Annotated in this window: 52 protein-coding genes, 7 tRNA genes, 1 pseudogene and 1 riboswitch (2 of these 61 running past the window's edge); of the genes and pseudogenes, 34 read left to right on the plus strand and 26 right to left on the minus strand. The window is 65.5% G+C overall.

Translation table 11 applies throughout. The features are described 5' to 3' along the window. A protein-coding gene (locus CXR02_RS10615) for an energy-coupling factor transporter transmembrane component T (protein ID WP_104061976.1) crosses the window boundary here: on the plus strand, positions 1 to 465 show its 3' portion. Its footprint begins 282 nt before the window's first position; the window shows 465 of its 747 coding nt (coding positions 283-747); the start codon falls outside the window, past its left edge; the stop codon is at positions 463 to 465. Then, on the plus strand, positions 465 to 1,994 hold the full coding sequence (locus tag CXR02_RS10620) for an ABC transporter ATP-binding protein (RefSeq protein WP_104061977.1): 1,530 nt from the start codon (positions 465 to 467) through the stop codon (positions 1,992 to 1,994). The genes CXR02_RS10615 and CXR02_RS10620 overlap by 1 nt, the downstream gene beginning before the upstream one ends. Here CXR02_RS10620 and CXR02_RS10625 read toward each other — a convergent pair. The 9 genes from CXR02_RS10625 to CXR02_RS10665 all read right to left on the minus strand — a co-directional run bounded on the left by CXR02_RS10625 (position 1,980) and on the right by CXR02_RS10665 (position 12,161). Further along, positions 1,980 to 4,196, minus strand: a complete 2,217-nt coding sequence (locus tag CXR02_RS10625; protein ID WP_104061978.1) for a 3-hydroxyacyl-CoA dehydrogenase NAD-binding domain-containing protein — start codon at positions 4,194 to 4,196, stop codon at positions 1,980 to 1,982. The two genes, CXR02_RS10620 and CXR02_RS10625, sit on opposite strands and share 15 nt — an antisense overlap. Further along, a complete protein-coding gene (locus tag CXR02_RS10630; RefSeq protein WP_104061979.1) occupies positions 4,193 to 5,482 on the minus strand; it encodes a thiolase family protein in 1,290 nt (429 codons plus the stop codon). The genes CXR02_RS10625 and CXR02_RS10630 overlap by 4 nt, the downstream gene beginning before the upstream one ends. 118 nt (positions 5,483 to 5,600) lie before the next feature. Next, positions 5,601 to 6,929 (minus strand): HRDC domain-containing protein, encoded by a 1,329-nt coding sequence (locus CXR02_RS10635; RefSeq protein WP_104061980.1) that lies wholly within the window; start codon positions 6,927 to 6,929, stop codon positions 5,601 to 5,603. 31 nt (positions 6,930 to 6,960) lie between these two features. Next, positions 6,961 to 7,611, minus strand: a complete 651-nt coding sequence (locus CXR02_RS10640; RefSeq protein WP_058929308.1) for a DUF3000 domain-containing protein — start codon at positions 7,609 to 7,611, stop codon at positions 6,961 to 6,963. A gap of 61 nt (positions 7,612 to 7,672) precedes the next feature. Continuing rightward, entirely contained in the window at positions 7,673 to 8,791 is a 1,119-nt protein-coding gene (locus CXR02_RS10645; protein ID WP_104061981.1) for a low specificity L-threonine aldolase, read from the minus strand. A 59-nt stretch (positions 8,792 to 8,850) separates the two neighbouring features. Further along, a complete protein-coding gene (locus tag CXR02_RS10650; protein WP_104061982.1) occupies positions 8,851 to 9,627 on the minus strand; it encodes an SDR family oxidoreductase in 777 nt (258 codons plus the stop codon). After that, the gene (locus tag CXR02_RS10655; protein ID WP_104061983.1) at positions 9,624 to 10,991 is read right to left on the minus strand and encodes a DUF6421 family protein; all 1,368 of its coding nucleotides are present in this window, start codon (positions 10,989 to 10,991) and stop codon (positions 9,624 to 9,626) included. Before CXR02_RS10655 ends, CXR02_RS10650 begins: the two co-directional genes overlap by 4 nt. A gap of 154 nt (positions 10,992 to 11,145) precedes the next feature. After that, positions 11,146 to 11,655 (minus strand): peptide-methionine (R)-S-oxide reductase MsrB, encoded by a 510-nt coding sequence (gene msrB / locus CXR02_RS10660; protein WP_104061984.1) that lies wholly within the window; start codon positions 11,653 to 11,655, stop codon positions 11,146 to 11,148. Positions 11,656 to 11,669: 14 nt separating this feature from the next. Next, positions 11,670 to 12,161: a hypothetical protein gene (locus CXR02_RS10665; protein ID WP_104061985.1), complete on the minus strand. Its 492-nt coding sequence runs from the start codon at positions 12,159 to 12,161 to the stop codon at positions 11,670 to 11,672. A gap of 219 nt (positions 12,162 to 12,380) precedes the next feature. On the opposite strand from CXR02_RS10665, the gene CXR02_RS10670 reads away from it, so the two are divergent. Next, positions 12,381 to 13,583: a S9 family peptidase gene (locus tag CXR02_RS10670; protein ID WP_104062079.1), complete on the plus strand. Its 1,203-nt coding sequence runs from the start codon at positions 12,381 to 12,383 to the stop codon at positions 13,581 to 13,583. Here CXR02_RS10670 and ybaK read toward each other — a convergent pair. Genes ybaK through CXR02_RS10685 form a run of 3 tightly spaced genes read right to left on the minus strand, consistent with a single transcriptional unit; the run spans position 13,580 to position 15,500 of the window. Further along, positions 13,580 to 14,077, minus strand: coding sequence for a Cys-tRNA(Pro) deacylase (gene ybaK, locus CXR02_RS10675; protein WP_104061986.1), 498 nt, complete (start codon positions 14,075 to 14,077; stop codon positions 13,580 to 13,582). The two genes, CXR02_RS10670 and ybaK, sit on opposite strands and share 4 nt — an antisense overlap. A 39-nt stretch (positions 14,078 to 14,116) precedes the next feature. Further along, a complete protein-coding gene (locus CXR02_RS10680; protein WP_104061987.1) occupies positions 14,117 to 14,578 on the minus strand; it encodes a SufE family protein in 462 nt (153 codons plus the stop codon). A gap of 10 nt (positions 14,579 to 14,588) precedes the next feature. Next, positions 14,589 to 15,500 (minus strand): sulfurtransferase, encoded by a 912-nt coding sequence (locus CXR02_RS10685; RefSeq protein WP_104061988.1) that lies wholly within the window; start codon positions 15,498 to 15,500, stop codon positions 14,589 to 14,591. A gap of 212 nt (positions 15,501 to 15,712) precedes the next feature. Between CXR02_RS10685 and zapE the strand changes: the two genes are divergently transcribed. Further along, positions 15,713 to 16,750 carry a cell division protein ZapE gene (gene zapE, locus CXR02_RS10690; RefSeq protein WP_104061989.1) on the plus strand — a complete coding sequence of 346 codons (1,038 nt, stop codon included), beginning with the start codon at positions 15,713 to 15,715 and terminating at the stop codon, positions 16,748 to 16,750. 113 nt (positions 16,751 to 16,863) lie between these two features. Here the strand turns inward: zapE and CXR02_RS10695 are convergent, their stop codons facing one another. The 6 genes from CXR02_RS10695 to CXR02_RS10720 all read right to left on the minus strand — a co-directional run bounded on the left by CXR02_RS10695 (position 16,864) and on the right by CXR02_RS10720 (position 17,826). Further along, on the minus strand, positions 16,864 to 17,121 hold the full coding sequence (locus tag CXR02_RS10695; RefSeq protein ID WP_056345969.1) for an antitoxin: 258 nt from the start codon (positions 17,119 to 17,121) through the stop codon (positions 16,864 to 16,866). Positions 17,122 to 17,274: 153 nt separating this feature from the next. Next, positions 17,275 to 17,346 (minus strand) — tRNA-Val (locus CXR02_RS10700). 44 nt (positions 17,347 to 17,390) lie between these two features. After that, positions 17,391 to 17,463: transfer RNA gene (locus CXR02_RS10705), tRNA-Gly, on the minus strand. A 58-nt stretch (positions 17,464 to 17,521) separates the two neighbouring features. Then, a tRNA-Val gene (locus CXR02_RS10710) sits at positions 17,522 to 17,596 on the minus strand. A gap of 39 nt (positions 17,597 to 17,635) precedes the next feature. Then, positions 17,636 to 17,706: transfer RNA gene (locus CXR02_RS10715), tRNA-Cys, on the minus strand. 47 nt (positions 17,707 to 17,753) lie between these two features. Next, positions 17,754 to 17,826, minus strand: a tRNA-Gly gene (locus CXR02_RS10720). Between the two features lie 228 nt (positions 17,827 to 18,054). Between CXR02_RS10720 and CXR02_RS10725 the strand changes: the two genes are divergently transcribed. The 14 genes from CXR02_RS10725 to hisF all read left to right on the plus strand — a co-directional run bounded on the left by CXR02_RS10725 (position 18,055) and on the right by hisF (position 29,278). Beyond that, positions 18,055 to 18,126, plus strand: a tRNA-Val gene (locus CXR02_RS10725). A gap of 94 nt (positions 18,127 to 18,220) precedes the next feature. Then, positions 18,221 to 19,081, plus strand: coding sequence for a cytochrome (locus CXR02_RS10730; protein ID WP_104061990.1), 861 nt, complete (start codon positions 18,221 to 18,223; stop codon positions 19,079 to 19,081). A gap of 122 nt (positions 19,082 to 19,203) precedes the next feature. Next, positions 19,204 to 19,827 carry a peptide deformylase gene (gene def, locus CXR02_RS10735; RefSeq protein WP_104061991.1) on the plus strand — a complete coding sequence of 208 codons (624 nt, stop codon included), beginning with the start codon at positions 19,204 to 19,206 and terminating at the stop codon, positions 19,825 to 19,827. Next, complete coding sequence (fmt, locus tag CXR02_RS10740; RefSeq protein WP_104061992.1) at positions 19,824 to 20,744, plus strand: methionyl-tRNA formyltransferase; 921 nt, start codon at positions 19,824 to 19,826, stop codon at positions 20,742 to 20,744. Before def ends, fmt begins: the two co-directional genes overlap by 4 nt. Beyond that, positions 20,741 to 22,333: an RsmB/NOP family class I SAM-dependent RNA methyltransferase gene (locus CXR02_RS10745; RefSeq protein ID WP_104061993.1), complete on the plus strand. Its 1,593-nt coding sequence runs from the start codon at positions 20,741 to 20,743 to the stop codon at positions 22,331 to 22,333. The genes fmt and CXR02_RS10745 overlap by 4 nt, the downstream gene beginning before the upstream one ends. 18 nt (positions 22,334 to 22,351) lie before the next feature. Continuing rightward, entirely contained in the window at positions 22,352 to 23,032 is a 681-nt protein-coding gene (gene rpe / locus CXR02_RS10750) for a ribulose-phosphate 3-epimerase (RefSeq protein WP_104061994.1), read from the plus strand. Positions 23,033 to 23,072: 40 nt separating this feature from the next. Continuing rightward, positions 23,073 to 23,226, plus strand: a riboswitch (FMN riboswitch). Positions 23,227 to 23,400: 174 nt separating this feature from the next. Further along, entirely contained in the window at positions 23,401 to 24,519 is a 1,119-nt protein-coding gene (gene ribD, locus CXR02_RS10755; protein ID WP_104061995.1) for a bifunctional diaminohydroxyphosphoribosylaminopyrimidine deaminase/5-amino-6-(5-phosphoribosylamino)uracil reductase RibD, read from the plus strand. Next, positions 24,519 to 25,154: a riboflavin synthase gene (locus tag CXR02_RS10760; RefSeq protein ID WP_104061996.1), complete on the plus strand. Its 636-nt coding sequence runs from the start codon at positions 24,519 to 24,521 to the stop codon at positions 25,152 to 25,154. The genes ribD and CXR02_RS10760 overlap by 1 nt, the downstream gene beginning before the upstream one ends. After that, positions 25,151 to 25,867, plus strand: coding sequence for a 3,4-dihydroxy-2-butanone-4-phosphate synthase (gene ribB / locus CXR02_RS10765; RefSeq protein WP_104061997.1), 717 nt, complete (start codon positions 25,151 to 25,153; stop codon positions 25,865 to 25,867). The genes CXR02_RS10760 and ribB overlap by 4 nt, the downstream gene beginning before the upstream one ends. Before the next feature lie 10 nt (positions 25,868 to 25,877). Then, positions 25,878 to 26,609: a GTP cyclohydrolase II gene (gene ribA, locus CXR02_RS10770; protein ID WP_104062080.1), complete on the plus strand. Its 732-nt coding sequence runs from the start codon at positions 25,878 to 25,880 to the stop codon at positions 26,607 to 26,609. Between the two features lie 17 nt (positions 26,610 to 26,626). After that, positions 26,627 to 27,112 carry a 6,7-dimethyl-8-ribityllumazine synthase gene (gene ribH, locus CXR02_RS10775; RefSeq protein ID WP_104061998.1) on the plus strand — a complete coding sequence of 162 codons (486 nt, stop codon included), beginning with the start codon at positions 26,627 to 26,629 and terminating at the stop codon, positions 27,110 to 27,112. Positions 27,113 to 27,225: 113 nt separating this feature from the next. After that, complete coding sequence (locus CXR02_RS10780) at positions 27,226 to 27,489, plus strand: phosphoribosyl-ATP diphosphatase (RefSeq protein ID WP_056345618.1); 264 nt, start codon at positions 27,226 to 27,228, stop codon at positions 27,487 to 27,489. Positions 27,490 to 27,582: 93 nt separating this feature from the next. Next, entirely contained in the window at positions 27,583 to 28,443 is an 861-nt protein-coding gene (hisG, locus tag CXR02_RS10785; RefSeq protein ID WP_104061999.1) for an ATP phosphoribosyltransferase, read from the plus strand. A 58-nt stretch (positions 28,444 to 28,501) separates the two neighbouring features. Continuing rightward, on the plus strand, positions 28,502 to 29,278 hold the full coding sequence (gene hisF / locus CXR02_RS10790) for an imidazole glycerol phosphate synthase subunit HisF (RefSeq protein WP_104062000.1): 777 nt from the start codon (positions 28,502 to 28,504) through the stop codon (positions 29,276 to 29,278). Positions 29,279 to 29,331: 53 nt separating this feature from the next. Here hisF and CXR02_RS10795 read toward each other — a convergent pair whose 3' ends face one another. Beyond that, positions 29,332 to 29,976 carry a TIGR03085 family metal-binding protein gene (locus CXR02_RS10795; protein ID WP_058932697.1) on the minus strand — a complete coding sequence of 215 codons (645 nt, stop codon included), beginning with the start codon at positions 29,974 to 29,976 and terminating at the stop codon, positions 29,332 to 29,334. A gap of 135 nt (positions 29,977 to 30,111) precedes the next feature. On the opposite strand from CXR02_RS10795, the gene hisI reads away from it, so the two are divergent. The 11 genes from hisI (at position 30,112) to pyk (ending at position 45,393) form a co-directional block, all read left to right on the plus strand. Further along, the gene (gene hisI, locus CXR02_RS10800; protein WP_104062001.1) at positions 30,112 to 30,519 is read left to right on the plus strand and encodes a phosphoribosyl-AMP cyclohydrolase; all 408 of its coding nucleotides are present in this window, start codon (positions 30,112 to 30,114) and stop codon (positions 30,517 to 30,519) included. Between the two features lie 124 nt (positions 30,520 to 30,643). Further along, positions 30,644 to 32,245 (plus strand): anthranilate synthase component I, encoded by a 1,602-nt coding sequence (locus CXR02_RS10805; RefSeq protein ID WP_104062002.1) that lies wholly within the window; start codon positions 30,644 to 30,646, stop codon positions 32,243 to 32,245. Beyond that, entirely contained in the window at positions 32,242 to 32,844 is a 603-nt protein-coding gene (locus tag CXR02_RS10810; RefSeq protein WP_104062003.1) for a Trp biosynthesis-associated membrane protein, read from the plus strand. Before CXR02_RS10805 ends, CXR02_RS10810 begins: the two co-directional genes overlap by 4 nt. Before the next feature lie 118 nt (positions 32,845 to 32,962). Beyond that, positions 32,963 to 33,250 (plus strand): HGxxPAAW family protein, encoded by a 288-nt coding sequence (locus CXR02_RS10815; protein WP_104062004.1) that lies wholly within the window; start codon positions 32,963 to 32,965, stop codon positions 33,248 to 33,250. Next, positions 33,250 to 34,071, plus strand: a complete 822-nt coding sequence (trpC, locus tag CXR02_RS10820) for an indole-3-glycerol phosphate synthase TrpC (protein WP_104062005.1) — start codon at positions 33,250 to 33,252, stop codon at positions 34,069 to 34,071. Before CXR02_RS10815 ends, trpC begins: the two co-directional genes overlap by 1 nt. Positions 34,072 to 34,143: 72 nt before the next feature. Then, on the plus strand, positions 34,144 to 35,547 hold the full coding sequence (gene trpB / locus CXR02_RS10825; RefSeq protein WP_258060907.1) for a tryptophan synthase subunit beta: 1,404 nt from the start codon (positions 34,144 to 34,146) through the stop codon (positions 35,545 to 35,547). Next, complete coding sequence (trpA, locus tag CXR02_RS10830) at positions 35,547 to 36,353, plus strand: tryptophan synthase subunit alpha (protein WP_056345641.1); 807 nt, start codon at positions 35,547 to 35,549, stop codon at positions 36,351 to 36,353. Before trpB ends, trpA begins: the two co-directional genes overlap by 1 nt. A 5-nt stretch (positions 36,354 to 36,358) precedes the next feature. Continuing rightward, entirely contained in the window at positions 36,359 to 37,513 is a 1,155-nt protein-coding gene (lgt, locus tag CXR02_RS10835) for a prolipoprotein diacylglyceryl transferase (protein ID WP_104062006.1), read from the plus strand. A gap of 263 nt (positions 37,514 to 37,776) precedes the next feature. After that, on the plus strand, positions 37,777 to 42,390 hold the full coding sequence (gene gltB, locus CXR02_RS10840) for a glutamate synthase large subunit (protein ID WP_104062007.1): 4,614 nt from the start codon (positions 37,777 to 37,779) through the stop codon (positions 42,388 to 42,390). Beyond that, positions 42,383 to 43,840, plus strand: coding sequence for a glutamate synthase subunit beta (locus CXR02_RS10845; protein ID WP_104062008.1), 1,458 nt, complete (start codon positions 42,383 to 42,385; stop codon positions 43,838 to 43,840). The genes gltB and CXR02_RS10845 overlap by 8 nt, the downstream gene beginning before the upstream one ends. 71 nt (positions 43,841 to 43,911) lie before the next feature. Further along, positions 43,912 to 45,393 (plus strand): pyruvate kinase, encoded by a 1,482-nt coding sequence (pyk, locus tag CXR02_RS10850; protein WP_104062009.1) that lies wholly within the window; start codon positions 43,912 to 43,914, stop codon positions 45,391 to 45,393. Between the two features lie 120 nt (positions 45,394 to 45,513). On the opposite strand, the gene CXR02_RS10855 is transcribed toward pyk, so the two are convergent. Continuing rightward, complete coding sequence (locus CXR02_RS10855) at positions 45,514 to 46,119, minus strand: ANTAR domain-containing response regulator (RefSeq protein WP_056345656.1); 606 nt, start codon at positions 46,117 to 46,119, stop codon at positions 45,514 to 45,516. 204 nt (positions 46,120 to 46,323) lie between these two features. Here CXR02_RS10855 and CXR02_RS10860 point away from each other — a divergent pair. The 4 genes from CXR02_RS10860 to CXR02_RS10875 all read left to right on the plus strand — a co-directional run bounded on the left by CXR02_RS10860 (position 46,324) and on the right by CXR02_RS10875 (position 48,927). After that, positions 46,324 to 46,405: transfer RNA gene (locus tag CXR02_RS10860), tRNA-Leu, on the plus strand. Between the two features lie 87 nt (positions 46,406 to 46,492). Next, positions 46,493 to 47,623, plus strand: coding sequence for a site-specific integrase (locus CXR02_RS10865; protein ID WP_104062081.1), 1,131 nt, complete (start codon positions 46,493 to 46,495; stop codon positions 47,621 to 47,623). 137 nt (positions 47,624 to 47,760) lie between these two features. Next, positions 47,761 to 48,033: a hypothetical protein gene (locus CXR02_RS10870; RefSeq protein WP_104062010.1), complete on the plus strand. Its 273-nt coding sequence runs from the start codon at positions 47,761 to 47,763 to the stop codon at positions 48,031 to 48,033. Between the two features lie 138 nt (positions 48,034 to 48,171). Further along, complete coding sequence (locus CXR02_RS10875) at positions 48,172 to 48,927, plus strand: HNH endonuclease family protein (protein WP_258060908.1); 756 nt, start codon at positions 48,172 to 48,174, stop codon at positions 48,925 to 48,927. A gap of 22 nt (positions 48,928 to 48,949) precedes the next feature. Here CXR02_RS10875 and CXR02_RS10880 read toward each other — a convergent pair. From CXR02_RS10880 to CXR02_RS10910, 5 genes and pseudogenes are all read right to left on the minus strand, one after another. Further along, positions 48,950 to 49,270: pseudogene (locus CXR02_RS10880) on the minus strand (hypothetical protein); the annotation flags it as partial. A 1,147-nt stretch (positions 49,271 to 50,417) separates the two neighbouring features. Continuing rightward, entirely contained in the window at positions 50,418 to 51,536 is a 1,119-nt protein-coding gene (locus CXR02_RS10895; protein ID WP_258060915.1) for an IS481 family transposase, read from the minus strand. A 167-nt stretch (positions 51,537 to 51,703) separates the two neighbouring features. Further along, positions 51,704 to 52,300, minus strand: a complete 597-nt coding sequence (locus CXR02_RS10900; RefSeq protein ID WP_104062013.1) for a serine hydrolase — start codon at positions 52,298 to 52,300, stop codon at positions 51,704 to 51,706. Between the two features lie 51 nt (positions 52,301 to 52,351). Continuing rightward, positions 52,352 to 53,554 (minus strand): alpha/beta fold hydrolase, encoded by a 1,203-nt coding sequence (locus tag CXR02_RS10905; protein ID WP_181037191.1) that lies wholly within the window; start codon positions 53,552 to 53,554, stop codon positions 52,352 to 52,354. Positions 53,555 to 54,324: 770 nt separating this feature from the next. Then, a complete protein-coding gene (locus CXR02_RS10910) occupies positions 54,325 to 54,762 on the minus strand; it encodes a DUF1003 domain-containing protein (RefSeq protein ID WP_104062015.1) in 438 nt (145 codons plus the stop codon). A gap of 252 nt (positions 54,763 to 55,014) precedes the next feature. Between CXR02_RS10910 and CXR02_RS10915 the strand changes: the two genes are divergently transcribed. Further along, positions 55,015 to 56,070, plus strand: coding sequence for a zinc-dependent alcohol dehydrogenase family protein (locus tag CXR02_RS10915; protein ID WP_104062016.1), 1,056 nt, complete (start codon positions 55,015 to 55,017; stop codon positions 56,068 to 56,070). 103 nt (positions 56,071 to 56,173) lie between these two features. Here the strand turns inward: CXR02_RS10915 and CXR02_RS10920 are convergent, their stop codons facing one another. Beyond that, positions 56,174 to 56,997 carry the final stretch of a cation-translocating P-type ATPase gene (locus CXR02_RS10920; protein WP_104062017.1) on the minus strand. The gene runs 1,981 nt beyond the window's last position, so only the last 824 of its 2,805 coding nucleotides appear in the window; its start codon lies off the right edge, out of view; it ends in the stop codon at positions 56,174 to 56,176.

A 56,997-nucleotide genomic window follows, 5' to 3' on the forward strand; every position in this document is an offset into this window, starting at 1 on the left:
CTCCAGCGGGCTGCACAGCTTTCCGCGGCGGTGCTGGTGCTGCTGCTATGTTCTTTCACCATAAGCGTCCCGGACCTTGTGGCGGCCCTGTCCGCCCGCGGCGTCCACGCGCGGTTCGCGTTTGTGCTCGCCTCCACCCTGACACTGCTGCCGGCCATCAGTTCACGGCTGGGGCGGATCCGGCAGGCCCAGGAAGCGCGTGGCCTGGTGATCAGGCCTGGAATTGTCGGGCGCGCAGGCGCGTTCCGATGGCAGGCAGTTCCCCTGGTGCTGTCCCTCGTGGAGGAAGCCGGCACCCGCGCGGCAGCCTTACAGGCCCGCGGGTTCGGCAGCACCGGGCATCGCACCAGTTACCGGGCGGTCCAGGATTCTCCGGTCCAGCGGTGGGTTCGCCTCGTGCTGGTGTTGGCGGCGGTGGCGGCCATCGCCGCCCGTCTCTGGCAGCCGACGGCGGGTGCTTCTTAGTGGCGCAAAGCTCACCCCCGGCTCTGGCCGCGGGTATCGAAGAATTTGTCTTCTCCGGCGAGCAGGAACCGGTTCTGGCGGGGCTCGACGTGGCCTTCGCCGCGGGATCGCTGACAGCCGTGCTCGGCGGATCCGGCAGCGGCAAGTCAACCCTGGGACGCCTGCTCGCCGGGTGGTTGCTGCCCGGCGACGGCGGGACACTCACGGGTTTTCTCGAGCTTGCCGGCACGCGCCTCCGGTTCATCGGAACAGCTGCCGATCCGCGGATCGATCCCGGGAGCTGGGGCCGCCAGGTGGGCTTTGTGCCGCAGGATCCAGCGGCCGCCTTGTCCACTATCCGTGCCACGGTGGCCGAGGAGCTGGCCTTCGGGCTGGAAAACGCGGGGATTGACCGTGCGACGATGGCCGGCGCCGTCCGGCACACGGCAGCACTGACGGGCCTGACCCTGCTATTGGACCGGGATCCTCCCACGCTTTCCGGTGGCCAGCTGCGCCGCCTGGCCATCGGCTGCGCGGTCATTTCCCGCCCCGAGGTTCTCATCATGGACGAACCCTTCGCCTCCCTCGACACGGACGGAGCCGAAGACCTCGCTGCCCTGGTGCGGAACCTCGTCCAGGACGGCACCGCCGTCGTAGTCCTGAGCCAGCGGGCCGATGCCTTCCTGCACAACGCCGATACCTGGCTGGTCCTTGCCGGCGGTACCGTGGCCGCGGTTGGCTCGCCGGCAGAAATCGTGGCTGCCGGGGCGCTGGAACTGGCGGGTGTGGTTTGCCCCCGCCCGCAGGCAGGTCCCCTGCCGCTGGCAGAAGCCGGTTTTCCAGCAGTCGTCGACGGTCCGCCGGCTTTGGAGTTGCGTGACGTCTCGTTCACATACCGGGGGACGCAGCGTAGAGGCTGGTTAAGGGCACAACCGGGCCCGCCTGCTGACCCGGTCCTGCACGGACTGAGCCTGGCCGTCAGCGCGGGCGAGATCCTGGCTGTGGCAGGTCCCAACGGCGCCGGAAAGTCCACGCTCCTAAGGCACCTCAACGGCTTGCTCCAGCCCACGGCAGGCAGCGTGCTGGTCAGGGGACGGAACATCGGTGGACAGCCCGCGGGACGCGTGGCCGCCGACGTCGGGCTCCTCTTCCAGCAGCCCAGGGACCAGCTGTTTGAGCGGACCGTGGAACGGGAAGTCCGCTTCGGACTCGAGCATGGGCAGCCGGCGGCTGACCAGGCGGTGCAGCAGGCCCTCGCCGCCGTTGGACTGGAGCACCTTGCCGGGCGGCACCCGGCCGAACTGCCCGCGTCCCAGCAGCGGCTTCTGGCACTGGCCACAGTGCTTGCCCGGCGTCCCTCAGTCCTTGCACTGGACGAACCGACCGTTTCCCTGGACGGCCATGGGCTGGCCGCGCTGGACCGGGTGGTGCGCAGCACGACGGCGGAGGGCACCGCCGTCGTGCTGGTCACCCATGACCTGGACTACGCCCGGTCCATCGCGCACCGGCTGGTGCGCATCGAGGCCGGCCGCCTGCTACCCGCGGACTGATTCCGGGGTGGCTGCATCCGGGCTGACTGATTCGGAGGACTGATCCGCCACACCGGACGCGACGCCGGGCGCCAGGAACCGCCTGCCGTTGACCCGTTCGGAGGCGCCAACACGGTCCAGGTACGGCGTGATGCCGCCCAGGAACATCGGCCAGCCAGCGCCCAGGATCATGCAGAGGTCGATGTCTTCAGGACCGGCCACTACGCCCTCATCCAGCATCAGCCCGATCTCCTCGGCGAGGGCATCCTGGACACGGCGCAGCACGTCGTCCCCGGTGGACGGTGACCGGCCGAAGGACATCAGCGACAGGGTGGACTCCGGGATCTCCTGGGAGCCGTCGGCCGCCGCGGCCCAGAGCGATTTCACGCCGTTTTCGATCAGTTTCTGCAGGTTCGTGGACACGGTAAAGCGGTCTCCGAAGGCGGCGTGCAGGGACTCCTGGACATGCTGGGCCACCGGCAGGCCCACCATGGCACCCAGCGTGAACGGCGTCATCGGCAGGCCCATGGGACGCAGCGACGTGTCGGCCACCTCGGCAAGGGTGCCTTCGTCGAACGCGGCCGTCACTTCGCCCATCAGCCGCAGCAGGATCCTGTTGACCACAAAGGCCGGCGCATCCTTGACCAGAACCGCGGTCTTCTTCAGGCCCTTGGCCAGCTCAAATGCGGTGGCCAGCACGGCGTCGTCGGTCTTGGGTGCCCGCACGATTTCGAGCAGCGGCATCACGGCCACCGGGTTGAAGAAGTGGAAGCCAACCAGCCGTTCCGGGTGCGCGAGGTCTTCGGCCATGGCCGTGACGGACAGCGAGGACGTGTTGGTGGCGAGGATGCAGTCCGGCGAGACGATTGCCTCAACCTCGGCAAAGACCTGCTTCTTGATGTTCAGCTCTTCGAAGACGGCCTCGATGACAAAGTCCGCGTCCGCGAAGGCCTCCTTGGAGACCGATCCCGTGACCAGTGCCTTGGTGCGGTTGGCTGCGTCCTGGCTGATCCGTTTCTTGCCGAGGAGCTTGTCCACCTCGGCATGGACGTAGCCCACGCCCTTGTCCACACGGGCCTGGTCGATGTCCGTCATCACCACAGGGACCTTGAGCTGGCGCGCGAACAAAAGGGCCAGCTGGCTGGCCATGAGGCCTGCCCCCACGACGCCGATCTTGGTGACCGGACGGGCGAGCTTACGGTCCGGTGCGCCGACAGGCCGTTTGGAACGCTTCTGGACCAAATCCAGGAACGCGTAGACCGTGGCGCGGAATTCGTCTGTCTGCATCAGACCGGCGAGGGTTTCACACTCGAGGGCGGCCGATTCGGCCTGGGACATGGTCCGGTTGGCGTCGAGGATATCCAGGACCATAGCGGGCGCAGGCGAGGCGTTGGAGGTCTTGGCCTCCACGAACGTCCGGCCGGCGGCGACCGCTGCGGACCAGCGCCCGGCAACGGCGGGATCAGCGGGATCCACGGCGTTGGCCCGTGCCGGGACCACCTCGCCGGTGATGACGGTGGCCGCCCAGGCGAGGGACTGTTCCAGGAAGTCTGCCGGTTCGAACAGAGCGTCGGCGATACCGACCTGGAAGGCCTGCGGCCCGTTGAGCGTCCGGTTGTTGCTGAGCGGGTTCTCGATCATCACCTTGACCGCGTTCTCGGGTCCAATCAGGCGTGGCAGGATGTAGACGCCGCCCCAGCCGGGGACCAGGCCGATAAAGGCCTCGGGAAGCGCCAGCGCGCCGGCGCCGGTGGACACCGTGCGGTAGGTGGACTGCAGGGCGATCTCTAGGCCGCCGCCCAAGGCAACGCCGTTGATGAACGCGAAGCTGGGAACGCCGAGGTTGGCCAGCGTGGCATAAACGTCATGCCCAAGCTGCGCCATCCACAGGCCATGATCCCGGTTCTCCAGCGACTTCACCGCGGACAGGTCGGCGCCGGCCACGAGGAAGTACGGTTTGCCCGTCACGCCCACACCCACGATCTCGCCGCGGGCCGCACGCTCCTTCAGGCCCTCCAGGACCGTGCCCAGTTCCACCAGGGTATTGGGGCCCAGCGTGGTGGGTTTGGAATGGTCCAGGCCGTTGTCCAGGGTGATCAGCGCAAAAACTCCGGGGCTCTGCTGGCCGGGGCCGGCAGGCAGCTTGATGTCCTGGACGTACGAGTGGGTCACGGTTTCGTCGGGGAAGAGCTCGGCAAGCTTGGTGAAATCGGCGGCGCTCATGCGGCGGCTCCTTCGGTGGTGGCTACTGAGTTTGCTTCGTGGACGACTGCTGCTACGGCCCCGCCATACTCGGCGTGGTGCGGGTTTTCCCAGATGACGGTGGCGCCCATGCCCAAGCCTATGCACATGGTGGTGATCCCGTACCGGACGGAGGGGTCTTCTTCGAACTGCCGGGCGAGCTGGTTCATGAGCCTTACCCCGGAGGACGCGAGGGGGTGGCCCACCGCGATGGCGCCGCCGTACCGGTTCACCCGGGGGTCGTCGTCGGAAATTCCAAAGTGGTCCAGGAAACTCAGGACCTGCACGGCAAATGCTTCGTTGATCTCGAAAAGTCCGATGTCCTCAATGCTGAGTCCGGCGTTCTTCAGAGCCTTTTCGGTGGCGGGCACGGGGCCGATGCCCATGACCTCCGGTTCGACGCCGGCATAGGCGTAGCTGACCAGCCGCATCTTGACCGGCAGGCCCAGTTCCGCGGCGGCTTCCGAGGAGGCCAGGACGGCGGCGGTGGCGCCGTCGTTCAGGCCGGCGGCGTTGCCTGCCGTCACGCGGCCGTGGGCGCGGAAGGGAGTCCGGAGGGCCGCCAGGTCCTCGAGCGTGGTTCCCGGGCGGGGCGGCTCATCAACACTGTTCACAGTCCAGCCCTGACCCGGCTTGAGGGTAGCGACCGGAACGAGGTCCGGCTGGATCTGGCCCTTGGCGTAGGCGGCCTCGAGTTTGTCCTGCGAGGCAACCGCGTAGGCGTCTGTGCGTGCCTTGGTGATGGCGGGGAAACGGTCGTGCAGGTTTTCGGCAGTGTTGCCCATGTTCAGGGCGGCGGGATCCACCAGGCGCTCGGACATAAAGCGCGGGTTCGGGTCGGCGCCGGAACCCATCGGGTGGTTGCCCATGTGCTCCACGCCGCCGGCGATCACCACGTCGTAGGCGCCGAAACCGATGCCGCTGGCCGTTGTGGTGACTGCGGTCATGGCGCCGGCGCACATGCGGTCGATGGCGAAGCCGGGGACGGTGCGGGGGAGCCCTGCCAGGAGGGCGGCTGTGCGGCCGAGCGTCAGGCCCTGGTCGCCGGTCTGGGTGGTGGCTGCGACTGCGACTTCGTCGATCCGGGCCGCGGGCAGCGTGGGATTGCGGCGCAGAAGTTCGCGGATGCACTTCACCATCAGGTCATCGGCGCGGGTTCCGGCGTAGATGCCTTTCTCGCCGGCCCGGCCGAAGGGTGTGCGGACGCCGTCAACAAAAACGACGTCGCGGACAGTTCGCGGGGATCCGCTGCTTCCGTGGTGGCTCACGTTTACTCCTCATCGAGACGTTGGCGCCGTCCGGAGGCCAAAGGGCAGCGCTCTGGGACGGCAGTGCACACTATGTTACTCGTCAGTAACATAGTGTGCAAGGCTCGGTGAGGGGCGTTTATTCGGTGGCTGCGGTTGCCTTGGTTTCCTTGGCCGGCAGCGGTTGCGGGTTGAGGAACGCGTCCGTGAGAAGTGGTGTCACCACGCCGATCTGCCATTCGCGGGCACCGAGGACGCGCAGCTCGGCGGCTACGGCTACTTCGGTAATGTCCGACGGCGGACGCCACGCCACGCGGCGCAGATAGTCCGGCGTCAGCAGGTTCTCCACGGGAAGGTTCAGTTCCTCCGCCTTCTCCTGCAGGAGCGGACGGGCGGTGGACAGGCGTGCGGCGGCCTCGGGGTCCCGATCGGACCACACCCGCGGCGGGGGCGGTGCGTTGGTGGGCAGGTGCAGCGGCGGAAGGTCCTCAAGATCGCGGGCAGCGGCGATGCACCGGAGCCAGCGGGGTGCCTCGCGCTGAGCCGCACGGCCATGGAAGCCCTTGGTGCCGAGCAGCTGGGGAACGGTGGACGGCATGGCCTTGGCGGCGGACACCAGGGCGGAATCTGGGATCAGCCGTCCCGGCGCCACATCGCGTTTCTGCGCCAGGGAATCGCGCTCCAGCCACATTTCGCGGACAGCGGCCAGCTGGCGCCGGTCACGGATCTGGTGCAGGCCCGACGTCTTGCGCCAGGGGTCAACCCGGGGAGGGGCGACGCCGGCGGCAAGGATCGCGGCAAATTCCTGCTCGGCGTATTCCAGCTTGCCGTCGGCCTGCAGCAGTTCGATGAGTTCTTCGCGCAGCTCGGTCAGGACTTCCACGTCCAGGGCGGCGTAGCGCAGCCACGGCTCGGGCAGCGGCCGCGTCGACCAGTCGGCAGCCGAATGTTCCTTCGCCAGGCCAAACCCGAGCAGCTGTTCGATGACGGCAGCCAGGCCAACGCGTGGCAGGCCGGCCAGCCGTGCGGCGAGCTCCGTATCAAAGAGCTTGTCCGGCCACATGCCCAGCTCCAGCAGGCACGGCAGGTCCTGGCTGGCTGCATGCAGGATCCATTCCACGCCCTGGAGCGCATCGTTGATGATGGACAGGTTCTCGAACGGTTCAGGGTCGATCAGCCAGGTACCGGAGCCTTCGCGCCGGATCTGCACGAGGAACGCGCGCTGGCCGTACCGGAATCCTGAGGCCCGTTCTGCATCAACCCCTGCGGGCCCTGTTCCGGCGGCGATGGCTGCCGCGCACCGCTCCAGCCCGGACTGCGTTTCGATAACCAGTGGCACGCCGTCGCGCGGTGCATCGAGGTCAATGACTACGGGGACCTGGCTGTCGAAGCCTTCCACCGTGATGTGGGGAGTGGTATCAGCAGCCGGAGCGCCGGCCGTGGTGTTTTCCGGAATATGAGGGGTCATGATGCCTTCAGTTTACCGACAAGGGGCAGTCCTAGTTCCGGCGCCGGCGTGGAAGGGCCGTGACGCCGTCAGGCAGAGGAGGGAGGCCGGCGAACGTGCAGACCATGTCTGACCACGCCTCCAGATGGGCAGTAACGTCCGAGGACTCCGGTGTCCAGGAGGCGCGCAGCTCGATATCGATCGATCCGGGCCGGTCGGAAAGTGTTCCAAAGCTCTCCGACAGGACGCGGGTGGCGGTCCCGCCGGCCGCCCGGTAGGGGGCCTTGTGGTTCTCCAGCGCCTCGACCAGCCAGGTCCAGGCGACGGTGCCCAGCATTTCGTCGTTGCCCATTTCGGGCTCAAGCTGGGCCCGGATGTAGGTGACAATCCGGAATTCGCCGTCCCAGACTGCTGAGCCTTCGGGGTCGTGCAGCAGGATGAAGCGGCCCGTGGCCAGCTCGGTGTCGTCGTCGTCCTCGGTGCCGGAGGCCGCCGCCAGAGCCATGGCGGCGGGCCCGTGGACCGGTGTTGTGCCGCTGCCCGGTCCGGGCGCCATGACCTCGGCCCCGAGGGCCACGGCGAACGGTGCCAGGCGCGCCGGGGCGGGAATTTCCGCCAGGCGCAGTTCACTGCGGCATTGGGCCTTCCGGAGGGTTCCCAAGGCGTGGAGAAAATCCGGGGGAACCTGGGCTAGTGCGTTCACCTTCGCAGACTACGCAAGAGCAGGGGGCGGGCAGTGCAGGCTCGCCGTCGGCCGGTCCATGCTATCCGGCTTCCTTGCCCGCGTGGTGGGCCGCAAGTTCCCGTCGGATCGCGGCCACAAAGGCGTCGACGTCGTCCTCGCTGGTGTCGAAGGAGCACATCCAGCGGACCTCGCGGGCGGCTTCATCCCAGTCGTAGAACCGGAAGGACTCCCGCAGGCGGTCAGCCATGCCGGCCGGCAGGACGGCAAACACGCCGTTGGACTCCGTCTTCTGTGTGGGCTCGACGCCCTCGATCGTGTCCACCGCGGCGCGGAGGCGGGCGGCCATGGCGTTGGCGTGCGACGCAGAACGGAGCCACAGGTCGCCTTCCAGCAGGGCGATGAACTGGGCGGACAGGAAGCGCATTTTCGAGGCCAGCTGCATGTTCATCTTGCGCAGGAACTTCAGGCCGTGGGCCGCTTCGGGGTTCAGGGCCACCACCACTTCGCCGTACAGCAGCCCGTTTTTGGTGCCGCCGAAGGAGAGGATGTCCACGCCGGCGTCGCGCGTGAAAGCCCGCAGCGGCACGTCCAGGTGCGCGGCGGCGTTGGCCAGCCGCGCGCCGTCCATGTGGAGTTTCATGCCCTTGGCGTGGGCATGGTCGGCAATAGCCCGGACCTCATCCGGGGTGTAGCAGGTGCCAAGCTCGGTGGTCTGCGTGATGGACACTGCCAGCGGCTGCGCCCGGTGCTCATCGCCCCAACCCCACGCCTCGCGGTCAATCAGCTCCGGCGTCAGCTTGCCGTCCGGGGTGGGGACATGCAGGAGTTTTATCCCGCCGATCCGTTCCGGAGCGCCGTTTTCGTCCATGTTGATGTGCGCCGTCGATGCGCACACCACAGCACCCCAGCGCGGGAGCAGCGACTGCAGGGACAGCACGTTGGCCCCCGTGCCGTTGAACACCGGGAAACATTCGATGCCCTCGCCGAAGTGATCCTCCATCAGCCCCTGCAGCCGTGCCGTGTAGTCGTCCTCGCCGTAGGACACCTGGTGCCCTTCGTTGGCCGCCGCGAGGGCGGCCAGGACCTCGGGGTGCACACCGGAGTAGTTGTCCGAGGCGAAACCGCGGATGGACGCGTCATGCAGCCGGGCGGCGGGATTTTCAAGCCGGGGGGCAGTATCTGCCGTAGTTGTCGTCATTGCTTTGCTCACGTTCTCAGTCTAGGGAGGTCGGGTCCGGCCGGTCAGGGTCCAGGAAGTCAGGGGATTTTGGGGTCAGGGGTCAGGGGCAGGCGCCGGCCGTTCAGTTCGGCTGCCGGGCGGCTGAACAGTCCGACGACGGCGGCGGCCAGGTCCTCGACGTCGGTGGCGCCGGCAAAGGTCCGTTCCGGGTGCGCCTTCCGGAGTTCCGCGTCCACGAGCGCTTTCACCACCAGGACGACGGCGGCGCCGCGCAAGGCGGTGCCTTCATCCGCAGCCCCGCGGGCCAGGCCCTCCGCCATGGCCAGTGTCCAGGTCTCGGCGGCGGCCTTTGCCGCCACGTAGCTGGCCGTCGCCGCAGTGGGCTTGTCCACCGCGGTGGAGGACACCATGGCAAACCGTCCGGTTCCGGCGGCGGCCAGGTCGGCGTAGAAGGCCCGGGAGACGTTCCGGAGCGTGGTAATGGCGCCGCGCTCCAGGAAGTCCCAGTCGGCGTCGCTTTGGTCCGTGATGCCCGTAGCGCCGCGCCAGCCGCCCACGAGGTGGATGACTCCGTCCATCGCTCCGGCGGCGCCCGCCAGGGTCTTCCGGAGGGCCTCGACGTCAGCGGGATCCGCAAGATCGCAGACCAGGGGAGTGACGCCGTCGCCCGCCTTCCTAGCAGCAGCCTCGATGCGCGTGCTGTCCGAGCCGACCGTGAACACCCGGAACCCCGCCTGGTGCAACGCCCGGGCAACAGCGATCCCGGAGGGTCCGCTGCCGCCGGTAACCAGAACGTTCAGCGCTGGGGCAGGGTCCGGAACAGGAACAACGCGCGGGGCGCCGGGTTCGCTCACAGCGCGGACGCTCCGGTGATGCCGGCGGTGGATTCGATGACTGGACGCATTTTCTTCTCCAAGGCTTCGTAGAACATAGACAGCGGAAATTCGTCGTCCAGCACCTGGTCGGTGAGGCCGCGGGGCGGACCGGCGACGGGAAGCGCGTCGGGGCCCTTGGCCCAGGCCGATGCGGGGTTGGGCGTGAGTGTGGCGGAGATCAGTTGGTACGCGGCAAGCCAATGGGCCATTTTCGGCCGGTCAATGGAGCGCCAGTAAAGCTCGTCGATCGAGGCGCCGAGGGCGATCACCGCGTCCGCCACCTGGTCCCAGTCGATGCTGAGCCGGCTGTCGGTCCAGTGCAGGACGTGGTGCTGGTGCAGCCAGGCGAAGAGCAACTGTCCGCCGAGGCCGTCGTAGTTGCGCACCCGGTTGCCGGTGATCGCGAAGCGGAAGATCCTGTCGAAGATGATGGCGTACTGCACCAGTTTCGCGTGCCGGCGTGCTTCCGGCCCGGCGTCTTCGTCCTGTTCGATCCGGACGGATTCGCGGAAGGCTGTGAGGTCGCAGCGCAGTTCTTCCAGCGAATACAGGAAGTAGGGCATCCGCTGCTTGATCATGAACGGGTCAAAGGGCAGGTCGCCGCGCATGTGGGTCCGGTCATGGATCAGGTCCCACATCACAAACGTGGCCTCGGTCAGTTCCTGGTCGGCCAGGAGTTCCGCGGCGCCTGCGGGCAGGTCCAGGGAGGTGATGTCTGCGGCCGCGCGCAGGACCCGGCGGAACCGGGCAGCTTCACGGTCCGCGAAAATAGCGCCCCAGGTGAAAGTGGGTGTCGCCCGGACAGCAACGGTTTCGGGGAACAGCACGGCTGAGTTGGTGTTGTAGCCGTGGGTGAAGTCCAGGAACCGGATGGGCACAAAGAGCTTGTTGGAATAGTCCCCGGCCTCAAGGCCGGCCACAAAATCGGGCCAGATGACCTCGATCAGTACGGCCTCCACGAGCCGGCTGCTGCTTCCGTTCTGGGTGTACATGGGGAAGATGACAACATGCTGCAGGCCGTCCTGGCGCTGCAACTGGGGCTGGAACGCCAGCAGCGATGCGAGGAAGTCCGGGACGGCGAATCCAGCCGTGGCCCACGTCTGGAAATCAGCGACGACGGCGTCAAGGTAGGCCGCGTCGTGCGGGAACAGCGGTGCCAGTTCGGCAAGCGACTCCGTGATGGCGGCAACCTGCAGGGCTGCCTCGGCGTGATGGCCGGCATCAGGCACGGAGCCGTCCTGCACCTGCAGTGCCTGCAGGGATTCGGCGGCGCTCCTGAGGCGGAGCCAGGCGGGGTTTTCGGCGGTGATCCTCGTAGGGGCCACGGTCACGGTGACGGTCATGGTGCGACTGCCTTTCTCATTGCTTGGGGCATCTACGGCGAGCGTAGCAAGCAACCAGAGTCTCTAACTCAAATAGAGCCTGAGCATAAGAGACTCTCGGGCTCGAGGCGCCTCGTGGCTCCGCCAGATGTAGGCGGAGCCACGGCTGGCGGACTCAGGCCTTCGTGGATTCTTCCCCGGCAGCGCCGCGCGGCACCAGTTTCAGGGACACCGAATTGATGCAGAAGCGCTGGTCCGTGGGCGTGCCGTAGCCCTCACCCTCAAATACGTGGCCCAGGTGTGAATCACAGTGCGCGCACCGTACCTCCACCCGCTTCATGCCGAGCGTCCGGTCGTGGATGTAACGGACGGTGCCTTCGGCGAGCGGTGCCCAGAAGGACGGCCAGCCACAATGCGAGTCGAATTTTTCGTTGCTCCGGAAGAGCTCGGTGCCACAGGCACGGCATTGGTAGACACCCTCCGTGTGGGTGTCCACGTACTCGCCGGTGAAGGGGCGCTCCGTACCCGCCTGCCGCAGCACGTGGTATTCCTCCGGTGTGAGTTCCTGCCGCCACTCAGCGTCGGATTTAAGGTAGGCGGGTTCCGCAGCGACGGCGTCGGCGGCCGGACCGGGGACGGAATCCGTGGCCTTGTTCCCGAAGATGCTCTTACCAAAGTTGCTCATAGTCAGCTCAACGCTCAGGAGTCGCCGATAAATCCCGAACCGGCATACAGGTGGAGCACGGGGAGCCCCAGCTGGTCCTGGGCTTTGTTGGCCCAGTCCGTGTGGAACGTATCCGCCACCGCGTGCGGACGCGTGATCACCACCGCCTGGGCTGCGCCGAGCTCCTTGACCTTGGCCACGAGGCCTTTGACGGCCCCGCCGTCCACTACCTCGCCCGTTACCCCTGCGCCCAGCCCCTCCAAGGCGGCCAGCGAGACGGCCAGCGTTTCTGCAGCCTCGGCCCGTTCAACGGTGGGGTCCGGGGCGTGGGCGGTCAGTTCGCGGAACGCCTTAGCAACGTCCAGGAGGGAGAGATTCTCAAGGAAATCCACCAGCAGATGCCGTTCAGTGTTCCCTGGAACCAGTAGGACAAGGGGAGTGTCCTGCCCGTCCACCAGGCGTTCTATGTTGACGCGGTCGTCCGCGCCCAGGGGTTCTTCGGTCAGGATGACGATTGGATCGCTCATGGCATCAGCCTAGTCGTGCGCACCGGCGCCTGCATCCATTTGGGCCGCACGGGGCGCGCGGTGTCATGAGCGCAGCGTCCCCGGGGCCGGCAGAATTGCGGTGCCACGTGCCGGACGGAATATGGTCAACCCGTCTGCGGCAGTAAGAATGGTTCCATGGCACCTTCCACGCGCACCTCCACGTTGACGGCGGCAGTTCCGACCCAGGCCGACGGCCGCATGTCGCTGCGCGCCAAATGGGCGCTCGGCGGCGTCATGGGCGGCGGGGCCCTTGCCGGCCTGCTGGCCACAGGCTCCTCCGCGCTGGCGCTTTACTTTGCCCGGCGTGTGATTACTCCCGTCCGGCAGCGGACGGCGGACCAGGAAGTCCTCGCCGTGATCCGGGAAGGGGGCGGCCGCCAGGTCATCCTGACAGCCACTCCGGAGACCACTGTGGAGGGCGTCTATGGGTTGTTTTTCGACGGCGGGAAGGGGCGCGCCCGGATCGGGCGGATCGTGTCCTATTCGCCGGCGGACGGCACGGTCCTGCGCGAAGTGGAAGCCGTCTATGCCGGCGATCTCGATACGGCCCGCCGCGGATGGTGGAGCGGTGCGCTTTACCCGGATCCCGCCACGGCCGGCTTTGTGGCCGAGGACGTACTGATTGAGGTCGACGGCGGCACGGCACCGGCATGGCTGGTCCGGGCCGGCGGGACGTCCCGGACCTGGGCAATCATGGTTCATGGCCGTGGGGCAACCCGCCAGGAGGCCCTCCGGGCGGTAGGCTCCGCCCTCGAACTGGGGCTCACCAGCCTGCTTGTCTCGTACCGGAACGACGGGTTGGCGCCATCGGCCGAGGACGGCCGGTACGGCCTGGGATCCACGGAATGGCGTGACATAGAGGCCGCCATCGAGTTTGCCCTGGCCAATGGCGCCGAGGAAATTGTTCTCTTCGGCTGGTCCATGGGTGGTGCCATCTGCCTGCAGACGGCCGATCTCTCGCCCCACCGTCACCTGATCCGGGCCATGGTCCTGGACGCGCCCGTCATCAACTGGGTCAATGTGCTGGCCCACCATGCGCAGATCAACCGCATTCCGTCCCTCGTTGGCCGCTACGGGCAACTGATGCTGGGCCACCCCGTGGGCCGCAGGCTCACCGGACTGGCCGCACCCGTGGACCTCAAGGCCATGGACTGGGTGGCGCGCGCCGTGGAGGTCCGGACGCCCACCCTGATCATCCACAGCGTTGATGACGAGTACGTTCCCTACGAACCATCCGCGCTTTTGGCCGAGCGGAATCCGGACATGGTCACGTTCGAAACGTTCAACCACGCCAGGCACACGAAGGAATGGAATGTCGATCCCGAGCGCTGGGAGAACCTGATCAAGGCGTGGCTGCGGCCTCAGTTGGCTCCGCGGCTTAATCCCGGGCAGAACCGCTAAAGTGTGCGGGTGCCGATGGCGGCCGTCACGGCGGACGTCAGCCGGATAAGGTCCGCCGGCGCAAGCTCAACGTCCACTCCGCGCTTGCCACCGGAAACCAGCATCGTTTCGAGGGCAAGGGCGCTGCTGTCCACCACCGTGGGTGATGTCTGGCGCTGGCCCAGCGGCGAGATCCCGCCGAGGACGTAGCCGGTGCGGCGTTCCGCAGCCGCGGGGTCCGCCATCGAAGCCTTCTTTGCGCCCATGGCGGCGGCGAATGCCTTGAGGTCAAGGTTTCCGCTGACCGGCACAACCCCCACGGCAAGCCGGCCTTCCACTTCGACCATGAGGGTCTTGAAAACCGTCTCCGGAGCGATGCCCAGGGCTTCGGCGGCTTCCGTGCCGTAGCTGGCTGCGGAGGGATCGTGGGCATACGGATGCAGCACAAAGGGAACGCCGGCTGCAGCCAGTGCGGCCGTGGCCGGCGTTCCGTTTGAAGAACTCTTGCGTCCCAAAGCGTTCAGTTCCCGATCCGGAGCCAGGAAGTCAGCTGATCAGGACGCAAGCCGGGACGAAGCGGCGACCTTGCGCTTGATCCGTCCCAGCATGGCGGTCATGCCGCGCATCCGCAGTGGCGTGATGGCCCGCGTCAGGCCCAGCAGCTCCGGCATATCGTCCGGCACCCCCAGGATTTCAGCGGCGCTGAGTCCGTCGAGACCCTCGTGGAGCACACCGGCGAAACCCCGCGTGGTGGGGGCTTCCGGTGGCGCCTTGAAGTAGAGCCGAACGGCGTCGGCCGGGCCGGCGTCGTTCTTTTCCGTTTCAATCGTCAGGAACAGCGGCGACTGGCATTCCACCACCTGCTCCAGGAGCTCGGGGTGGTCCTTCAGCCGGTCCGGCAGTTCCGGCAGTTCGCGCGAGAACTCAAGCAGCAGCTGAAGCCGATCGGGTTCGGTCAGGGCCTGGAAGTCATCCACGATTTCCGCCAATGCGGCGGGCAGGTCATGTGTAGTCATCTGTTCCAGTTTACGCCGGGACCGTGCCGCGTTCCGTGCCCTTGGCGATGGGAACCCGGACGGCGTTGCCCCACTCGGTCCAGGAACCGTCGTAGTTCCGGACGGTGTCAAAGCCCAGCAGGTACTTGAGCGCGAACCAGGTGTGGCTGGAACGCTCGCCGATGCGGCAGTAGGCCACCACGTCATCGCCTGCGGTCAGGCCGGCCTCGCCCAGGTAAAGGGCCTCGAGCTCTTCCCGGCTGCGGTACGTTCCGTCCGGCGCAGCGGCGCGGGCCCACGGGATGGATGCTGCCGTGGGAATGTGGCCGCCGCGGAGCGCACCTTCTTCCGGGTAGGCCGGCATGTGGGTCCGCTGGCCGGTGTACTCCTCGGGGGAGCGGACGTCAATCAGCGGCTTGCCGAAGTGTGCCAACACATCTTCCTTGAACGCGCGGATGGGGGCGTCGTTGCGCTCCACCACTGGGTAGTCGCCGGGCGCCGGGGCGGTCCGCTCCGTGGTCAGGTCGCGGCCTTCGGCGATCCACTTGTCCCGGCCGCCGTCGAGCAGCCGGACATCTTCGTGGCCGAACAGGGTAAAGACCCAGAGAGCGTAGGCGGCCCACCAGTTGGACTTGTCCCCGTAGATGACCACCGTGGTGTCGCGGGAGATGCCCTTGGCCGCGGCCAGGGCGGCGAATTCCTTGCCGTTCACGTAATCGCGGGTCACTTCATCGTTAAGGTCCGTGTGCCAGTCGATTTTGACGGATCCGGGAATGTGACCGGTCTCGTAAAGGAGGACGTCCTCGTCGGACTCGACCACCACCAGCTTTCCGTCCGCCAAGGCGCCGCTTTGGAGGGCGGCGGCAAGCCACTCGGTGGATACCAGACGCTCCGGGTTGGCGTAGGCGGCGAACTTCTCGTTCTGTTCAACTGCGTAGGACATGGTGATGGCCTTTCACTGAGACACGGCGGATGCTGTAGAAGGAAACCCTGCCTCCACCCTAGCCACGGCCGGACGCCCTGTCCGCCTCCTTGTTAACAGTGGGAAATATGGCTTTCGTCACGCCGGGGCCCTTGCCGGCGCCATGGCGGGGGAGGCCCCGGCCATTGCCGGTATTCTTTCTGGGGACAACCCCACCAGCAGAACGGACCACCTTGGTACAGATCGAACAGCTTGCCGCCCGCACTCCGGCGGTTTCGGTGGATGAGCTCCTCAAGGGTTTTTATCCGTCCCCACGGTTTGGCCAGGTCTCCTTTGCCAGCTATCGGCCGGACCAGAACCAGCCGTCCCAGGCGGCGGCGGTCAAGGCTCTGGAGGGATTCGCCGGGGGAGTTGGAGCCGGCGACGGCGACGGCCTGTTCAAGAAGCTCTTCACCAAGAAGGTGGCTACCAGGGCGGGGATCTATCTCGACGGCGGATTCGGCGTTGGCAAAACCCACCTGCTGGCCTCGCTGTGGCATGCTGCCCCGGGCCCCAAGGCCTTCGGCACGTTTGTGGAATACACCAACCTCGTGGGGGCACTGTCCTTCCGCAAGACTGTTGAGGCGCTGAGCCACTACAAGCTGGTGTGCATCGACGAATTTGAGCTGGATGATCCGGGCGACACCGTGCTGATGTCCCGTTTGATGCGTGAACTGGCCGACGCCGGCGTCAAGCTGGCTGCCACGTCCAACACCCTGCCGGGGTCGCTGGGCGACGGCCGCTTTGCCGCCGTCGACTTTGCCCGTGAAATCCAGGTCCTGGCGGACCAGTTCGACGTCATCAGGATCGACGGCGAGGACTTCCGCCACCGTGGCCTGCCCGCCGCCCCGGCACCGCTGAAGAACAGCCAGCTCGCCGCACAGATGAGGGCCGAGTTCGACGGCAAGACCGTGGCAGAGGACGAATTCAATTCACTGATCGGCCACCTTGCCGGTGTCCACCCGAGCCGTTACCGGCAGCTCATCGACGGCATCGACGGCGTTGTGTGGCGCAACGTGGAGACCATTACCGAACAGGCCGTGGCGCTTCGCTTCGTTGTGTTGGCGGACCGCCTGTACGACAAGGATGTGCCCATCTTGGCCAGCGGCGTCCCCTTCGACAAGCTCTTTACGGACGAGATGATGCACGGCGGGTACACCAAGAAGTATTTCCGCGCCGTGTCCCGCCTGACCGCGCTGGCCCGCGAGGGCCAGAACCACGAGCCGTCCTAGGCAGCGGCTGGGGAAGCTGGACCGTCCATTAAACGCCAAAGGTGCGAGTGCCGCCTCCCGGCGGGACCCGCACCCCCTTGACGTGCTAGGGCAATGCCCTGGCCAAATCCTTCTTACGGAGCCTTGTCAACCGGGGGAACCGGGTTGACTGGCGGAGCCTGCTCGGTGGCAGGGGTCTCGCCGGGGGTTCCGTCGTTCTTGTCAACGAGCTTGGAAGCGCCATCCTGGATCTTATCGACGTGACCCGCGTACTTGCCGCCAGTCTTTGAGTCGACAAAATCGCCGGCCTTGGTGATGCCGTCCTTGATGGCCCGCTCGTTGCCGTGGATGAGACCCTGAGCCTTGCCCTTGAGATCGTCAATCAGTCCCACGAGCACCTCCCTTCAATCGCGGAGCCAGGTCGCTCCTCCGCAACCGAGCCTAGCCCTCTCTGCGGAGCGTGCCAAGGCGCGGTGACAAATGTTGTAAAGTCCGTGCGGCGTATCCGGGCAATAAAAAAGCAGCTCACGGGGAGCTGCTGTGTGTGGGCGATACTGGGATCGAACCAGTGACCTCTTCCGTGTCAGGGAAGCGCGCTACCGCTGCGCCAATCGCCCGGAACCGGAAGGCCGGCTATTTCGGATTTATTACTGGAGTAGAGAGCGGACGACGAGATTCGAACTCGCGACATCCACCTTGGCAAGGTGGTGCTCTACCAGCTGAGCTACGTCCGCGTATGAAGTACACCCTGGCCGGTGGCCAGACGTACTGCATGAAGCAAGTTTCCTTGCTTGGTGGGCGATACTGGGATCGAACCAGTGACCTCTTCCGTGTCAGGGAAGCGCGCTACCGCTGCGCCAATCGCCCATTTCGTCCGGCGTGAACCGGAATCCATGGTTTTCACCGAGGTGGGTACGGGATTCGAACCCGTGTGAACGGCTTTGCAGGCCGCTGCCTCGCCTCTCGGCCAACCCACCGTGTAAGCTCTGATTCCGAAAAACCTTAGCCGTGACAGTGTCCTGCGAGCGGACGACGAGATTCGAACTCGCGACATCCACCTTGGCAAGGTGGTGCTCTACCAGCTGAGCTACGTCCGCATTTGGGCCGCTGAATCCGTGCCGTTTCGGGCATTTCCTCGCGTTCCAACGAGTAAGAACTCTATAGGAGGTTCAGGGAATCTCCAAATCGAACGTGCTTCAACGGCTGCAACGCCCCTGGATCCCTGCAATCTAGGGGATTTTTCTAATTACAGGCGTGTAATTCGAGCGGCGTCCCGTCTCGATTTCCATAAACCCCGCCCGGTCGGCTAGCATTCAAAGGCATCGGGGCGATTGGCGCAGTGGTAGCGCGCTTCGTTCACACCGAAGAGGTCACTGGTTCGAACCCAGTATCGCCCACCGAGGAATCTGGTCCGTTTCCGCTCAGCCGAGCGGAAACGGACCTTTTTTGTGTGCCCGCCATTCTGTCAGCCCCTTGTGAAAGAGTCTTTGTATGACTGATCCACTTCTTGCCCACGCCACGGAATACGGCCGCATGTATGCGCGGTCCACCTCCGAGCAGTTTTCCGTTCCGTCCATCACCACCGTCATCGGCCAGCAGCCGCACGGCCTGGACGGCTGGTTCGGTTACATGGGCGCCAGCAGCCTGGCGAAGGATCCGTTGCTGGCCGATTCCCTGGGCAGCCCGGCGAAAATCCGGCAGGCCGTCAACCGGGCCTCAAAGGCAGCAGAACTGTACCGGGACGACGCCGCCAAACGCGGGGACCGCGTCCATAATTACTGCGAGCAGGTTGCGCTCCGCGCCCTGGGCCGGCCCCACGCCATGAAAGAGACCCGCGAGGCGTTGGCAGCCAACGGCGAGGAAGGCTTTGCCCTGCGCTTCGATGAGTGGTGGGACCTCTACGGCGTAGAGCCCATCGCACCGGAAATTACCGTCTGGAACAAGTCAGTAGGCTACGCCGGGACGCTGGACCTCGTGGCCAAAATCAACGGCCGGATCTGCGTCATTGATTACAAGACCAAGGGCACCACACGGGACGGGACCGTCAAGCCGCTGGACGACAAAGTGGTTATGCAACTGGTGGCCGGCATGAAGGCCGAAGAAAGCCTGGTGGATGCCGTGGCAGGGGAATGGGAGCCCTGGAAGTACGGCGAGAACCCCTTACTGCTGGCTGTGGCCATCGGCGAGACCGAAGTCCGGCCGGTCCGCGCGAACCCCGACGTCCTCAAGCACCACTGGTGGAAGTTCTGCGCCCTGCGCCGGGTCTGGGAACTGTCCGCCGATACGCTCGCCGCCGGGTCTGCGCTTCTTCCCGTGGCTCCGCCCGTCTCCGCGCAGGCCCGCAGCGCCTAGCGGGGCACGCGTGCCGGAACTTCGCAGGCCTGGAGTCCGCCTGCCTGGAGTCCCAAGGGGGTTCCCCTGCGCCTAAACTGGATAGGTTCGCCCATAACGCCCACCGTGAGGAAAAACAGCACATGGCCATTCTGAATATCCGCATCATCGGTGATCCTGTGCTCCGCACAGTGGCTGATCCCGTGACGGAATTCGGTCCTGAGCTTGCCAAGCTGGTTGCGGACATGACGGAAACCATGGAGGACGTGGATGGCGCCGGGCTCGCGGCCCCCCAGATTGGCGTCAGCCAGCGGGTCTTCACCTACCGGATCGACGGCGTGGAGGGCCACATCATCAATCCGGTCCTGGAAAACAGCGAGGACTTCCAGGCGGACCAGGTTGAGGGTTGCCTGTCCATTCCTGGCCTGGCGTTCCCGGTCCGCCGCTTCCGCGCCACCCGCGCCACCGGTGTTGACCTCAACGGGAATCCTGTGGCGGTAGAGGGGGAAGGCCTGCTGGCCCGTTGTTTCCAGCATGAGACGGACCACCTGGACGGCATCCTCTACACCGACAGGCTGGAAGGCGAGGACCGGAAAACGGCCCTGCGTTCCATCCGCAATGCCAACTATGACGCCATTACGGAACGCACGACGACGAAGCGAGCCAAGACGGTCGGGTCCAGTTTCGGGGGCTCGAGCGTTGGAGGGGCGAACTCTGGGAGCGCCAGCCCTGGCCAGGCCAGCTTCGGCGGCGGCGCCACCACATGAAGGTACTTTTTGCCGGCACCCCCGCCGTGGCCGTCCCGTCCCTTGATGCCCTCGTTGGGGCCGGCTTTGAGATCGTTGCCGTCCTGACCCGGCCCGACGCGCCGATAGGGCGCAAACGGGTGCTGACGCCGTCGCCCGTTGCAGCCCGCGCCGCCGAACTGGGAATCGACATCATCCACGCCACCCGCGTGGACGAGGCCGTGACGGCGAAAATCGCCGCGACCAAGCCGGACGTGGCCGCCATCGTGGCCTACGGCGGCCTGATTCCGCGCCCCGCCCTTGATGTTCCCCCGCATGGTTGGATCAACCTGCACTTTTCCCTGCTTCCCGCATGGCGTGGCGCCGCCCCCGTGCAGCGGGCCGTGATGGCCGGCGACGACGTCACCGGGGCAGTCACCTTCCGGTTGGAAGAAGGGCTGGACACCGGCCCGGTCTTCGGAACGCTGACCGAGGGCGTTGGCCCGGAGGACACCGCCGGAGCGCTGCTGGAGCGGCTGTCCCACAGCGGGGCCGTGCTCCTTGCCCAGACGCTGTCCGCCGTTGAAGCCGGGAGGGCAGCTGCACAGCCGCAGGTCGGCGACGTTTCACTGGCCCCCAAGCTGACTATCGATGACGGCCGGCTCGACTGGATGCAGCCCGCCCTGGCGATCGGCAGGCGCGCCCGCGGCGTAACTCCCGAGCCCGGCGCCTGGACCACCTTGGACGGACAGCGCGTCAAACTTGAACCTGTCCGGCTCCGGCCAGGTGACACTGACCTGCAGCCCGGCGCGGTATTCCTCGACGGTAAGAGCGTCCTGGTGGGCACCGGATCCCACGCCGTGGAGTTGACGAGGATCCAGCCTTCGGGCAAAAAGATGATGGCCGCCGCCGATTGGGCGCGTGGCATGGCAACACTGGAAAGCGTGGTCTTCGAATGAGCGAATCCGGCGGTAATGCAGGCGGCACGGGCGGCAGCGGAAGCGGCGCCCGGGGCGGCGGCGGACGCGGCAACAGCGGACGGGGCAAGGGCGGGCCGCGGGATTCCAGCCAGCGCAACGCCCAGGGCCGCGAACGCAACCGCCCCTCCCAGCGCAGCTTCACCGAAAACGCTCCTGCGCAGCGGACCCGCCGGGCGGACCCCGCGCGGCTTGTGGCTTTTGAAGTCCTGCGCGCGGTAGCCGCCGAGGACGCCTACGCCAACCTGGTGCTCCCGTCCCGCATCCGCCATCACGGCCTGGACAAGCGCGACGCCGGCTTCGCCACCGAGCTCAGCTACGGGGCCCTGCGTAGCCAGGGCACGTACGATGCTATCCTGGCGCGCTGCGTTGACCGGCCGCTGGACCAGCTTGACCCTGCCATTCTCGACGCCTTGCGGATCGGCACCCATCAGCTGCTGGCCATGCGTGTCCCGGCCCACGCCGCCCTGGATCAGACCGTGGGCCTGGCCCGCGCCGTCATCGGCGCCGGACCCTCCGCCCTGATAAACGCAGTATTGCGGAAAGTCACAGCGCACACCCTGGAGGAGTGGCTTGAGATCCTCGTTGCCGGTGAAAGCGACGAAACCACCATCGCCTCCCTCCGGTACGCCCACCCCGAATGGATTGTCCGGGCCATGCGCCAGTCCCTGGTGGCCCACGGGCGGTCAGCCGCCGAAATCAACGACCTGCTGGAAGCCGATAACGAAGCTCCGGTGGTCAACCTCGTGGCCCTGCCCGGCCTGGGCAGCCTGGATGAAGCCCTGGAGGGCGGGGCAACCCCCGGTGAACTCGTTGAAGGCTCGGCGCTCTCCAGCGGCGGAGACCTGGGCCGCCTCGCCTCCATACGGGAAGGCAGCACGCGCGTCCAGGATGTCGGCTCCCAACTGGTGGCCCGCGCCATGGCGGCAGTGGACCTCGATCCCACCGGAAGCCCTGGAGCAGAACGCCGGAACGAAACCTGGCTGGACCTGTGCGCCGGCCCCGGCGGTAAGGCGGCCCTGCTGGGCGCTCTGGCCAACGCCCAGGGTGCCACGCTGCTCGCGAATGAACCGGCCCCGCACCGTGCCAAACTCGTCAGCCAGGCCCTGTCCGCCGTGCCCCGGGACGTCTGGCGCGTCCGGACCGGCGATGGCCGCGACGTGGGCACTGAGCAGCCGGAGTCCTTTGACCGGGTCTTGGTGGACGTCCCCTGCAGCGGGCTGGGTGCCCTGCGCCGCAGACCGGAGTCCCGCTGGCGCCGCACGCCCAAGGACCTCGCGGACCTGGGACCGCTGCAGCGCGCCCTGTTGAAATCGGCGCTGGAGGCCGTCCGCCCCGGCGGAGTGGTTGCCTATGTCACCTGTTCACCCCACCCGGCCGAAACCACGGCAGTGGTCAGCGATGCCCTCCGGAAGCGGGATGACCTGGAGCTGCTGGACGCCGGTGCTGTGCTGGACAGCGTGAGCCTGACCGGGAACCTGGGCGCAGGCCACGATTCCACGGCGCAACTCTGGCCGCACATCCACAGCACCGATGCCATGTTCCTGGCCCTCATCCGGAAGAAAGCCTGACCCGTGAAAGGTTCCCCCATGCCGCAGTGCTGCATCAACCCCAGCATCCTGTCCGCCGACTTCGTCAACCTCGAAGCCGAACTGCAGCGCATCAGCAACGCTGACGCCGTTCACGTGGACGTTATGGACAACCACTTTGTCCCCAACCTCACCATCGGGCTGCCCGTGGTCCAGCGGATCCAGGCGGTCAGCCCCGTACCGCTGGACGCCCACCTGATGATCTCCGACGCCGACCGCTGGGCGCCGGGGTTCGCCGAGGCGGGCCTGGCATCCGTGACCTTCCATGCCGAGGCCTCCATTGCACCGGTCAAACTGGCCCGCGAACTGCGGGCCCGTGGCTCCAAGGCCGGCATGGCGCTGCGCCCTGCGACGGCTGTGGAACCCTACCTGGACATGCTTGAGGAACTGGACATGCTCCTGATCATGACCGTGGAGCCGGGCTTCGGCGGCCAGGCGTTCCTGGACTTCACCCTGCCCAAGATCCGCAGGGCCCGGGCAGCCATTGACGGCTCCGGAATCAATGTCGCCATCCAGGTGGACGGCGGCATTACCGAGGAAACCATTCTGCGGGCGGCCGAAGCAGGCGCGAACGTCTTTGTGGCGGGTTCCGCTGTTTACGGCGCGGAAGACCCGGCTGCAGCCATTGGACGGCTCCGCGAAGCCGGCAGCATGAAGTTACGTACTGCGTCCGCGGAATAGTCTGGGCCACCTTGTGGTTATGGGACAATAGCAACACACAATACGTGCTCCGGGGTCGGTGTAAGTCCGAACCGGCGGTGATAGTCCGCGACCCGCGAGCCGGCGCTTTCCCCTTCAGGGAAGGAACCGGCGGACGGTTGAACTGGTGAAATTCCGGTACCGACAGTTAAAGTCTGGATGAGAGAAGCACGTACAGCTGTATCTGCGGCGCCCTTTGGCGCTGCGGCCTTCTGCTGTCGTATACCCCCGGAGCCATCGCGGTTCTAGAGGGAAGGAACGACAACACACATGAACCCCTTGCGATGGCTCTTTGAAGCCAGGATTTCCCATGCTCCGGGAACCGAAGCCGCCGGACCGGTGGCTGCCCCATGACCCGGATCGAAACCGTCACGGCGTTCAGCGCCGCCGAAACCGCCGCCATGGACGCAGCGCTCGAAGCAGCCCTCCAGGGTCCGCGCGGAGCGAATCCGCTCGTGGGCGCCGTCGTCATCGATGCTGCCGGCCGCCAGCTGGTGACCGGGTACCACCGCGGCGCCGGCACACCCCACGCGGAAGCGGACGCCATCGCCCAGGCTGAGGCCGCCGGGCTGGACCTGAGCGGCTGCACGATGGTGATCACGCTGGAACCCTGTGACCACAGCGGCCGCACGGGGCCCTGCACCCAGGCGATCATTCGTGCCGGAATCACGGACGTGGTCTACGCCGTCGACGATCCGCACGACCCTGCGGCGGGAGGCGCAGCCACCCTCCGGAACGCGGGCGTCCAGGTCCGCAGCGGGCTCGCGGCCAGCGAATCGTTCGAGTTGAACCATCAGTGGTTCCTGGGAGTGGCCGCACAGCGCCCGTTCGTGACGCTGCACATCGCGCAGACCCTGGACAGCCGGATCGCCGCTGAGGATGGAACGAGCCAGTGGATCTCCTCCCCGGAGTCGCTGGCTGACAACCACGGACTGAGGCGCCGGATCGACGCCATCCTCGTGGGCACGCAGACCGTGCTCGTGGACAACCCCCGGCTGACAGCCCGCGACGCGTCCGGAGCCACAGCCGGCAAACAGCCGCTGCGCGCCGTGATGGGCCTGCGGGACATCCCGGCCGACGCCGCCGTCCGCGGTGACGACGGGAACGTGCTCCACCTGCCCACGCGGGATCCGCGGGAGGCGCTCTCGCTCCTCTACGCGGAAGGAATCCGCCACGTCATGGTGGAAGGCGGCTCACGCATCCTCAGTTCATTCCTGGCCGCCGGTCTTGTGGACGAACTCATTGTCTACCTCGCGCCCACCCTGCTGGGTTCCGGAACTCCCGCCCTCAGAGGGCTCGGAATCACCACCCTTGCGGATGCCCGGCACTGGGACTGGGACCCTTCCGACGGCGGTGCCGTCCTGACCCTGGGCCGGGACCTGAGGCTGCACCTCCGTCCAGTACCAACCGATGCTTTTGAACCACACCTATCCCGCACTGCCGCGGAACCAGCCATGGGAGGCTACTGATGTTTACCGGAATTATTGCCGAACAGGGACAGGTTCTGTCCGTGGAGCGGGACGGCGATGCCAGCGCAACGCTCCGCCTCCGGGCGCCCGGCACCACCGAAGGGCTCGGACTGGGCGGGTCCATTGCCGTCAACGGGGTCTGCCTGACGGCCACCGCCATCGACGGCAAAGAGTTCAGCGTTGATGTGATGGGCGAAACCCTCGTCCGCAGCACCATCGGCGAACTGGCCGCCGGTGACTCGGTGAACCTTGAGCGCTGCGTCCCTGCCGGCGGCCGGCTCGACGGCCACGTCGTCCAGGGCCACGTCGACGGCGTCGGGCAGCTGCTGGAGCGCGAGGCACTCGGCAACTGGGAACGCCTCCGGTTCGGTGTGCCGGCCAACCTTGCCCGCTACATCGCGGAGAAGGGCTCCATAGCGATCGACGGCGTCTCGCTCACCGTCACGGCGGTCAGCCCCGCCGCGGAGCCGGAGCCCTGGTTCGAAGTGGGGCTGATCCCCACCACCTTGGCCGAGACCGGCCTGGGCGCTAAGGAAACCGGCAGCAGGGTCAACCTCGAAGTGGACGTGCTCGCGAAATACACCGAACGGCTGCTGGCATTCAGCACCGGCGCAACCACCGGTGGCGAACGATGAACGCCACCGTCCGGCTGGAACGGGCCGCGGCCGTGAGCCCGGCGCCTAACGCAACCTTCGGACTCGACACCGTGGAAGCTGCCATCCGCGCCATGGCCGCAGGCCGGCCCGTGCTGGTGGTGGACAACGAGGACCGCGAAAACGAAGGCGACATCATCTTCGCCGCACAGCATGCCACCCCTGCCCTCATGGGATGGACCATCCGCTACAGCTCCGGCGTCATCTGCGTCCCCCTGACGGGGGAGCGTGCCGACGCCCTGGCACTGCCGCCCATGGTGGCAGTGAACCAGGACGCGAAGGGTACGGCGTACACCGTTTCCTGCGATGCGGCGGTGGATGTCAGCACCGGAATCTCCGCCACGGACCGGGCCCTCACGGCCCGCGTCCTTGCAGACCCCGGCGCCGGACCGGCGGCCGTGACCCGGCCCGGGCATATTTTCCCGCTCCGGGCAGTTAACGGAGGAGTGCGTGAACGCCCCGGCCATACCGAAGCGGCCGTCGACCTCTGCCGGCTCGCTGGACTGGAGCCAGTGGGCGTGATCGCAGAGGTTGTGTACGACGACGGTGAAATGATGCGGCTCGACGGGCTGCGGGGATTCGCTGCTGAACACGGGTGCCCCCTGATCTCGATTGAGGATCTGGTGGCCTACCTTGAAGCAGGAGCCGGGACACCCGCCGACAGTGACACCGGGCCGGACGCCCGGGCGGAATAGAGGAGTGATGATGACGGCTTCCGGAGTATCGGACAACAGCCACCAGAACGACCACCACCGGGGGGCGGCCGGCAATGGCCGGGCCCACCACCCCGTGAGCGGCGGTCCCATTGTGCAGCTGCCCACGGCATTTGGCGATTTCATTACCCAGGCGTGGACAGACCTCGTCACTGGCGCCGAACACCTGGCCGTGAGCTCACCCAACCCGCCCAGGGAGGGCGTTGCTCCGCTGGTCAGGCTGCATTCCGAGTGCCTGACCGGCGACGTGTTCGGCTCTTACCGTTGTGACTGCGGCGAACAGCTGGCCTTTGCCCTGGAGCTGATCAACGAGTTCGGCGGCACGCTGCTCTACCTGCGCGGGCAGGAAGGCCGGGGGATCGGCCTGGCTAACAAGATCAAGGCCTACGCCCTCCAGGAAGCGGGCTTTGACACCGTGGAGGCCAACGAACAACTGGGACTTCCGGTGGACGCCCGCTGCTACAAGGCCGCCGCCCAGATCCTGGCCGAGATGGGCCTCCACGAGATCCGGCTCCTGAGCAACAACCCGGACAAAAAGAACAGGCTCGCCAAGGCCGGCGTGAAGGTGGTGGAGATGGTGCCCACCGAGGTGCCGTCCCGCGACCAGAACATCCGCTACCTGCAGACCAAAAAGGACCGCATGGAGCACCGGCTGACGCTGGACACACACGTTGTCACGGTGCCCAGCGGCGTCCCCGACGATTTCGACCACGACCAAAACTGAACGGACCAGATTCACGCATGAGCGGACACGGCGCACCAGATATTGACCTCACCACCCTCCACCCGGCGGAAACGTCGCAGCTGCGGTTGGCCATTGTGGCAGCCAGCTGGCACACCCAGATCATGGACGGACTCCTGGACGGTGCCCTGCGCGCCGCCAAAGACGCGGGCATCAGCGAACCCACCGTCCTGCGCGTTCCGGGCGCCTTCGAGCTTCCCGTCGCTGCCGCGCGGCTGGCACCGCACTTTGACGCAGTGGCGGCCCTCGGCGTCGTGATCCGTGGCGGCACGCCGCACTTTGAATACGTCTGCCAGGCGGCGACGTCGGGACTGACGAACGTCAGTGTGTCCACCGGCGTGCCGGTGGGCTTCGGCGTGCTGACCTGCGATACGGAGCAGCAGGGACTGGACCGTGCGGGCCTGCCGGGCTCCAGCGAGGACAAGGGCCACGAAGCAGTGACGGCAGCCCTGGCCACCGCAGTGCTCCTCAAGCCGTACAAGTAGCAGCAGATAGTGGCAGCAAGCTGCCCGGGCGCGGTGTGTGTTCGCTCACATCGCGCCCGTCATGCAGCGGCCCGAAAGGCGCCCTCGGGCCGGCAGCAAGTAGGCTGTAGGGCGTGAAGAATTTCGAGACGCTGTTCGCTGAACTGAGTGAGAAGGCAGCCACCCGCCCGGCAGGCTCCCGCACCGTCGCTGAATTGGAGTCCGGAGTCCACGGCATTGGCAAGAAAGTCGTGGAGGAAGCAGCCGAAGTCTGGATGGCCGCTGAGTACGAATCCGATGAGGCCACTGCCGAGGAAATCTCCCAGCTGCTCTACCACCTGCAGGTTCTGATGCTCGCCAAAGGCCTGACCCTGGAAGACGTCTACAAGCATCTGTAGCCACTGCGGCACCCGGCGGTCAACAATTGCCTGCCCGTGCCCTGCGTGGCCCGTTTGCCTGATCCATAGACCTCCCAATCAAGAAAGACCCCCATGCTGCGAGTAGCCGTACCCAACAAGGGCTCCCTGTCCGAAGCCGCCTCCGCCATGCTGTCCGAAGCGGGCTACCGCCAGCGCCGCGACACCCGCGAGCTGGTCATGATGGACCCGGACAACGACATCGAGTTCTTCTTCCTCCGCCCGCGAGACATCGCCGTGTATGTCGGACGCGGAACCCTCGACGTCGGCATCACCGGCCGCGACCTGCTGCTGGACGCCGAGGTGGAGGCCGAGGAACTGCTGCCCCTGGGCTTCGCCGCGTCCACGTTCCGCTTCGCCGGACCCGTGGGTGACTTCGCCGCAGCAGAAGAGCTGGAAGGCAAGCGCCTCGCCACCAGCTACGACGGGCTGCTCCGCGGCTACCTCGCCGAGCGGGGCATCAACGCCAAGGTAGTCCGGCTTGACGGCGCCGTGGAGTCTTCCGTGCGCCTCGGCGTAGCGGACGCCATCGCCGACGTCGTGGAAACGGGCAACACCCTCAAGGCTGCCGGGATGGAAATCTTCGGCGAGCCGATCCTCAAGTCAGAAGCTGTCCTGATCCGCCGCACCGGCGATGGCGGGGCCGCGAACGGCACCGTCAAGGAGATTGAAGTCCTGATCCGCCGCCTGCAGGGTGTCCTCGTGGCGCGCCAGTACGTGCTGATGGACTACGACATCCGCAAGGAACTCGTGGAACAGGCTGCCGCGCTGACTCCCGGCCTGGAATCACCCACCGTCTCACCGCTGCGCGACTCCGACTGGGTGGCCGTTCGGTCCATGGTTCCGAAGAAGGAAACCAACCGGATCATGGATGAGCTCTACGACCTCGGCGCCCGCGCCATCCTGGTCAGCAGCATCCACGCCTGCCGTATCTGAGCGTCCCGCCCGGTTCACGCCCCGCCGCAGAATCCACCCGAGAATTCCAGGAGTCCCCATGGCTGTAGCTGTACGAGTCATCCCCTGCCTCGATGTCGACGCCGGGCGCGTTGTGAAGGGCATCAACTTCGAGGGGCTCCGCGACGCCGGGGATCCGGTTGAGCTGGCCCACCGCTACGACACTGCGGGCGCCGACGAACTGACGTTCCTGGATGTCACGGCGTCCTCAGGCAACCGCGAAACCACCTTCGACGTGGTCCGCCGCACGGCCGAGGAAGTCTTCATCCCGCTGACCGTGGGCGGCGGTGTCCGCGGCGTCGCGGAGGTGGACAAGCTCCTGCGTTTCGGCGCGGACAAGGCATCCATCAACACGGCTGCTGTTGCCCGGCCTGACGTCATCAACGAAATCAGCAGGCACTTCGGTTCGCAGGTGCTGGTCCTGTCCGTGGACGCCCGCCGGACCCGCCCCGGGTCCCAGCCCACGCCGTCGGGGTTTGAAGTGACCACCCACGGTGGTCGCACGGGCACCGGGATCGACGCCATCGAGTGGGCCAGGGAAGCCGCCGACCGCGGCATCGGCGAAATTCTGCTCAACTCCATCGACGCGGACGGCACCAAGGACGGCTTCGACCTGGAGCTGATCCGCCTGGTCCGGGCCGCGGTGAAAGTGCCGATCATCGCCTCCGGCGGCGCCGGGGAACCGGCTCACTTCCCGCCGGCCGTCGCCGCAGGAGCGGACGCCGTGCTGGCCGCGTCGATCTTCCACTGGGGACCGGACAACATGATGTCCCAGGTGAAGCAGGCCATCCGCGACGCAGGTTTCGAAGTCCGCTGAGTGGGATTTCGACAGGCTCGATCACCGATTCCGGTGGTTGAGCTTGTCGAAGCCTAGAGGCCGACTTCTGCCGACTGGAGCAGGGCGACGGCGTCCGGCTGGCCTTCGAAGGTGACCAGGGCGTGGCGGGTCCGGCCGTGGGCGTGCATCAGCAGTTCGCCCGGCTCACCCACGATCGCCACCGAAACCGGTGCCCGCTTGGCGACGTGCCGCGGCCCGGACGGGCGCACCAGCACAATGCCAAGGTCGACGCCACGGTAAAGGATGGCCGCCCGCTTGATCAGTTCGTCCCAGAGGGCGTCCGAGTAGGCCTCATCGAGGGCGCGCGGCGCCCAGCGGTCCACAGCCCGGCGGATGTCCTCGGTGTGGACGAAATATTCGATCAGGTTGGAGCTCTCGTCCAAGGCCTTGATGTTCATGGGGGAGAGAGCCGGCGGGCCACCCCGGAACGTGTTCACGAGGCCGGTGTAGTCGTCGGCGGTTTTCAGCTTCGCCGCAAGTTTGGCGGTGGCCTTGTCCGAAGCCTTGGACAGGCGCTTGATGATGAGGCCAAGCCCGACGGCAGCCTTGCGTTCGCGCAGGTAAAGGTGCGCGGCAAGGTCCCTGGTGCGCCAGCCTCTGCAGAGGGTGGGGGCATCAGGGCCGGCCGCCAGCAGGGTTTCGGCCAGGACTTCTCGGGACGGTTCGACGAAATGCATCACTTGTGAAACTAGCACGAGAGCAGGGAAGTTGGGCAGCAGAACCGCCAGCCGATAGGTGCCCTTGTTCACACGCTGTTTGTATGCCCGTTGGTGCATATTCGGGGCCGCTGATGAGGCACTAGACTTGGTCTGATGTCTGAGCAGCCCGCCTCCGCCCCCGTAATAGTCCCGGCCCCCACCGCAAGCCCGCTTCCGCACGCTGTTGCGGCCGCGTTGAAGCGCGACGGCGCCGGGCTGGTTGCCGCGGTGGTCCAGCAGTTCGACACCCACGAAGTGCTGATGCTGGGCTGGATGGACGATGAAGCCCTGCACCGCACCATGACCAGCGGCCGGGTCACCTTCTACTCCCGTTCCCGCCAGGAATACTGGCGCAAGGGGGACACCTCCGGCCACGTCCAGTGGGTCAAGTCGGTTGCCTTGGACTGCGACGGCGATGCACTCCTGATCCGCGTGGACCAGGTCGGCGCGGCGTGCCACACCGGCACCCGGACCTGCTTCGACGGCAGGGACCTGGATGTCCAGACCGGCGAGGCACTCTGACCCACGGACCTTGGGCGGAAGACCTGCCCGCAGACACACACTTTTGGCAGCATAAGACTGGCGCCGTTCCACACCCGGCGACATTCACGAGGCGACACACAAGAACAGGCGGCGAAGCATAGCCATGCAGGACCTTGGAATCATCAGCCCGGGCCTCGAGGAGTTCCGCGAACTCGCCGGCAGCAGCCGGGTCATCCCCGTCACGCTCAAAGTGCTGGCGGACGCGGAGACCCCTATCGGCCTCTACCGGAAGCTGGCCCAGGGCCAGCCCGGCACGTTCCTGATGGAGTCTGCGGCGGTGGGCGGCACGTGGTCGCGGTATTCCTTCATCGGCGCGAAGTCCCGGGCAACCCTGACCACGAAGGACGGCCAGGCGCACTGGCTGGGCCAGCCCCCTGCCGGAGTGCCCCTGGACGGCAATCCCGTGGATGCCATCCGCGACACCATCGAAGCACTGCGGACCAGCAGGTTTGACGGACTGCCGCCGTTCACCTCCGGCCTCGTCGGCTTCCTGGGCTGGGAGACGGTCCGCCACTGGGAACGGCTGACCAGCCCGCCGGAGGATGACCTCCACCTGCCCGAGATGGCGCTGAATCTGGTGACGGACATGGCCGTGCACGACAACCATGACGGCACGGTGCTGCTGATCGCCAACGCCATCAACTTCGATGGCAGCTCCGACCGCGTGGACGAGGCCTGGGAAGATGCCGTGGCCCGGGTCAAGGCCCTCCTGACCACGGTCAGCACACCAGTGGCCCAGCCGGTTTCCGTGCTGGAACCCGCCGCCCTGGATTTCGCCTCCAGCGTCGAGGAACGGTGGGACGAACCCTCCTACTTGGCCGCGCTGGATCGCGGCAAGGAAGCCATTGTGGATGGCGAAGTTTTCCAGGTGGTGATTTCACGCCGCTTCGAAATGGAGTGCGGAGCCTCGCCCCTTGACGTGTACCGCGTCCTGCGCAACACCAACCCCAGCCCGTACATGTACATCTTCAGCCTCGAGGACGCCGACGGCCGGGAGTACTCGATCGTTGGGTCCTCGCCCGAGGCCCTGGTGACAGTGACCGGTGAGGAAGTCATCACCCACCCCATCGCCGGTTCACGGCCCCGCGGCAAAACGGTGGAGGGAGACAAAGCCCTCGCCGAGGAGCTGCTGGCCGACCAGAAGGAACGCGCCGAACACCTGATGCTCGTGGACCTCTCCCGCAACGATCTGTCCAAGGTCTGCGTGGCGGGAACCGTGGACGTCACGCAGTTCATGGAGGTGGAGCGGTTCAGCCACATCATGCACCTGGTCTCCACCGTGGTGGGCAAGCTATCCCCGGACGCCAGCGCCTACGACGTCCTGAAGGCGACCTTCCCCGCGGGCACCCTGTCCGGTGCCCCGAAGCCCCGGGCTCTGCGCCTGCTGGACGAGCTTGAACCCCACCGCCGCGGCATCTACGGCGGCGTGGTGGGTTACCTCGACTTTGCCGGCGACATGGACATGGCCATTGCCATCCGCTCGGCCCTTCTCCGTGGAGGCCGCGCCTACGTCCAGGCCGGGGGAGGCATCGTGGCGGACTCGGTGAACCCCACAGAAGCCTTGGAGACTGTGAACAAGGCGGCCGCTCCGCTCCGGGCCGTACACACGGCCGGATCGCTACACAACATCGCGGCGGAATCGCTCCCCGGCACCTCTCACATCAGCGACGCCGGCACCGCCGGGGAAAGCCAGGTCGCCGAATGACGGCGGCCTGGGCCAGGAAGTCCACGCTGGTGCTGCTGATCGCTGTCCTTGCGTTGGCGGTCTTCGGGACCACCACCCAGACCTGGATCACAGTCACCCTGGACGCCAACCAGGTGGGCCAGGCGGCGGGGGACCAGAACACCCTTCCGGTCCAGGGCAGCAAGGCCGCCACCGCGGTGACGGCCCTGGCCGTCGTGGCCCTGGCGGGCGGACTGGCAGCGTCCATCGCAGGAAAGTTCGCGCGGTGGGTCATCACCGCCCTCATCATGTTGGCCTCCGTCGGCATCATTGCCGCGGCCGCCACGGTGCTGGCTGACCCGCTGGGGGCCGCGCAGGGCTCCATCGCCGCTGCCACCGGGGTCACCGGCGGGAACGCGGAAGTGGCTGTTACCGTCTTCCCGGTCCTCGCCGTCGTCGCCGGTGCCTTGCTGGCGCTGGCCGCGTTGCTCATCATCCCCGCTGGCCGGCACTGGAAGTCGCGGACCAAATATGACGCAGCCACATACGGGGGGCCCGCCGGCAGTACGGCGGCCGCCACCGGTCCTGTGGACGAGATCGACAGCTGGGACCGGCTCTCGCGCGGCGACGATCCCACCTGAACCCCCGCTCGAAGCCAAACCCGAGCAGCCCGCTAAAACCTGAGCCCGGTCTGCCGATGGGCAGGTCACGGCCAAAAAATGGCAGAATGTAAGCAGTATTCATCCCGAGGAGATTCACATGAGCAAAGCACCCGCTTCCGTATCGAAATCAGGCACCCGGACCGTTGCCCCCGGCGTCGTTGACCACAGCCAGGAACTTGGCCACGGCAACAGCCCCGCGGCCTGGACCTGCGTGATCGTTATGCTGGTCGGCGCCCTCATCGCGTCCATCGCCTTTGTCATCGCCAACACCCCCATCTTCATCGCCGGCGCAGCCGTGATGGTCCTCGGCCTGATCCTTGGCTACGTCATGCGCAAGGCGGGCTACGGCGTCGAAGGCAGCAAGCTGAAGAGCTCCGGCCACTGATGGCGACTGTTCTCGACGACATCAATGCCGGTGTCTGGGAGGATATGGAGGCCAGGAAGCGTCTCGTTTCGCTCGCGGAACTGAAGGACCTGGCGGCGGCCGCGGCACCCGCGCGGGATGCCTGGTCGGCCCTCGGCGGCACCGCGGTGCAGCGGGACCAGCTGAAGGTCATCGCGGAAATCAAGCGGCGCAGCCCGTCCAAGGGCGACCTCGCCAGCATCGTGGATCCGGCAGCGCTGGCAGAGCAGTATGCCGACGGCGGCGCAGCCGTGATCAGCGTACTCACCGAACATCGGCGCTTCAACGGCTCCCTCGCGGACCTGGACGCCGTCCGTGCCCGCGTGGACGTTCCGCTGCTCCGCAAGGATTTCACGCTCGACGAGTACCAGATCTGGGAGGCCCGCGCCCACGGCGCGGACCTGATCCTGCTCATCGTGGCGTCGCTCTCCGACAGCCAACTCCGGGAGTTCAGCGCGCTCAGCCGCGAACTCGGCATGAACGTGCTTGTGGAGACGCACACGGAAGAGGAAATCGAACGTGCAGTGGCGGCTGAGGCGCGCATCATCGGCGTTAACGTGCGCAACCTGAAGACGCTCGACGTCGACCGTTCAGTTTTCGCCTCCCTCGCCGGACTGATTCCGGCCCAAGCCCTGGTCATCGCCGAATCCGGTGTGCGCGGCGTGGACGACGTGACGCATTACGCCGCCAACGGCGCCAACGCCATCCTGGTGGGCGAGGCCCTGGTCAGCGACGCAACGCCGCGTGACCGGATCGCCGAATTCACGGCGGCCGGCGCTGCCGCCATCGCCGCCCGGGCCTAGTCCGGGCACCCGCCGGGCCTGGCGCCGGCGGCACAACACTTCCGAACGACCAACTTGAACAGGACGGGACTGATGGCTGAATCCTCAGACAACGCTGACAACAACGCTGCGGACGCTTTCCTGCAGGGCGGCTCGCTGAAGCACGCCCCGGGGCCATACTTCGGCGGCTATGGCGGGCGCTGGATGCCTGAATCGCTGATCGCCGCCCTGGACGAGCTCGAAGACACCTTTGAAAAGGCCAAGGCAGATCCCGAATTCCTGGCCCAGCTCTCCGACCTGAACAAGAACTACTCCGGCCGTCCCTCGCTGCTGACCGAAGCCAAGCGGTTCTCCGAGCACGCCGGCGGCGCCCGGATTTTCCTCAAGCGCGAGGACCTCAACCACACCGGATCCCACAAGATCAACAACGTCCTGGGCCAGGCCCTGCTGGCCAAGCGCATGGGCAAAACCCGCGTGATCGCCGAGACGGGCGCCGGGCAGCACGGCGTTGCCAGCGCCACCGCGGCCGCGCTCCTCGGCCTGGAATGCGTTGTCTACATGGGCGCCGAAGACTGCCGCCGGCAGGCACTGAATGTCGCCCGGATGCAGCTGCTCGGCGCCACTGTGGTGCCCGTGGTGAATGGTTCCCAGACCCTCAAGGACGCCATCAACGACGCCCTCCGGGACTGGGTCAGCAACGTCGACAACACGCACTACCTGTTGGGCACCGCTGCCGGGGCGCACCCGTTCCCGGCCATGGTCCGCTTCTTCCACGAGGTCATCGGCGAGGAAGCCCGCGCCCAGATCCTGGAGCAGACCGGCAAACTGCCCGACGCCGTCTGCGCCTGCATCGGCGGCGGTTCGAACGCGATCGGCATCTTCCACGGATTCCTGGATGATCCGTCCGTGAAGATCTACGGCTTTGAAGCCGGCGGCGACGGCGTGGAAACCGGCCGGCACGCAGCCACCATCACCCTCGGCAAGCCGGGCGTCCTGCACGGCGCACGTTCCTACCTCATGCAGGACGACGACGGGCAGACCATCGAGTCGCACTCGATTTCCGCAGGCCTGGACTACCCGGGCGTAGGCCCGGAGCACGCCTACCTGGCCGACATCGGACGCGTCAGCTACGAACCCATCACCGACAGCGAAGCAATGGACGCGTTCAAGCTGCTGTGCCGGACAGAAGGCATCATCCCCGCCATCGAGTCCTCACACGCCCTCGCGGGTGCCATCAAGGTTGGGAAGCGCCTCACCGAAGGCACCACTGACCCGTCCGAAACGGTGATCATCGTGAACCTTTCCGGCCGTGGCGACAAGGACGTTGAGACCGCCGCGGAATGGTTTGACATGCTTGACGAGGAGGGCAAGGTCAAGGGCACCAACCTGTCCACGCGCAAGCCCAAGGGCCCTGCCGACAGAGCAGAAACTGAAGCCGTTCCCGCCACAGCTGCCCCTGCCACCAAGGCCGCGGACAACAACGAGGACCAGAACTGATGACTGAACAGACGGCCAGCAAGTCCGCCGCCGCCATCGACCGTGCGCGGGACGCCGGGCGCTCAGCGCTCGTGTGCTACCTGCCTGCCGGGTACCCGGACGTCCAGGCCACCATCGACGCCGGCATTGCCATGGCGAAGAACGGTGCCGACCTGATCGAAATCGGCATTCCCTACTCGGATCCGGTTATGGACGGCCCGGTCATCCAGGCAGCCACCACCGAGGCGATCGCCAACGGATTCCGGGTCGAGAGCGTCTTTGACGTTGTCGCCGGCATCACGGCAGCCACCGATGTGGCCGTGCTGGTGATGACCTACTGGAACCCCGTGGTCCGGATGGGTGTGGACGAGTTCTCGCGCCGGCTGGCCGAGGCCGGGGGAGCAGGGCTCATTACGCCTGACCTCATCCCGGACGAAGCATCGGAATGGTTCGCCGCCTCGGACAAGTACGGACTGGACCGCGTGTTCCTCGTGGCGCCGTCCTCCACCCCGGAGCGCCTGGCCATGACGGTCAAGGCAAGCCGCGGCTTTGTGTATGCCGTCTCCATCATGGGCGTGACGGGGACCCGCCAGGCCGTCAGCAGCAGCGCGGAGAAGCTCGTGGCCGACACGCACGCCGCCGGCGCCGAACGTGTGTGCGTGGGACTCGGTGTCTCCAACGCCAGCCACGTCCGCGAGATCGCAGCATACGCAGACGGTGTCATCGTTGGCACCGCGCTTGTTGCCGCCATCCGTGACGGGGGAGTCCCCGCCGTCGCCGACCTCACCCGGGACCTGAGCGCCGGACTCGTCAGGGAAGAAGCCTAACCACCATGCAGATCCTCCTTCAGGCCGCCGCCCTGGTGCCGGCCAGCATCCCCAGCCCGGACTGGTCCGGCTTCGACATCCCGCTGCCGTGGGGGACTCTGCGGATCCATGCCTATGCCCTGTGCATCCTCGCCGGGATCGTCGTGAGCCTTTGGCTCACGTCCGTCAGGTGGGCCCGCCGCGGCGCGCCCGAAGGCAGCGTCTGGGACATCGTCATCTGGGCGATTCCCTTCGGCATCATCGGCGGCCGGCTCTACCACGTGGTTTCGTCCCCGGACGCCTACTTCGGGCCCGGCTTCGACGGGACCGGGGACCTGTGGCTCATCCCGCAGATCCAGCGTGGCGGACTGGGCATCTGGGGTGCCGTGGTTCTGGGCGTCCTGGGCGCCTGGATCGGCTGCCGCCGATCCGGTGTGAAACTCACCGCCTTCCTGGACGCCGCGGCGCCCGGACTGCTGCTGGCGCAGGCCGTTGGCCGCTGGGGCAACTACTTCAACCAGGAGCTCTTCGGCGGGCCCACCACCCTGCCTTGGGGCCTGCAGATTGATGCGGACAACCCCAACTTCCCGGCCGGCATGCCGGTGGATACGCTCTTCCACCCCACGTTCCTGTATGAGTCGCTCTGGAACATCGCCGGCGTGCTCATCCTGCTGGCCCTGGACCGCCGATTCCACTTCCGCCGCGCCCGGCTCTTCTGGCTCTACGCCATGTATTACACGCCGGGCCGGGTCTGGATCGAAGCAATGCGGATCGACGACGCCGAACAGATCAACCTGTTCGGGATCACCACCAGGCTCAACGTCTGGACCAGCATCTTTGTCTTTGTGGCAGCACTCATCGTGTTCGTCCTCCTGGGATTGAAGGGCCGCCCGGAACCGGACACTCCCTTCCTGGCGGGCCGCGAGCCGGCAGCAGTCGAGGACGTGGACGCTGCGGGGGAGGAAGAGGCGCCGGTCCGAGATGCGGACACTTCTGTCTCGGATAGTGAATCGCGTGATAATCTCCCACATAACCAAAATGGTGCCCGGATCCCTTCCACCCCAACGGAAGAGGAACCGGCAGTCCGGGACAGCGACAAGCCTGTACCGGAGTCGCCGGTAGCCGGAAGTTCCCGCCACAAGGCAACGGAATCCGCGCCGGAGGCTGGCACGAACAAGTAGGACGCCAGCACGGCAGGGTAGCAGAGTCAACACTCGGAGCGCCCACACACCACAGCGTCGTGGCAACAGGGCCCATCCGTTCAGCAGACAGCAGCTGGCCGGTCAAGCCCGGGTCGGGGGTCTGCGTAACTGTTCATTCAGCAGGCCGGTCTGGCCTACAATTTCCTGTAAATAACACTTTGTTGTGCCCATCACAGAGGCGCTGACGAGTGGGGCCAACGGTGTCCCTCCCATACGCACGATCAGGAGGAAGGACGTCTCCCATGAGCCAAACTCTTCACACTCCCAGCTGGTCCGAACCGGACCAGCCTGAGGCTGCCATGTCGCCGTTCAAGCGCTTTGCCGCGCTGCCCGAGGCCCGGGGTCTATACAACCCAGAGAACGAAAAAGACGCCTGCGGGCTGGCGATCATCGCAACGCTCCGCGGCGAGCCCGGCTACGACATTGTCGACGCCGCGCTGACCGCGCTCCGCAACCTGGAGCACCGTGGAGCGGTGGGTGCCGACGAGGGAACAGGTGACGGTGCCGGCCTGCTCATGCAGATCCCGGACGAGTTCTTCCGCGCCGTCACAGAATTCGAACTCCCCGCACCGGGCCAGTTCATAGCCGGTACCGCCTTCCTCCCTGCCGAGCAGCGCGAAGCGGACGCCGCCAAGGCCGGCATTGAAGGCCTTGCCGCCGATGAAGGCCTGACCGTGCTCGGCTGGCGCGAAGTGCCCATCGTCGCAGACCTTGTGGGCGCCATGGCCCGCGCCTGCATGCCCTACTTCTCACAGCCCTTCCTTGCCTCGGCAACCGGCGAGGAACTGGACCGCAACGAGCTCGACTCACGCGCCTGGCGGATCCGCAAGCGTGCCCAGAACAAGTTCGGCGTGTACTTCCCGTCGCTGTCCTCGCGCACCATCGTCTACAAGGGCATGCTCACCACGGCCCAGCTGGAGCCGTTCTACCCCGATCTCTCGGACAAGCGTTTCAAGACCAAGCTGGCGATCGTCCACTCGCGCTTCTCCACCAACACGTTCCCGTCCTGGCCGCTGGCCCAGCCGTTCCGCACCATCGCCCACAACGGTGAAATCAATACCGTCAAGGGCAACCGGAACTGGATGCGCGCCCGCCAGTCCCAGCTCGCCAACCCGCTGCTGGGTGACTCCCCGGAAGAGCTGTACCCCATCTGCACGCCCGGTGCGTCAGACTCCGCGTCCTTCGACGAAGTCGCCGAGCTGCTCTGGCTCTCCGGCCGCCCCATCACGCACTCGATCATGATGATGATCCCCGAGGCCTGGGAAAACCACGCCACCATGGATCCGGCACGGCGGGCGTTCTACGAATACCATTCCCTGCTCATGGAACCGTGGGACGGCCCCGCGGCCGTCTCCTTCACCGACGGCAACCTCGTCGGCGCCACCCTGGACCGCAACGGCCTGCGCCCCGGACGCTACTGGATCACCGAAGACGGGCTGATCATCTTCGCCTCCGAGGTGGGCGTTATCGACGTCGAACCCTCCAAGGTGGTCAAGAAGGGCCGGGTTTCCCCGGGCAAGATGTTCCTGGTGGACACCGAGGCCGGCCGCATCATCGACGACGAAGAGGTCAAGGCCGAGGTCGCTGCCGCGAACCCTTGGGCCGAGTGGGTCAAGGACAACCTGATTGACCTCAAGGACCTCCCCGAGCGCGAGCACGTGGTCCACACCGCCGCGTCCGTGAACATCCGCCAGCGGACCTTCGGGTACACCACCGAGGAGCTCAAGATCCTGCTCGGCCCGATGGCCCGCACCGGCGCCGAGCCGCTGGGTGCCATGGGTTCGGACACCCCGATCGCAGTGCTGTCCAAGCGTCCCCGGCTGCTGTTCGACTACTTTGTGCAGTCCTTCGCGCAGGTCACCAACCCGCCGCTGGATGCCATCCGTGAAGAGCTGGTCACGTCGCTGACGTGCGCCATCGGCCCGAACGGCAACCTGCTGGACACCAAGCAGGTCCGCCAGCCGCAGGTCATGTTGCCGTTCCCCGTGATCAACAACGACCAGCTCGCCAAGATCGCCAACATCGAAACGCCCGACGGCGACCGCGTGGCCATGAAGGTCCGCGGCCTCTACCGCCCCGAAGGCGGCGAGAACGCCCTGCGTGCCCGGCTCACCGAGATCTGCGAGCAGGTGTCCGGCGCGATCAACCGCGGCGTGCAGTACGTTGTGCTGTCCGACCGTGACTCGAACGCGCAGTGGGCCCCGATTCCGTCGCTGCTCCTGGTCAGCGCCGTGCACCACCACCTGCTGCGCAGCGCCAACCGCACCAAGACCGCCCTGGTGGTCGAGGCCGGCGACGTCCGCGAGACGCACCACGTGGCTGTCCTGATCGGCTACGGGGCCTCCGCCGTGAACCCGTACCTGGCCATGGAATCCGTGGAGCAGCTCATCACCGCCGGTGACGTTGTGGGGGTCACCCCGCAGGACGGCGTCTACAACCTGATCAAGGGCCTTGGTAAGGGCGTCCTGAAGATCATGTCCAAGATGGGCATCTCCACTGTTGCGTCCTACACCGGTGCGCAGACGTTCGAGGCCCTGGGCCTCGGACAGGAACTGGTGGACGAGTTCTTCGCCGGCACGCATTCCCAGCTGGGCGGCGTGGGCCTGGACGTTATCGCCGCCGAAGTTTCGGCGCGGCACCAGATGGCCTACCCCGAAGGCGGCATCGAACTGCCGCACCGCCCGCTCCTGGGCGGCGGCGAATACCAGTGGCGCCGCGACGGCGAGCCGCACCTGTTCAACCCGGAGACCGTCTTCCGCCTCCAGCACGCCACGCGTGAGCGCCGCTATGACATTTTCAAGGCCTACACCAAGGGCGTGGATGACCAGTCCGAGAACCTGATGACCCTGCGCGGGCTGCTCAAGTTCAAGAACGACCGTCCTGCTGTTCCGTTGGAGGAAGTGGAGCCCGTCTCCAGCGTTGTGAAGCGCTTCTCCACCGGCGCCATGAGCTACGGTTCCATCTCCAAGGAAGCCCACGAGACGCTCGCCATCGCCATGAACCAGTTGGGCGGCAAGTCCAACACCGGTGAAGGCGGCGAGGACGTGGACCGCCTGCTGGACCCGAAGCGCCGCTCTGCCGTCAAGCAGATCGCGTCCGGGCGGTTCGGCGTCACCAGCCTGTACCTGACCAACGCGGATGACATCCAGATCAAGATGGCGCAGGGTGCCAAGCCCGGCGAAGGCGGCCAGCTGATGGCGCAGAAGGTGTACCCCTGGGTTGCCCGGACGCGCCACTCGACGCCCGGCGTCGGCCTGATTTCGCCGCCCCCGCACCACGACATCTACTCCATCGAGGACCTCGCGCAGCTCATCTACGATGCGAAGCGCGCCAACCCCTCGGCCCGGATACACGTCAAGCTCGTCTCCGAAGTGGGGATCGGCACTGTGGCGTCGGGTGTCACCAAAGCGAAGGCCGACGTCGTACTGGTCTCCGGCCACGACGGCGGAACCGGCGCGTCCCCGCTTAACTCGCTCAAGCACGCGGGTGTGCCGTGGGAGCTCGGGCTCGCTGAGACGCAGCAGACGCTGATGCTCAACGGCCTGCGCGACCGTGTGGTGGTCCAGGTGGACGGCCAGCTCAAGACCGGCCGCGATGTTGTTATTGCCGCGCTGCTCGGCGGCGAGGAGTTCGGTTTCGCCACCGCCCCGCTGGTGGTGGAAGGCTGCATCATGATGCGCGTCTGCCACCTGGATACCTGTCCCGTGGGCGTCGCAACGCAGAACCCCGAGCTGCGGGCCCGCTTCACCGGCAAGCCCGAATTTGTGGTCAACTTCTTCGAATTCTTGGCCGAGGAAGTCCGCGAGATCCTCGCGGAACTGGGCTTCCGGAGCATCGAAGAGGCGATCGGCCACGCCGAGGTGCTGGATGCCCGCGAAGCGATCAACCACTGGAAGGCCGACGGCCTGGACCTGGACCCGATCCTGCACGGGCTCGAGTTCGACGACGACGCTCCGCTGCGCAACATGACCTCGCAGAACCACGAGCTGGACAAGCACTTCGACCAGCGGCTGATCACCATGGCCACGGAGGCGCTGACTGACCGCAGCCCGGTGAAGATCGCGGTGGACGTGATCAACACGGACCGCTCGGTGGGCACCATGCTGGGCCACACGGTGACCAAGACGTTCAGCACGGACGTGCTGGCGCCGGACACCATCGACATCACGCTGACCGGTACCGCGGGACAGTCGCTGGGCGCCTTCCTGCCCGCCGGCATCACGCTGCGCCTCTTCGGTGACTCGAACGACTACGTGGGCAAGGGCCTTTCCGGCGGGCGGATCATCGTCCGGCCGGACCGCACCAATGTGTTCAAGGCCGAAAGCAACGTCATTGCCGGCAATGTGATCGGCTACGGCGCCACCAGCGGCGAGATGTTCCTGCGCGGCCAGGTGGGCGAACGCTTCATGGTCCGCAACTCCGGGGCCACCGCAGTTGTTGAAGGCATCGGAGACCACGGCTGCGAGTACATGACCGGGGGGCAGACGCTGATCATCGGCCGCACCGGACGCAACTTCGGCGCCGGCATGTCCGGCGGCACCGCCTATGTGCTGGACCTGCAGACCACGCAGGTCAACAAGGACGCCCTGCAGTCCGGCGAACTCCAGCTCGTTGAACTCGACGCCGAAGACCGGGACATTGTCCACGGCCTGCTGGTGAAGCATGTCGAGGAAACGGAATCTCTGCATGCAGCCCGGCTGCTGGAGAACTTCGACGACACCGCTGCCCGCATTACCAAAGTGCTGCCGCGCGATTACGCGGCAGTCCTGCAAACCCGACTGGACGCCATCGAAGAGGGCCTCGACCCCGATGGCGAAGAAGTATGGGCTCGAATCCTGGAGGTAACCGGTGGCTGACCCACGCGGATTTCTTAAAGTACGCCAGCGTGAAACCCAGCCGCGCCGTCCCGTTCCCGTCCGCATCATGGACTGGAAGGAAGTCTATGAGGCCCAGGAAAAGGGTGTCCTGAAGGCCCAGGCCGGCCGCTGCATGGACTGCGGCGTGCCGTTCTGCCACCAAGGCTGCCCGCTGGGCAACCTGATCCCCGAGTGGAATGACCTCACCTGGCGGGACAAGGGCGAGGAAGCGATTGAGCGGCTGCACGCCACCAACAACTTCCCCGAGTGGACCGGCCGGCTTTGCCCGGCGCCGTGCGAGGCGTCCTGTGTGCTGGGGATCAACCAGCCCGCGGTCACCATCAAGCAGGTTGAAGTCTCCATCATCGACGAAGCTTGGGACAGCGGCTGGGTCAACCCGCTGCCTCCGACGCGCCTGACCGGCAAGACCGTTGCCGTCGTCGGCTCCGGCCCTGCCGGCCTGGCCGTGGCGCAGCAGCTGACGCGGGTTGGCCACACTGTGGCGGTGTACGAGCGTGACGACAAGATCGGCGGGCTCCTCCGCTACGGCATCCCCGACTTCAAGATGGAGAAGGAGCAGGTGGACCGCCGCATCGAGCAGATGAAGACGGAAGGCACCCGCTTCCGCACCGGCGTCGCAGTGGGCACCGACGTGACGTGGGAGCAGCTGCGCCGCCGGTATGACGCCGTTGTGATTGCCACCGGCGCCACCGTGCCGCGTGACCTGCCCATCCCGGGCCGTGACTTTGACGGCGTGCACTTTGCCATGGATTACCTCGTGCCGGCCAACCGTGTTGTCGCGGGGGAGACGGTGGAGAACCAGATCCACGCCAAGGGCAAGCACGTGGTGATCCTGGGCGGCGGCGATACCGGTGCTGACTGCCTCGGTACTGCACACCGCCATGGAGCCGCATCCGTGACCACCCTGGCCATCGGCAAACAGCCGCCGGCGGAACGTGCCGGGCACCAGCCGTGGCCCACGTTCCCCACCCTGTTCGAAATGGCCAGCGCCCACGAGGAAGGCGGCGAGCGTACGTACCTTGCCTCCACCGTGGAGTTTGTCGGCGAGAACGGCAAGCTCACCGGCGTCAAGGTTGCCGAAACGGAATTCGTGGACGGCAAGCGCCTCCCGAAGGCCGGCACCGAACGGATCATCCCGGCGGACCTGGTCTTCCTGTCGCTGGGCTTCACCGGAGCCGAGCCTGCGGGCATCACCGAGCAGGTCAGCGCCGAATTCGACGGGCGCGGCAACGTGACCCGCGACGGCTACTACATGACCAACACGGAGGGCATCTTTGTGGCCGGTGACGCCGGCCGCGGGCAGTCGCTCATTGTGTGGGCCATCGCTGAAGGCCGGGCGTGTGCCGCCGCCGTGGACAAGTTCCTCATGGGCAGCACCATCCTGCCTGCGCCGGTGGCTCCGACGGACCGGGCCATCGCGGTTCTCTGACACCAGTCAGTTCGCCGCAGATTCACCTCCACAACAACTTAACCAATGCAGGACACTACTAGGGTAGGTATATGAGACGCGCTAAGATTGTGGCCACTTTTGGCCCGGCAATTGCCAGCTTTGAGAACACCCTCGCGGTGTTGGAAGCCGGTGTGGATGTTGCCCGGATGAACATGAGTCACGGTGACTACTCCGTGCACGACAACACGTACGAGAATGTCCGCAAGGCAGCAGCCCAGCTGAGCAAGCCTGTGGCGATCATGGCTGACCTGCAGGGCCCCAAGATCCGTCTTGGCCGCTTTGTGGACGGCCCCCACGCACTGGCCGAGGGTGACATCTTCACGATCACCACCGCGGACGTTCCGGGCACCAAGGACATCTGCTCCACCACGCTGAAGAGCCTCACCGAGGACGTCAACGTGGGCGATGCCCTGTTGATCGACGACGGCAAGGTGGCCCTGCGTGCGATCGAGGTCGACGACGTCAAGGTCGTTACCGAGGTTACGGTCGGCGGGATGGTGTCCAACAACAAGGGCATCAACCTTCCCGGCGTTGCGGTCAACGTGCCGGCGCTGAGCGAAAAGGACGAGGACGATCTCCGCTGGGCCATGCGCCGCGGCGTCGACATGGTTGCACTCTCGTTCGTGCGTGACGCCTCCGATATCACCCGCGTGCACGAGATCATGGACGAAGAAGGCCGCCGTGTGCCGGTCATCGCCAAGATCGAAAAGCCGCAGGCAGTGGACCAGCTGCACGAAATCATCGACGCCTTCGACGCCATCATGGTGGCCCGTGGCGACCTCGGTGTGGAACTTCCGCTGGAGGAAGTGCCGATCGTGCAGAAGCGCGCCATCGAACTGGCACGCCGCTGGGCGAAGCCGGTCATTGTGGCCACGCAGGTCCTCGAATCTATGATCGACAACCCGCGCCCCACCCGTGCGGAGGCCTCCGACTGCGCCAACGCCGTTCTCGACGGTGCAGACGCCGTTATGCTTTCCGGCGAGACCAGCGTGGGCAAGTACCCGATCGAGACCGTCAAGGTCATGGCAAGGATCATTGAATCCACTGAGGTCCACGGCCTGGAACGAGTTCCGCCGCTGGGCACCAAGCCCAAGACCCGTGGTGGCGCAATCACTCGCGCCGCCGTCGAAATCGCCGACCAGCTGGATGCAAAGTACATCTGTACATTCACCCAGTCCGGCGACTCCGCGCGCCGCCTGTCGCGTCTGCGCCCCATCAGGCCGGTATTCGCGTTCACTCCTTTGGAGCACGTGTGGAACCAGCTGGCGCTGACCTGGGGCATCCAGCCGGTGCTGGTTCCCATGGTGGGCCATACCGACGAGATGACCGCGCAGGTTGACCGCAGCCTGCTGGAATTGAAAGTGGTGGACGACGGCGACCTGGTGGTCATAGCCGCCGGTTCGCCTCCCGGAAAGGCCGGTTCCACGAACATGCTGAAGGTTCACCGGGTCGGAGACCTGGGCGACGCCGGCAGCCTAGGCGGCGAAGCTGGTGCACCCAGGGAAAAGCTCGGTCCCTGGCCGACGACATAGCAACCTAAAAGGAAGGACCCCTGCCGGTTGGCAGGGGTCCTTTTCTTTTGTCTCCGGGCGTCCGTGATTGAGCTTGTCCGGTGATTGAGCTTGTCGAAATCCCCGGTGTCGCCTGTTGTGCTAGTTGACCTGGTTGATGATGGTTTCGGCAACCTCGCGCATGCTGAGGCGGCGGTCCATGGAGGTCTTCTGGATCCAGCGGAAAGCCTCCGGCTCCGTCAGGCCCATCTTGGTGGTCAGCAGGCTCTTGGCGCGCTCGACGAGCTTGCGGGTGGCGAACTGCTCCTGCAGGTCCGACACTTCGCTTTCGAGAGCCTTGATTTCCTCGTGGCGGGAGAGCGCAATTTCCAGGGCCGGGATGAGGTCGGCCGGGGTGAAGGGCTTGACCACGTAGGCCATGGCGCCGGCGTCGCGGGCACGCTCCACGAGTTCCTTCTGGCTGAAAGCCGTCAAAAGGACTACGGGGGCGATGCGGGCCTTGACGATCTTCTCGGCTGCGGTGATGCCATCCATAATCGGCATCTTGACGTCCATCAGGACGAGGTCCGGCTTGAGTTCCTCGGCGAGCTGCACGGCCTTCTCGCCGTTGTCTGCTTCGCCCACCACGTCATAGCCTTCGCCGCGCAGGATCTCGATGATGTCGAGTCGGATGAGGGTTTCATCCTCGGCCACAATGACGCGGCGCGCCGGCTGGGACGTGGGTTTTGACTCCGTTTGTTCAGTCACGGGATCTCCTTGGAAAGGTACGGCGGGAACATCACCATCTTAGGTGCGCCCGCGGCCGTAGTTTGATCTGCATGGTCTATTGCGGCGTCAGCGGCGCGATTCTGGAATTCAGCCTATCTGCATGTAGAGTAATTCCGCGTACGTGAAGCGATCGCGTTGCTCACAATCAGCTGTGGGCGTACCGGTTTGCACAGCGTATTCCGCGCCCGAGTGGCGGAATTGGCAGACGCGTCGCACTCAAAATGCGGTATCGAAAGGTGTGTGGGTTCGAGTCCCACCTCGGGCACAGTGTTTCCACAGGTCAGCGGCCTGTTTTGCCGTTGGCTGTTGACAAATCCGCCCAAAGTGTTGACATCGGCGTACCGTTTTGTATGTGGCCAGCATTCGAAAACGCACCAAAAAGGACGGCACATCGTCCTATATGGTGTTGTGGCGGGATCCGGAGAGCCGCGAGCAGCAGGGCCTGACAGTTGCCACTCTCGTCGAAGCTGAAACCCTGAAGAGGCTTCTCGACGCCAACGGACAATCCTTCGAGATTGCACAGCATGCCATCCTCTCCAACGAGAAGCGCACACCCACCGTTGCTGAAGTCATCCAGGAGCACATCGACCTGCTGATCCGTCCCTCGAGCGGAACCACCAAGACATACCAAACCATGCTGGACCTTCACGTCCGAAACGTCATCGGGCACGTCCCCGTGGACAAGCTGGATTACCGTCTGATCGCGTACTGGGTGAAGTCGATGATGGCCAAGGGCAAGGCGCCGAAGACCATCCACAACGTGCATGGTCTGATCTCAGCCGCTATGAATACGGCGGAGATGCTCGGCTACATTACGCGCAACCCGTGCCGCGGTGTGCAGCTTCCCGGCATTGAGAAGGCCGAAGACGAGGCGATGTTCCTCACCCATGCCGAGTTCAGCCTCATCATGGAGGGGATGGGGGAGCGCTACAAGGCGTTCACCAACTTCCTGGTGATGACGGGTACCCGCTTTGGGGAGGCCACCGCGCTGACCGTGGCGGACGTGGACCTGCTCTCCAAGCCACCGACTGCCCGGATCAACAAGGCATGGAAACGGGACGGCCAGAACCAGTTCTACGTTGGAGCTACGAAGACAGGTGCCGGCAAACGCACCATAGGGCTGAACCCCGCACTGGTGGAGCTGCTGATTCCCCTGGTCGCAAGCAGGCCAGGAAAAGAACTCGTGTTCACGACGCCCAAGGGCGATCGGATCATTCACAAGCTGTACTGGCACCACTACTGGGTTCCTGCCGTTCACACGGCCCAGACGATAGGGCTGACGAAAAATCCACGGATACACGATCTCCGCCACACCCACGCGTCGTGGCTGATCCAGGACGGCGTACCGATGTTCACTATCTCGCGCCGGCTGGGGCATGCCTCTACAAGGACTACTGAGCAGGTGTACGGGCACTTGATGCCGGAGGCGCTTCAGGCCGGGGCTGACGCTACGGAGCGGTCCATAACGGCTTTCCTGCGCTAGCGAAGGTGCTGGCCAGCGCGGAGCCCGCTGGATGTGTGCCGCAGGGAGCGTTTCGCCTGTCTCGTGCGTCCGGTCATGTCGATTAGTCTCCACTCGTCCATGAAAGTGGAAAGCAACGCCTTCCATTTGGAGATCCCGTGGAGATCGAATTCTTTGAACCCGCCGAAGCTGCCGCGCTGATGCGCTGCACAGAGTCCTGGCTCCGCGACGGCGCGACCAGCGGACGCTTTCCCCATGCATGCTGGGGCAAAGGAAAGATCATTTTCACTTCCGAGCACATCCTGGAAATCGCGAAGTTGAGTGAGATCCTTCCTGGCAGCACTGGTTCACTGCTCTCAGTCAGTCGACCGGCGGGGAACGAGCGGCTCATCGGTAGCCGCTCGAAAGCCAGACTGACCACGGTGCACTGAGTCAGGGTGATCGCCACACTTCGAGTTGCGGTTCGAACGCTTGACTCGGCAAGCAATACCGGAAGACGAACAAAAGCGAGGGCCGGGGGAGTAGGGGCGTGTGATGGACACCGCAGACACGCCAACCAGCGGCAGGCGGTGGTCGAAGCTAGCGGGGAACAACCCGCCGCAAACCGAAGGACCATCGAGATCATCCGCTCCACCGCAAAAGCCCTGACCGCTGTAACTGCCCTCCTTCTGGGCGCCTCGCTTGCCGGATGTGACACTGCCGCAAACGCCCTCGAGGTCCTCGAATCTCCTGCAGGCGTCGCTGCCGGAGCACCTTCCCCGGCAGATGCAATCAACGCTCTCAAACAACTGAAGGGCGTCCCGGTGAAAGGCCGCGCCCCGAAGACTGGCTATACCCGTGATGAGTTTGGACCGGCCTGGGCTGACACGGACCGCAACGGCTGCGACACCCGCAACGACATCCTTGCCCGTGATCTGGCCAACGAAACATTCAAGCCAGGAACCAACAACTGTGTAGTTGCCACCGGAACCCTGGCCGACAAGTACACCGGTACAACCATCAACTTTGTCCGTGGCCGGGACACAAGCTCCGACGTCCAAATCGACCACATCGTTGCCCTCAGCGACGCCTGGCAGAAGGGCGCGCAACGGCTCAACGCTGACCAGCGCAAGGAACTCGCCAACGACCCCCTGAATCTCAGGGCTGCCGACGGACCAACTAACAGTGCCAAAGGCGACACGGATGCCGCGACCTGGCTGCCGCCGAACAGAGCCTTCCGATGCAAACACGTCGCCCGCCAAACTGCCGTGAAGGTCAAATACCGACTCTGGGTCACACAAGCCGAGCACGACGCAATTGTCGGCATTCTCGAAGGCTGCAAGTAGACCCTGTTAGCACGGCCGGAATTCATGGTCCACCACAGAGGAATAGTCGTGCTTTTACCCGCTCGGGGCTGTAGGTGCATTCGCCTGACAGTCGCCGCGGATCCGGTGAGACCAGCCAGCGCCACCAGCGTGACGGCGCCGGTTCCGGCACCTCGCCGCCCAAGAAGGCCAGCGCGGCCTCGACGATGTCGTTCGCGGTGAGTGTCATGACGCCCTCACGATCGAGCGCGTCGAGACTTTGTTCCTTGTCGAGCGACAGGCGCAGCGCCTGGCGGTTGAGCGCCTGTTCGAACAGCGTGCGGGCGAACCGTGCGTTGCCGGAGTCCTCGCTCGCATGAAGCCCTGCCCCATTCCCCATGGCGTCATCATAGGGACGGCCAACGATAGCCGCTACGCCTCTTCGGGCTCCACGCCGCCGTCCTCGAAGGTCCCCCCGCGGCGACCCGTTCCGCGGTGCGCCGGTACGCCTGGCGATGTTAGTCCTCGACGTCCTGTCGCCCGATGCTCCACACGCACCTTCCGCCGACCTGAATTCCGCGAAGCCCCCGTGTCCTGAGCAGTGCCCGAGTGTTCGAGTCCGGCCGTGTACGCCATGTCACCGACGACATCGTAGGGCAAGCAGTTCGAATCGGTAGGACGTGCAGTTGGAGAATTGGCCAGCGGGCCGGGTTTGGCTCAGGTACGGACGGGACGAGGGTCCCGGGGCCGGTGACGCCTTCATTGCAGCGACCCCGGCGGCGGCCGGGGGGATGTGCGTGTGTGCGGCGAGAAACAAAAGAAGACCCGCGACATTACGTCGAGCCGGGGATGGTCTGGTCTATAGGATCAGCTCATGACGATCGTTGATTGCAAGGTTTTTTGGGTACCCACGTTCATTAATGACCGCGACGGTATCCAGGAGGTGCCCAATGCGGGTGCTCTCATCAAAGAATGGGTCCGGAAGGGTTACGAGGTCGTTTCAGTGGTGCCTGGCACGAACGCTCAAACGTGTAGCGGTCTGTTCATCACGATGCGGCGCTAGTGCTCACTGTCTACCGAGTGGCCTACGACGGCGTGCTGCCGGCCTCCCGTCTGTTCGACGTCGTCGCCGACGGTTCCACGAGTGATGGGCCGTTCCCGCTTGCCTAAAGGGTTGCGGGGGCGTCGGTCGGGACATAGAGATGCCTGTGCGTCTGTGGTCCTTCGGAGCGGTCCAGGCAGCTGTAACTACCTAGATTCATGAGCGAGCCGTGCATCTCGTCACGGAACACGCCACCGAGCATGCGTCACGGCCGCCTCAGCGGCCGCGACGCAGCAGCCCGGTGTTGGCAAGGAAACCGTGCGGCGCTGGGTGGTACAGGCCCAGATCGATGCCAGAGACCGGCCTGTGTTAACGCCAGCCGAAAATAGGGCCAGGAACGCCAACTGAAAATAGGGCCACCGACCATTATGGAAGGTTGTGTGGCCCGGGGACATCCCTGACACTGTGTTGTCGGGAGATGGCTGACAGTCTAACCCTCGATAGACGGTTTGGAGGGGCGCCCTCGTTTGGCACCGCTGCCGTGGTAGGTGCCGACGGGTCCCAGCACGAGCTGGCGCAGGATTTCGCCGGTGCCGGCGTGGTGGATCATGACATGTTCCGGGCCGTCGATGACCCTGACGTGTTCGCCGCTGTATGCCTGACCGATGTTGATCTTGCGTCTGCGGAAGTTCACCGATCCGGCTGAGGAGACTTTCAGGACCCGCGGGGCAGAGCTGACGCGGCGGTCATCGGTCGGCGAAGCCTTCCTGGACACGGTGTAGACGGCGGCCGGCGTCTGTTGTTCCAGAGACCGGTGCGGCCTTTCGTGGTTGTAGTGCCACCGGAAGGCGTCACACAGATGTTGCAGGGCCTCGATGCTTAGTGCCGGGCCGTGGTCGGCGTAGTACTCCTTGAATGTGCGGTGGTAGCGTTCAAGCTTCCCGCAGGTCTGCGGATGGCGGGGCCGGGAGTTCAGCTGGCTAACGCCCAGGGCCGCCAGTCGTTCCTGGAAGTGGACCGGTTTGTGTCCTTTGCGGGAGCGGAACTGCAGCCCGTTGTCGCTGATCAACTGTCGCGGCGCCCCGTGCTCCAGCACGGCCGTCTCCATCGCCGCCCAGGCGGCCTGTGCCGTGAAGCGACGGACTGCGTGGGCGCCGATGGCGAACCGTGCGTGGTCATCGATCAGATCCACAATCCAGGCCTTGGAACCATCAGCCAAGGCAACCTGAGTGCCGTCAATCTGCCACAGGTCGTTCGGGGCGTGCCGCTCGAACCGTTTCCATGCCTTCGGCGTCCGTTGCTCTTGCCGGTTGACCAGTCCGTGGCGGCTGAGGACGCGGTGGACCGTTGATACGGCAGGTACCGGATCCAGCCCCGCCTGCTTGAGTTTGGTCTGCAGAATCCGGGCGCCCCAACGCGGATTGTCTACCCGCAGTCGGACGATCAGCGACTCAACCTCGTCGGCAGTTTGCCCAGGAGAGTTTGTGGGACGCCGAGAACGAGGCTGGAGACCCGAGGTTCCCTCTGCCCACAACCGCCGGCGGTATTCGTAGAAGCTCTGTCGCGAAATGCCGTACCGGCGGCCAAGCTTCCGCCACGGAAATGCCATCACGGGTCGGGGCCAACAGGATTTCGAGCCAACGATCATTCACGCTCATCACTCTCATCTGATAAAGAGTGTCAGCGATGTCCCGCTAACGGACTGTCAGCCATGTGTCCGGACCACACAATAGAACCACAACCCCGTGGCCCCGTTTTCAAGTGGCACTAATGGCCCTATTTTCGGTTGGCGTTAACAGCCCCGGCTGCCAAAGCCAGAAGAGACCACCGCTTCCGGGCCCGGCCGGGTCGCCGGATTAGAAGCGACAGAGCCAGCCACAGGCTCAGCAGCTCCGCCAGGAGCAGTGCCAGCGAGACCGCCCAGCTGTAGCGCTGCAGCCAGTCCTCCTGCACCACCGTCGGCACTGGCAGCTGACCGTGGAGGATCCGCAGGATGTTGGTGTCGATGGCCTTGAGCCGTGAGGGGGCCGACGTGTCGTTTCCGTTGATGACCAGGGCGACGCCAAGGCGGGAGTCGGGAACCATGGCCAGGTACGTGTGCGAGTTGCCCCATTCGCCTTGATGCTCGAGCAGCAACGGCAGATCCCGGTCCGCGGCGGGGTCTCCAGAAGGGTCAACCGACTCCACGAGCGGGTGGGTGAACCACCCCATGGCGTACCCCTTGGACCCGTCCACCCGGACCCGTGGCTCGAACATTGCCTCCACGCTTTCGGGCTGAAGGATGCGACCATCACCGCACTTTCCCTCGTCCAGCAGTGCCATCAGCTCATGGCCCAGATCCTCGGCGGAGGAGTACATCGTGGTGGACGGCATCCCAATGGTGGGTGAGGGCACATCGGTCTGGAGCCAGAACCTGCCGAACCACTATGGGGAGCGGGTGCCTCGGGTTCGGGCACGCTCGCTGTCCATTCGATCCATCTGGTCGAGCCAGCTCGTGATGAGCTCCAGAGAGAGTCCGATGTTGCCGATGTGGCAGTGATTCTGGGCGTCGTCGGCGCCGGTTAGGATGTGGCCGCTCACCGACCGCGCGCCGGTCAGCGCCGCCATCTGCCGGTGGAACTGGCGCTGGGGAATGTAGTGGTCTTCGCCTCCGGCGAGAAGCAGCGTGTCGGCGCGTACGTAAGCGGAATAGGCCGCCGTGCCGAACCGGTCCGCGGTTCTCAGGAAGGCGGAGGGGCTGTCGACGCCGAAGACGTGCATGCCTTGGTGCAGCCCCCATTCGAGCACCGGGCTGTGGCGCATGGCGCGATGAGCCAGCGCGTCGACAGCGGTGTCAGCCCCCGCCTTCAGTAGGCCTGCCAAGACACCGCGGAGCATTGCCGGGGCCTGTCGGAGGCTGGCCTCGAGGAAGTCATACAGGACGGCGTCGCACACGACGCGTCGAACGCGAGGTTCGTAGGCGGCAGCTCGGATAGCGAGGCCGCTCCCCAACGAAATCCCCAACAACGTGACGTCCGTCAGCCGGTAGTAGTCCAGGACGGCCGCCACCGGGCGCTCCCAGTCCACCCGGAACGCCAACCCGGCCTCTTCCAGGGCGCCGCCCTGTCCTGGGCCCTCGAATCCGATGGCATCCCAACCGTGCGCCCGAAGCGCGTCCATGATCGGAAACAATTCCTCGATGTAGCTGTCGAACCCGCCGAAGACCAGGACGGCGCCCTTGGCAGGCGCTAGGGCGTCGAAGCGGTATGCCGGCAGCCATCCGGCGGCGAAGGGGACGCGGTCGCGGTTGCTGTAGCCCATGCCGCGGCTCTGCAGCAGCAATTCGACAAATCGAGTCCGCAGCGGTCCTTTCTCGGGATCGTCGCCGCGGACGAAGAACTCGGCCGCTCGGACATGGAAAGCGGCGCGGCGCAGGTCCCCTTCGGTGAGCGCCGACTCGGCCAGCTCGAGGAACAACTGCCGGTTGGTGGCGTAGTCACTCAATTGACCAACAACGCTGCGGATGTCGGGGAGGGCATCCCCGCCGGTCCAAGCAACCCATCGGTTGAGCTGATAGTTGATCGACGCGTCATCGTGCAAGTGGTGGATACCTACGTGCTGCGCATTCAGATTGTTCGGTGACTCCACGGGACCGTACATCCTTCTAAGGTTGCGGCAGTCTGCCTGGTTGCCTTGAACAACAACACCTGGGGTTGTGGTTGGAGTCGAATCCTAGTGCCATGGTGCCGGTCGCTGTCCGGCTACAGGCTCACCCTTCGGTCTGGTGTAGTACGGTCCGGGCCTCGCGGCCCGGCTGCGTTGACCCACAGTGCGCATCTGGCTCGTGGGCGACATTCGGGAATCGTATTTATGAGCGGTCCGTCCCTGTTCTTCCCCGTCGCCAGAAGCGGACTGGTCCGGACGGTACCCCGTGTTTTCAGTCATATGCGCATCGTGCCATCTTGCCGGGGTCATTACCAGAGCAGCAGCTCCACCTGTCGGCCCCGGGCCTACGGGCACTTTGCAGGACGAAATATCGCCTATACCAAGCGAATTCCTGATTACGCCCCGCCAATCGACCTCGGTGGAGCTGCCGTCCAGGCCGGAAACAGTTTCTGCAGTACATCCTGCGAGTGGGGACGGACGAAAGAAAAAGCCGCCGCAGGCTGCACAGTCTCCTGACCGGCCCTCAGCGTACCTCCACCTATCGTGGGCCGTGGCTCCGCAGCCAGCCAAGGCTGGGCGCGCCCCCGTACAGGGTGATGGTTCCGAGCCTTCCGCAGGGGTCGCCGGACTTAGTGTCCCGGGCCGTTGGACATCAGGTTGTTCAACCAGGGCGGGAACCCTTCCGTGGGCGGACCTTGAACCTTTACGCCTTGGCACCGAGAAGGAACGCCAAGATTCGGTACTGACCGCTCTCAGGGGCCCGACCGGCCCTCGGAGTTGAGGCTCTCCAGAGTCGCTATTTCCTTCAGTTCCTGCAGTATTTCCAGTTGCTCACGGTTGATGGATATCAGAAGTTCGATCTCTTCCTTTGCCCTGATATTGGTGTCGAAGTCGTGCTGGGCCATGGCTGCGGCGATGGCGTCCTGTCGTTTGGCGGCGATGAGGAGAATGGCACCCTGGAGCCCCGCCAACATGGAGAGCAGGAGGTTCAGGAGTATGTAGGGGTATGGGTCCCAGGCCTTGGTCGCCAGCGCCCAGGTGTTGATAGCGGCCCAGATGACCATGAAGCCGATGAAGCTTCCCACGAAGGGCCAGCTTCCCATCCCGTTCCGCATGATGTCGGCGGCGCGTTGGCCTACGGTCAGGGAAGCTTTGTGTCTATCGTGCCAGGTCTTCTCTTGATCGGTCATTACTCAGACTAAGCCTCAGGCCCGGCACAGGTGGCGCACCGAGGCCACCGCATGGGCCCCTGCCCCCACCGCGTCTTCCCGGGGATGCCTTGCCCGGGTCCGTGGCGCTCCGCGCATGTATCTGATCAATACCCGCCAACAGTTCAGGGGCCGCGAATCGGAGGTATACGCTTAGCCCAACTCGTGCAAGACAGCGATGCCGCCGAACGCAGCTTTCAGACGGGAGCGCCTTGGCTGATCGAAGGAATGACGATGAAAGCGCTTGTTTATCACGGTCCCGGCCAGAAGGCATGGGAAGACGTACCTGATCCCAGGATTCAGAAGCCGTCAGACATCATCGTGAGGATCGAAACCACGACCATTTGCGGCACCGACCTGCACATCCTCAAAGGCGACGTTCCAGCAGTCGAAGCCGGCCGCATCCTCGGGCACGAGGGCGTCGGCACGATCACTGAAATCGGATCCGCGGTTGCAGGCCTCACGATCGGTGACCGCGTGATCATTTCGTGTATCTCCGCGTGCGGGCATTGTGACTACTGCAAACAGGGAGTCTTCTCACACTGTCTTGGAGACGAAGGGGCTTCCGGGATTGGTTGGATCCTCGGGCACCTCATCGACGGCACGCAGGCCGAATTCGTGCGCGTCCCGTATGCAGAAACGTCCGTTTACAAGATCCCCGGCAGTGTCAGCCCCCAAGCGGGGACATTGCTCTCCGATATCCTGCCTACAGGCCACGAAATCGGCGTGCAGTACGGTGCCGTCAAGCCCGGTGACGTCATCGCCGTAATCGGCGCCGGTCCCGTCGGGCTCGCCGCCATCACCACCGCGCAGCTCTACGGTCCCGCACGGATCATCGCGATCGACGTGGACCGGAACCGTGTGGAGCAGGCGAAACGGTTCGGAGCCACAGACAGCGTCGTGGCGACAGATGCCGACTGGAAAGATCAAGTGATGGCCCTTACCGACGGTCTCGGAGTCGACGTTGCCATCGAAGCAGTGGGCATACCGGAGACCTTCGCCATGGTCCTGGACATCGTCAGACCCGCCGGTCACGTCGCCAACGCCGGCGTACACGGCAAAGGGGTGGACCTGCCGCTGGATAAACTCTGGATCTCGAACATCACCATCACCACGGGCCTGGTGAACACCAACACCACCGGCACACTACTCAAGCTCGTCGCGCAAAAGAAGCTGCCCGTCGACCAATTCGTGAGTCACGCGTTCGATCTCAATGACATCGAAAAGGCTTACGACACCTTTTCACGGGCCCCCGAAACAAAGGCGCTCAAGGTGATGCTCAACGCCTAAAGCATCACCGAAGAAGTACACAACCAAAGCCCCGGCCCCCACCCTGCATAGGAAGGGGCCCCGGAGCCGCGGCGTGCTCTGTTACCGCGGGAGGCAGGGTACTTCAGGACTGCCGGCCGGGGCCTGTCGGCGCTGGCGCGGAAGGCCGGCGGTCGCGCCGCCGGACAATCGTCTTGCGGATTTCTTCTGCCCACATAACCGTGGAACCCACCAGGAGGGCCAGCCCCCACTGGGCTGAGCTCATGGCCGTGGTGTCGAATAAGCCCTGCAGTACATCCAGGTTCACCACCATAATCTGGAGCACGATCACAGCGATCAATGACACCCAGATGCTGCGGTTGGTGAAGGTCTGCCTGGAGAAAACGGACCCGGAGTCTGAGCGCACGTTGAGCAGGTTGAATACCTGGTAAAAGACGAAGGTAGTAAACGCGAGGGTGGTTGGCAGGGCCGGGTTCGCTGAGCTTTCCGGGAACAGGGCGGGAGCAAGCATCAGGACGGCAATGGTCCCGGCAGCCATGACCGTGCCGAGACCAAGAATCCGCAGCAGACGGTCTCGGGTCAGCAACGGTTCGCCAAGGGGCCGCGGTTTCTGCTTCATGATGTCCGGCTCCGCCGGGTCAACACCCAGCGCCAACGCGGGAGGCCCATCCATGATGATGTTCACCCACAGGATCTGCAAGGCGGTGAACGGCGCACCACCGGCCAAGCCGAGCACACCGGCGGTGAGGAAGATCAGAACGAAGCCCCACGCCGTCGTCAGCTGGAACTTCACGAACTTGATGATGTTCGCGTAGACCCCCCGGCCTACCTCGACCGCAATGACAATGGTGGCGAAATTGTCGTCGGTCAGTATCATTCTGGCCGCGCCCTTGGACACATCGGTTCCGGTGATACCCATCGCGATGCCGATGTCTGCCTGTTTCAATG

This window comes from Arthrobacter sp. 4R501, from assembly GCF_002929755.1.
In the GTDB taxonomy this organism is placed as follows: Bacteria; Actinomycetota; Actinomycetes; order Actinomycetales; family Micrococcaceae; genus Arthrobacter.

Coding starts and splice junctions, on each gene's coding strand:
- ribB (WP_104061997.1), top strand. CDS start 25,151: ATGAACGCCACCGTCCGGCTGGAACGGGCCGCGGCCGTGAGCCCGGCG.
- CXR02_RS10635 (WP_104061980.1), bottom strand. CDS start 6,929: ATGACCCCTCATATTCCGGAAAACACCACGGCCGGCGCTCCGGCTGCT.
- lgt (WP_104062006.1), top strand. CDS start 36,359: ATGCAGATCCTCCTTCAGGCCGCCGCCCTGGTGCCGGCCAGCATCCCC.
- CXR02_RS10670 (WP_104062079.1), top strand. CDS start 12,381: ATGTCGCTGCGCGCCAAATGGGCGCTCGGCGGCGTCATGGGCGGCGGG.
- hisG (WP_104061999.1), top strand. CDS start 27,583: ATGCTGCGAGTAGCCGTACCCAACAAGGGCTCCCTGTCCGAAGCCGCC.
- ribH (WP_104061998.1), top strand. CDS start 26,627: ATGAGCGGACACGGCGCACCAGATATTGACCTCACCACCCTCCACCCG.
- def (WP_104061991.1), top strand. CDS start 19,204: ATGGCCATTCTGAATATCCGCATCATCGGTGATCCTGTGCTCCGCACA.
- msrB (WP_104061984.1), bottom strand. CDS start 11,655: ATGAGCAACTTTGGTAAGAGCATCTTCGGGAACAAGGCCACGGATTCC.
- trpB (WP_258060907.1), top strand. CDS start 34,144: ATGGCTGAATCCTCAGACAACGCTGACAACAACGCTGCGGACGCTTTC.
- CXR02_RS10730 (WP_104061990.1), top strand. CDS start 18,221: ATGACTGATCCACTTCTTGCCCACGCCACGGAATACGGCCGCATGTAT.
- CXR02_RS10810 (WP_104062003.1), top strand. CDS start 32,242: ATGACGGCGGCCTGGGCCAGGAAGTCCACGCTGGTGCTGCTGATCGCT.
- CXR02_RS10815 (WP_104062004.1), top strand. CDS start 32,963: ATGAGCAAAGCACCCGCTTCCGTATCGAAATCAGGCACCCGGACCGTT.
- rpe (WP_104061994.1), top strand. CDS start 22,352: ATGCCGCAGTGCTGCATCAACCCCAGCATCCTGTCCGCCGACTTCGTC.
- CXR02_RS10760 (WP_104061996.1), top strand. CDS start 24,519: ATGTTTACCGGAATTATTGCCGAACAGGGACAGGTTCTGTCCGTGGAG.
- CXR02_RS10680 (WP_104061987.1), bottom strand. CDS start 14,578: ATGACTACACATGACCTGCCCGCCGCATTGGCGGAAATCGTGGATGAC.
- CXR02_RS10805 (WP_104062002.1), top strand. CDS start 30,644: ATGCAGGACCTTGGAATCATCAGCCCGGGCCTCGAGGAGTTCCGCGAA.
- trpA (WP_056345641.1), top strand. CDS start 35,547: ATGACTGAACAGACGGCCAGCAAGTCCGCCGCCGCCATCGACCGTGCG.
- CXR02_RS10745 (WP_104061993.1), top strand. CDS start 20,741: ATGAGCGAATCCGGCGGTAATGCAGGCGGCACGGGCGGCAGCGGAAGC.
- CXR02_RS10645 (WP_104061981.1), bottom strand. CDS start 8,791: ATGACGACAACTACGGCAGATACTGCCCCCCGGCTTGAAAATCCCGCC.
- gltB (WP_104062007.1), top strand. CDS start 37,777: ATGAGCCAAACTCTTCACACTCCCAGCTGGTCCGAACCGGACCAGCCT.
- CXR02_RS10625 (WP_104061978.1), bottom strand. CDS start 4,196: ATGAGCGCCGCCGATTTCACCAAGCTTGCCGAGCTCTTCCCCGACGAA.
- CXR02_RS10685 (WP_104061988.1), bottom strand. CDS start 15,500: ATGTCCTACGCAGTTGAACAGAACGAGAAGTTCGCCGCCTACGCCAAC.
- CXR02_RS10915 (WP_104062016.1), top strand. CDS start 55,015: ATGAAAGCGCTTGTTTATCACGGTCCCGGCCAGAAGGCATGGGAAGAC.
- ribA (WP_104062080.1), top strand. CDS start 25,878: ATGACGGCTTCCGGAGTATCGGACAACAGCCACCAGAACGACCACCAC.
- CXR02_RS10655 (WP_104061983.1), bottom strand. CDS start 10,991: ATGACCGTCACCGTGACCGTGGCCCCTACGAGGATCACCGCCGAAAAC.
- CXR02_RS10910 (WP_104062015.1), bottom strand. CDS start 54,762: ATGACCGATCAAGAGAAGACCTGGCACGATAGACACAAAGCTTCCCTG.
- hisI (WP_104062001.1), top strand. CDS start 30,112: ATGTCTGAGCAGCCCGCCTCCGCCCCCGTAATAGTCCCGGCCCCCACC.
- CXR02_RS10895 (WP_258060915.1), bottom strand. CDS start 51,536: ATGGCATTTCCGTGGCGGAAGCTTGGCCGCCGGTACGGCATTTCGCGA.
- trpC (WP_104062005.1), top strand. CDS start 33,250: ATGGCGACTGTTCTCGACGACATCAATGCCGGTGTCTGGGAGGATATG.
- ribD (WP_104061995.1), top strand. CDS start 23,401: ATGACCCGGATCGAAACCGTCACGGCGTTCAGCGCCGCCGAAACCGCC.
- CXR02_RS10665 (WP_104061985.1), bottom strand. CDS start 12,161: ATGAGCGATCCAATCGTCATCCTGACCGAAGAACCCCTGGGCGCGGAC.
- pyk (WP_104062009.1), top strand. CDS start 43,912: ATGAGACGCGCTAAGATTGTGGCCACTTTTGGCCCGGCAATTGCCAGC.
- CXR02_RS10795 (WP_058932697.1), bottom strand. CDS start 29,976: ATGCATTTCGTCGAACCGTCCCGAGAAGTCCTGGCCGAAACCCTGCTG.
- hisF (WP_104062000.1), top strand. CDS start 28,502: ATGGCTGTAGCTGTACGAGTCATCCCCTGCCTCGATGTCGACGCCGGG.
- fmt (WP_104061992.1), top strand. CDS start 19,824: ATGAAGGTACTTTTTGCCGGCACCCCCGCCGTGGCCGTCCCGTCCCTT.
- CXR02_RS10900 (WP_104062013.1), bottom strand. CDS start 52,300: ATGCCGTCCACCACGATGTACTCCTCCGCCGAGGATCTGGGCCATGAG.